At 59.1% G+C, this 57,671-nt stretch carries 38 protein-coding genes (1 of these 38 only partly in view); 16 read left to right on the top strand and 22 right to left on the bottom strand.

All coding sequences use genetic code 11. The annotated features are described in order from the left end of the window. The 3 genes from HMPREF2527_RS08840 to HMPREF2527_RS08830 form a co-directional block, all read left to right on the top strand. On the top strand, positions 1 to 309 hold the end of the coding sequence (locus HMPREF2527_RS08840; RefSeq protein ID WP_070507825.1) for an aminotransferase class V-fold PLP-dependent enzyme. Its footprint begins 990 nt before the window's first position; only the last 309 of its 1,299 coding nucleotides appear in the window; its start codon lies beyond the left edge, outside the window; the stop codon is at positions 307 to 309. Between the two features lie 66 nt (positions 310 to 375). Further along, complete coding sequence (sufU, locus tag HMPREF2527_RS08835; RefSeq protein ID WP_005506960.1) at positions 376 to 846, top strand: Fe-S cluster assembly sulfur transfer protein SufU; 471 nt, start codon at positions 376 to 378, stop codon at positions 844 to 846. 530 nt (positions 847 to 1,376) lie between these two features. Then, entirely contained in the window at positions 1,377 to 1,874 is a 498-nt protein-coding gene (locus HMPREF2527_RS08830) for an FAD synthase family protein (RefSeq protein ID WP_012904009.1), read from the top strand. A 145-nt stretch (positions 1,875 to 2,019) separates the two neighbouring features. On the opposite strand, the gene HMPREF2527_RS08825 is transcribed toward HMPREF2527_RS08830, so the two are convergent. From HMPREF2527_RS08825 to HMPREF2527_RS08770, 12 genes are all read right to left on the bottom strand, one after another. Further along, a complete protein-coding gene (locus tag HMPREF2527_RS08825; protein WP_012904008.1) occupies positions 2,020 to 2,517 on the bottom strand; it encodes a DUF2505 domain-containing protein in 498 nt (165 codons plus the stop codon). 250 nt (positions 2,518 to 2,767) lie between these two features. Further along, positions 2,768 to 3,478 carry a glycosyltransferase gene (locus HMPREF2527_RS08820; RefSeq protein ID WP_012904007.1) on the bottom strand — a complete coding sequence of 237 codons (711 nt, stop codon included), beginning with the start codon at positions 3,476 to 3,478 and terminating at the stop codon, positions 2,768 to 2,770. 277 nt (positions 3,479 to 3,755) lie between these two features. Beyond that, on the bottom strand, positions 3,756 to 4,238 hold the full coding sequence (gene pssD, locus HMPREF2527_RS08815; protein ID WP_049327955.1) for a PssD/Cps14F family polysaccharide biosynthesis glycosyltransferase: 483 nt from the start codon (positions 4,236 to 4,238) through the stop codon (positions 3,756 to 3,758). Between the two features lie 206 nt (positions 4,239 to 4,444). Continuing rightward, entirely contained in the window at positions 4,445 to 5,677 is a 1,233-nt protein-coding gene (locus HMPREF2527_RS08810) for a Wzz/FepE/Etk N-terminal domain-containing protein (protein WP_049341605.1), read from the bottom strand. Positions 5,678 to 5,744: 67 nt separating this feature from the next. Further along, the gene (locus HMPREF2527_RS08805) at positions 5,745 to 7,751 is read right to left on the bottom strand and encodes a lipopolysaccharide biosynthesis protein (protein ID WP_049350002.1); all 2,007 of its coding nucleotides are present in this window, start codon (positions 7,749 to 7,751) and stop codon (positions 5,745 to 5,747) included. Continuing rightward, complete coding sequence (locus tag HMPREF2527_RS08800) at positions 7,748 to 9,103, bottom strand: O-antigen ligase family protein (RefSeq protein ID WP_049350001.1); 1,356 nt, start codon at positions 9,101 to 9,103, stop codon at positions 7,748 to 7,750. The genes HMPREF2527_RS08805 and HMPREF2527_RS08800 overlap by 4 nt, the downstream gene beginning before the upstream one ends. Positions 9,104 to 9,120: 17 nt before the next feature. After that, entirely contained in the window at positions 9,121 to 10,071 is a 951-nt protein-coding gene (locus HMPREF2527_RS08795) for a glycosyltransferase family 2 protein (protein WP_070507823.1), read from the bottom strand. A gap of 11 nt (positions 10,072 to 10,082) precedes the next feature. Further along, positions 10,083 to 10,871, bottom strand: coding sequence for a CDP-alcohol phosphatidyltransferase family protein (locus HMPREF2527_RS08790; RefSeq protein ID WP_049345169.1), 789 nt, complete (start codon positions 10,869 to 10,871; stop codon positions 10,083 to 10,085). Between the two features lie 478 nt (positions 10,872 to 11,349). Then, positions 11,350 to 14,775, bottom strand: coding sequence for a fibrinogen-like YCDxxxxGGGW domain-containing protein (locus HMPREF2527_RS08785; protein ID WP_246823876.1), 3,426 nt, complete (start codon positions 14,773 to 14,775; stop codon positions 11,350 to 11,352). A 220-nt stretch (positions 14,776 to 14,995) separates the two neighbouring features. Then, on the bottom strand, positions 14,996 to 15,856 hold the full coding sequence (locus HMPREF2527_RS08780; protein WP_044150700.1) for a hypothetical protein: 861 nt from the start codon (positions 15,854 to 15,856) through the stop codon (positions 14,996 to 14,998). Positions 15,857 to 16,201: 345 nt separating this feature from the next. Further along, a complete protein-coding gene (locus HMPREF2527_RS08775) occupies positions 16,202 to 18,670 on the bottom strand; it encodes a fibrinogen-like YCDxxxxGGGW domain-containing protein (RefSeq protein ID WP_049352020.1) in 2,469 nt (822 codons plus the stop codon). A gap of 528 nt (positions 18,671 to 19,198) precedes the next feature. Beyond that, a complete protein-coding gene (locus HMPREF2527_RS08770; RefSeq protein ID WP_070507819.1) occupies positions 19,199 to 21,565 on the bottom strand; it encodes a fibrinogen-like YCDxxxxGGGW domain-containing protein in 2,367 nt (788 codons plus the stop codon). 557 nt (positions 21,566 to 22,122) lie between these two features. Between HMPREF2527_RS08770 and mfd the strand changes: the two genes are divergently transcribed. Beyond that, a complete protein-coding gene (mfd, locus tag HMPREF2527_RS08765) occupies positions 22,123 to 25,869 on the top strand; it encodes a transcription-repair coupling factor (protein WP_070507817.1) in 3,747 nt (1,248 codons plus the stop codon). Between the two features lie 140 nt (positions 25,870 to 26,009). Beyond that, entirely contained in the window at positions 26,010 to 27,428 is a 1,419-nt protein-coding gene (locus HMPREF2527_RS08760) for an NAD(P)H-quinone dehydrogenase (RefSeq protein ID WP_070507815.1), read from the top strand. Between the two features lie 169 nt (positions 27,429 to 27,597). Here the strand turns inward: HMPREF2527_RS08760 and HMPREF2527_RS08755 are convergent, their stop codons facing one another. The 4 genes from HMPREF2527_RS08755 to HMPREF2527_RS08740 form a co-directional block, all read right to left on the bottom strand. Beyond that, the gene (locus HMPREF2527_RS08755; protein WP_070507813.1) at positions 27,598 to 28,998 is read right to left on the bottom strand and encodes an MFS transporter; all 1,401 of its coding nucleotides are present in this window, start codon (positions 28,996 to 28,998) and stop codon (positions 27,598 to 27,600) included. 395 nt (positions 28,999 to 29,393) lie between these two features. Beyond that, positions 29,394 to 31,214 (bottom strand): acetyl/propionyl/methylcrotonyl-CoA carboxylase subunit alpha, encoded by a 1,821-nt coding sequence (locus HMPREF2527_RS08750; protein ID WP_070507811.1) that lies wholly within the window; start codon positions 31,212 to 31,214, stop codon positions 29,394 to 29,396. A gap of 151 nt (positions 31,215 to 31,365) precedes the next feature. Continuing rightward, complete coding sequence (locus tag HMPREF2527_RS08745; protein WP_070507809.1) at positions 31,366 to 32,079, bottom strand: Maf family protein; 714 nt, start codon at positions 32,077 to 32,079, stop codon at positions 31,366 to 31,368. 328 nt (positions 32,080 to 32,407) lie between these two features. After that, positions 32,408 to 33,826 (bottom strand): dicarboxylate/amino acid:cation symporter, encoded by a 1,419-nt coding sequence (locus tag HMPREF2527_RS08740; protein WP_049341627.1) that lies wholly within the window; start codon positions 33,824 to 33,826, stop codon positions 32,408 to 32,410. 384 nt (positions 33,827 to 34,210) lie between these two features. Here HMPREF2527_RS08740 and HMPREF2527_RS08735 point away from each other — a divergent pair, with 384 nt between their 5' ends. Then, positions 34,211 to 35,152: a hypothetical protein gene (locus tag HMPREF2527_RS08735; protein ID WP_070507807.1), complete on the top strand. Its 942-nt coding sequence runs from the start codon at positions 34,211 to 34,213 to the stop codon at positions 35,150 to 35,152. A gap of 100 nt (positions 35,153 to 35,252) precedes the next feature. Next, a complete protein-coding gene (locus HMPREF2527_RS08730; RefSeq protein WP_070507805.1) occupies positions 35,253 to 36,545 on the top strand; it encodes a glutathionylspermidine synthase family protein in 1,293 nt (430 codons plus the stop codon). Positions 36,546 to 36,735: 190 nt separating this feature from the next. Here the strand turns inward: HMPREF2527_RS08730 and HMPREF2527_RS08725 are convergent, their stop codons facing one another. The 6 genes from HMPREF2527_RS08725 to HMPREF2527_RS08700 form a co-directional block, all read right to left on the bottom strand. Further along, positions 36,736 to 38,496 (bottom strand): DUF885 domain-containing protein, encoded by a 1,761-nt coding sequence (locus HMPREF2527_RS08725; RefSeq protein WP_070507803.1) that lies wholly within the window; start codon positions 38,494 to 38,496, stop codon positions 36,736 to 36,738. Between the two features lie 220 nt (positions 38,497 to 38,716). Continuing rightward, positions 38,717 to 41,128, bottom strand: coding sequence for a restriction endonuclease (locus HMPREF2527_RS08720; protein ID WP_070507801.1), 2,412 nt, complete (start codon positions 41,126 to 41,128; stop codon positions 38,717 to 38,719). Positions 41,129 to 41,605: 477 nt separating this feature from the next. Further along, complete coding sequence (locus HMPREF2527_RS08715; RefSeq protein WP_070507799.1) at positions 41,606 to 42,694, bottom strand: restriction endonuclease; 1,089 nt, start codon at positions 42,692 to 42,694, stop codon at positions 41,606 to 41,608. 305 nt (positions 42,695 to 42,999) lie between these two features. Beyond that, the gene (locus HMPREF2527_RS08710; RefSeq protein WP_246824798.1) at positions 43,000 to 43,398 is read right to left on the bottom strand and encodes an acyl-CoA carboxylase subunit epsilon; all 399 of its coding nucleotides are present in this window, start codon (positions 43,396 to 43,398) and stop codon (positions 43,000 to 43,002) included. 65 nt (positions 43,399 to 43,463) lie between these two features. Then, entirely contained in the window at positions 43,464 to 45,065 is a 1,602-nt protein-coding gene (locus HMPREF2527_RS08705; protein WP_070507795.1) for an acyl-CoA carboxylase subunit beta, read from the bottom strand. Between the two features lie 317 nt (positions 45,066 to 45,382). Then, on the bottom strand, positions 45,383 to 45,664 hold the full coding sequence (locus HMPREF2527_RS08700; protein WP_005508857.1) for a YciI family protein: 282 nt from the start codon (positions 45,662 to 45,664) through the stop codon (positions 45,383 to 45,385). A 230-nt stretch (positions 45,665 to 45,894) separates the two neighbouring features. On the opposite strand from HMPREF2527_RS08700, the gene HMPREF2527_RS08695 reads away from it, so the two are divergent. From HMPREF2527_RS08695 to gatB, 9 genes are all read left to right on the top strand, one after another. Beyond that, complete coding sequence (locus tag HMPREF2527_RS08695) at positions 45,895 to 46,851, top strand: biotin--[acetyl-CoA-carboxylase] ligase (protein ID WP_070507793.1); 957 nt, start codon at positions 45,895 to 45,897, stop codon at positions 46,849 to 46,851. Positions 46,852 to 46,975: 124 nt separating this feature from the next. Beyond that, positions 46,976 to 47,464, top strand: a complete 489-nt coding sequence (locus HMPREF2527_RS08690) for a glucose ABC transporter permease (RefSeq protein ID WP_070507790.1) — start codon at positions 46,976 to 46,978, stop codon at positions 47,462 to 47,464. A 291-nt stretch (positions 47,465 to 47,755) separates the two neighbouring features. After that, positions 47,756 to 48,907 (top strand): adenylate/guanylate cyclase domain-containing protein, encoded by a 1,152-nt coding sequence (locus tag HMPREF2527_RS08685; RefSeq protein ID WP_049345199.1) that lies wholly within the window; start codon positions 47,756 to 47,758, stop codon positions 48,905 to 48,907. Continuing rightward, complete coding sequence (locus HMPREF2527_RS08680) at positions 48,904 to 49,797, top strand: PP2C family protein-serine/threonine phosphatase (RefSeq protein WP_012903977.1); 894 nt, start codon at positions 48,904 to 48,906, stop codon at positions 49,795 to 49,797. Before HMPREF2527_RS08685 ends, HMPREF2527_RS08680 begins: the two co-directional genes overlap by 4 nt. A 223-nt stretch (positions 49,798 to 50,020) precedes the next feature. Beyond that, positions 50,021 to 52,252 carry an NAD-dependent DNA ligase LigA gene (gene ligA, locus HMPREF2527_RS08675; RefSeq protein WP_070507788.1) on the top strand — a complete coding sequence of 744 codons (2,232 nt, stop codon included), beginning with the start codon at positions 50,021 to 50,023 and terminating at the stop codon, positions 52,250 to 52,252. Between the two features lie 697 nt (positions 52,253 to 52,949). After that, positions 52,950 to 53,714 (top strand): transglycosylase family protein, encoded by a 765-nt coding sequence (locus HMPREF2527_RS08670; protein ID WP_070507785.1) that lies wholly within the window; start codon positions 52,950 to 52,952, stop codon positions 53,712 to 53,714. A gap of 215 nt (positions 53,715 to 53,929) precedes the next feature. Continuing rightward, a complete protein-coding gene (gatC, locus tag HMPREF2527_RS08665) occupies positions 53,930 to 54,226 on the top strand; it encodes an Asp-tRNA(Asn)/Glu-tRNA(Gln) amidotransferase subunit GatC (protein WP_005507016.1) in 297 nt (98 codons plus the stop codon). A gap of 15 nt (positions 54,227 to 54,241) precedes the next feature. Next, entirely contained in the window at positions 54,242 to 55,846 is a 1,605-nt protein-coding gene (gene gatA / locus HMPREF2527_RS08660) for an Asp-tRNA(Asn)/Glu-tRNA(Gln) amidotransferase subunit GatA (RefSeq protein ID WP_049338850.1), read from the top strand. Then, complete coding sequence (gene gatB, locus HMPREF2527_RS08655) at positions 55,846 to 57,351, top strand: Asp-tRNA(Asn)/Glu-tRNA(Gln) amidotransferase subunit GatB (protein WP_049341656.1); 1,506 nt, start codon at positions 55,846 to 55,848, stop codon at positions 57,349 to 57,351. Before gatA ends, gatB begins: the two co-directional genes overlap by 1 nt. Positions 57,352 to 57,671 lie beyond the last annotated feature (320 nt).

The following is a 57,671-nucleotide window of genomic DNA, read 5'->3' as shown; positions in this document are numbered from 1 at the left end:
CTGGGCGCTCGCCTGGTTGAGGGTGTTCAGAAGATTGAGGGCGTGCGCCTGCTCGGCCCCGCCGACCCCTCCAAGCGTGCCGGCCTGGTTGCTCTCGCCATTGAGGGTGTGCACCCGCACGATGTGGGCCAGCTACTCGACACCCAGGGTATCGCTGTGCGCGTGGGCCACCACTGCGCCCAGCCGCTACACCGCTGCGCCGGTGTGACCGCCTCGACCCGTGCATCCACCTACATCTACAACACCACCGAAGATGTGGACGCTTTCCTGAAGGCACTTGCCGAGGTGCGCCCCTACTTCGGGTTCTAAACGTAGACGCGTTAGAAGCTAACGCCTCAATTTTTCAGACAGACCAACTGACGGAAGAAGAACACCGTGTCTCTTGAATCCCTGTACCAGGAAATCATTCTGGAGCATTCCAAGCAGCGTAGCGGCGAGCACCTCGTAGAGGTACCCGCCGGCCACGCAAGCGCCGATAACCACCAGTACAACCCCACCTGCGGTGACGAAATCAACCTGCGTGTGGTGCTCTCTGACGAGCTGAAGGACGGCGAGAAGACTATCGAGTCGATCTCCTGGGAAGGCGACGGTTGCTCCATCTCCATGGCTGCCGCCTCCGTGCTCTCTGAAATGGCTCCCGGCATGACCACCTCCGAGCTGCAGAGCCACGTGGATGCGTTCCGCGAGATGCTGCGTTCGCGCGGTAAGGTGACTCTGGACGAAGAGGAGTACGGCGATATGGCGGCTTTCTCCGGCGTTTCGAAGTTCATGGCGCGCGTGAAGTGCGCAATGCTCTCCTGGGTTGCCGTTGAGGAAGCCACTAAGGAAGCAGCTGCGAAGAACTAAACCTTTGCTGAGAAGGTAGGCTGAACCGGTGGGGGAGTAGCTAGTATTTGAACGCCAATCGAAAATACCGAATGGCTACTGAACCTAAAATATTGCACAAGAACGTAAGTATATGCGGTCAAAGCGTGCAGAAAATACTGGCTAAAACTCTTCGCTAAAATCTAGCGGTTAATTGTTTATCTATATAAGCTTTCTTTGATTTCAAGCGACGTATAGAAAATATGAGGCGGATACTACACTGTATCCGCCTCATTTTTATATCTTTCTCTTTTTTCTCCAAAAAGGTGACTGGTAAAATAAAAGGACGAAGGGCGCCCAACCAGCACCCTCGAGAAACTCTTTTCGGACCCGCACACTCTGAGGTGACAGCGAGAAGAAATAGGGCAATAATAAGAAAATATTTTCTCAATATTGCACATTCTTCACTTATTCTTAGGCTCTCACCCCAGACCGCGGATATGTTTCTCACCGCTCTGGTACCTCAACCACACCGGAATAACCATCGCCGCTACCAACCACAAGGAAGCCCTATGATTATTGGCTACGCCGCAGGCGCCTACGACCTTTTCCACTACGGCCACCTCGAGATTCTCCGCAAGGCTAAGGAAAACTGCGACTACCTCATTGCCGGCGTCGTGCACGATGACGTTCTGGAAGTGACCAAGGGTCGTCGCCCCGTCATCCCCATCGAAGAGCGTGCCGCCATCGTCAGCCACATCGACTACGTGGACGAAGTGCACGTTGAAACCAACCCCGACAAGCTCGAAACCTGGAAGCAGAAGCCCTTCAACGTCTTCTTCAAGGGCGACGACTGGAAGGGTACCGAAAAGGGCAATGCCCTGGAAGCACGCTTCGCAGAGGTCGGCGTGGAAGTACACTACTTCCCCTACACCGAGCACACCTCCAGCACCAAGCTGCGCAAGGTCGTTGACCTACTCGAAGCAGAGCACGACCTGCGCGTAGAGATGCGCCGCTTTGCTGAGCTGCTTGGCGAACGCGAATACTCCGAGGCGACCGTCGCCTCCTAACGCTCCTACCCCTTCATAGGTGCGTTAGAGCTCATAAGACTCATAAAGACACAAAGAGGATCCCCGCCGTAAGTACTTACGTCGGGGATCCTCTGCATATTGGCGGTATATCAGCTACACCTCAAAGGTGAGCGTCTCATAAGCTTTAGCGCTGTGCCAGCCACTTCTCAGCGGAGGAGCCCAGAACCTTCAGCACGCGGCCAACCTGCGGCTCAGCAGCGGCTGCAATCTTCTTGCCCACCAGCGGGATGGAGCAGGAGACTTCACCGTTGACGTCCAGGCGGGTCTGCTCGCCCTCGGGGGTCAGCTTCTGAGTAGCCTGAGCGGACACGGGCACGCCGTTGACCTTGACCTCGGTAGAAACGGTGCGGGATCCGTCAGCAGCCGGTGCGCTTACGGTGTCCATCTGGGTCATAGCAACGCCGTTGCCGACGAACTTACGAGCGATGTCCGGCACGCGCTCAGCGGGTACGGTACGCTCGGTGGTTGCGGTGAACTCGGCGGAGGTGTCACCGGAAACGGAGAAGCTACCGAACTCCACGCCAACCTCGGAGCATACGAAGCGTGCGAAATCCTCGCTAGAGAACGCCTCGATAACCTGCTCAACGCTTGCGTTGATAACGGTCGATTCCTGAACTGCCATAATTGTTCCTTTCGTAGTGCGCGAAAACCCCGCGCATTATCCCTTACTAAGGATACGGTGCGCGGGGTTTCGCAACCAATGTAAAGACGCGAATCCACCTGAGAATATGCCGTGAACAAGGGAAAACATCCACAGCCTCTCACAGGGTGGTTGGAGGATTCGCATGCCGGTCTAAAAATGTGGGAAGCGCCCGGCCGGGCACCTCCCACACCGCATCACGAGGATGCTGAGCTTAGAAAGCAAGAAAACCTTAGGCGCTGGGAGCCATCGCGTCGATGCGAGCCATCTCAGCCTTACCCGCACGGTGCGCGCGAGCAGCCTGCTTCAGGCGGCCCCAGAAGGAATCCTTACGGTGGGTCTTGCCGGCGAGCAGGTCCTGCAGTTCCTCACCCAGCTGAGCTGCGGAAATCTCCGGGGTGGAGACGTAAGGCTCAGCGGTGCGGAACAGGGAGGGGTTCGCCAGGGCAAGATCGAGCTTAGCGAAGAGATCTTCGCGGCTCTCAACGACAACAGCGTGGCCGCGCTTCTCCATCAGAGCGGTGAAGGGGACCTGGTGGTTGTCAACGACCTCATTGAACTCTGCGCGGCGCGGAACAGCCAGGGGCAGAGCGCCGGTGCGGCGTGCATCCTGGATGGAGCCGGGGCCGCCCTGAACCAGTACTACGCGTGCGGTTGCGTAGTAGTCCAGCAGCTCGGAGGCGGGAAGAAGCTTAAGGTTGTCTGCGTGCTTAATGGGCGCAGTGTGGCCATGCTGCACGAGGCAGGTGACCTCGGGGTGAGCCTCAAGATAAGCCTCAACCCAACGCAAGAGACGATCAAAAGTGTGAACGTCGGTGCCGAGGGACACCACCAAATCGTACGTCTTAGTAGGAATACGAACGGGCGCGACGGCAGGGGTAAATACGGGCAGGTCGAACTTGGAAGTATCAACGCTGACGTGGGGGAAGTCCTGAATAGACATAGCCTATTCCTCTCTATGTATTTATCGGTAGTAACCCCGTATACCTGACGCAAAAATCCGGAGGGCATCATTGGTATACGCGGCGGCGTCGTGCCGGAGAAAATGGTGAGTAATCTCCGCATACGCTTCTCTGGCGAGTGGTTAGTTCGCTTGGATGGTGAGTCCACAGTGGAGCGCACGACTTATGCGTATCTGTATGTATTAATAAATACTATACCCTGAAAATAACGCCCTCAGCACACGCGAGGACGCTATTTTCAGGATAAATTCATCACTCTTAGAAAATGGGATGAATCACACGAGAATCAGGGAAATTCTCCTGCTGTTCCTCGCTCTGAACAATAATTCGATCAGCAAAGGTGTACAGCATCTTGCCGGTCATCGTCGGCAGAGTCGGGCGATCAAAACACTCAATATAAAGAGTCTTTACGCCAAAGAGTTTAGCCGCCACAAAGAAAGGAACGGCAACACCGGCGCCGGCAGAAACAACCGCATCCGGACGTTCCTTCGGAAAAATACGAAATGCCAAGAACAGATTACGAATAGCGTTCTTAATATTTCGGGTGGTCGGGTAATACGCCCAATAGGTCTTCTCATCAGCCAGAGAAGATTCAACATCGGGCTGCTTAAAGCTAACCCACACGCGGTCATAATCCTGCCACGCAGCAGAAGTAGCCGTCAGATGCTTCAAGTGTCCGCCACTGCTAGAAACCAGCAGAAGCTTCTTCTTCGGTGCCTGAGAGGAAGTTGCCTCAGTCATAGTGTTCTCCTAAAGCCCCAATACAAGAGAAAAATAAGAAGAGAAGATAAAGGTGAGCTGACGGGCCCGGCGGCACCTGCATCAACAGACCTATCACAATAGATCCGCCTCAGCAGGTACCACCGCACCCTACGCTCAAGGACGAAGGACGAACCCGCACAGAGGCGAGGCATCCATCAACAGAACCCCGAGTACTCGCGGTCTGATTACTCGCGATCCAGGAACACAGCCAGAGCGTTCACGCCCTCAAGCTGATCCAGCTGAGCGAAAAGCTCACGAACCTGCTGCAGAGAAGTAGCCGCAGTCACCGGAACCAGAGCCACGCCGCCAGCCTGGACGAAACGCAGCTGAGTCGACAGGGGAGTAGCGGTGCTCAGGCTAATCACCAGAGGAGTCTCGCTCTTCTCAACCAGCGACTCGGGAGTGTGGCGGGTCAGCGCGTCACGGACCGAAGCGTAATCGGTGAAACGTGCGTACTCGGTGGGCAGAACACGCTGCAGCATCTGGTATAGGTGCTCAACACCGCGGTCAGTACCGGGCAGAATCACAATGCCGGAAGCGCCAGCGCTCTTCACGTCGCCGTCGGGAGCACCAATGGTGCGCAGCAGCATGAACGCGTCATTCGCCTCAGAAGTGGAACCCAGCTCGTGAACCGGGATACCAGCATCTTCCAGACGATCAGCGTAACCAACGTGACGCATAGTGCGGTCACGACCGTACGCCAGCACAGCACCAATCAGCAGACCGGCAACAGCACCAACAATACCCATCTTCACCGGGCCAAGAGCCGAGGAAGAAGAAGGAACCTGAGCCTCGCTCATCACGCGACCACCGGTGGTGGAAGTCAGCTGAATCTGAGCGCGACGGTCCTGCAACTGAGAGAGCAGACCCGCACGGTTGTTATCACCCTCGAGGGCCGAAATCTGCTCATCAATCTGGTGCAGAGCAGAATCAACGCTGCTCTTCAGCGACTCGGAACGAACCTGCAGGTATGCGTTCGCCATAGCGTTAGCGTAACGTGCAGCCTCCGTACCGTTGGGGCGGGTCACCTCAATATCCAGAACAGCAGTCTGGGAGGTGCCGGTCACCTTGACGGAGTTCATGAGGCGGCTGGTCAGCTGAGCCTCAGAGAGGGTATCGCCATTAGCAATCAGAGACTTTGCCGCGTTCTGTGCAACCTCGCGAGAGGATGCAACGCGAGACTCGGTCGCAATATCCACCTTCGCGGAGTTAGCGCTACCGGTACCGGCGGGATCAACCACCAGCGGGTAAACAACCAGCGAAGCCTTAGAAGTGTACTTGCTATTGGTCATGTAGCCGTAGACGGCACCCGCCACAGCGAAAACCACAACCGACAGCAGAATCAGCAGACGGTGTCGGAAAATGCGACGTACCTGGTTGCCAAGGGTAACCGAGGAGGTATGAGAGGTGTTATCCATGAGGACATCCTAGAGGAAGAGAAACGGACACTAAATATCGGAGAAAAACGTAGAGGAAGCTGAAGGCTTAAGACTTCGCGCGGCGGGCGGAAAGGAAACGCTCAATACCGAGAGCCTTACGGAAGCGGTACAGCACCGCGCCGTACACCGGCACCAGTAGCACCACGTACACGATGACGCCCAGCACGCTCTGACCCAAGAAAGCCAAAGACGCCAGAGCGCACACCGTCGGAACAGCCGCACCCAAGAAGAGTGACGGAGCCATCTCGCGAACCGAAGCGCGAATACCAACGAGGCGGAATACCTGGTAGCTCGCCAGGAAGGTGTCAATCAGCAGAGCAGACGCCCACGCCGTCACCGCACCGTACAAGCCCCAAACCGGAACCAAGGTGAAGTTCAAGGTCACAGCCACCACCAGCGAGGAGAGTTTGTTCAACAGCTGCCAGCGGCTCTTACCGCTCATCAGCAGAACGGACTGCACGCCACCGGCGCTCATCGACAGCATCGCCGCCGGGCAAATCACCCAGAGAATACCGGCGCCAGCCTCAAAGCCCTTACCGAAGAAATGCAACAGCACCGGACCAAAGAACGCCAGGGAGAGGTAGAACGGCCACGACAGAGCAGTCAACACGCGAGTGGTCGACAAGAAAATCTCTCGAGCACGATCTAGCTGACGGGTAGCCAACGCCGCACTAATCGACGGTCCGGTCACCACGCGTCCGGTGTGCTCAATCATGGTGCCCACACGAACACAACGGTTCACAGCACCATAGATACCACCGGCAGCGGCACCCAAGAACGCCGTCACCACCAGCACGTCAATCCACTCCAGGATGGTTTCCACAATGGTAGCGACACCGCGTGCAGAGCTGAAACCCCAGAACGAACGGAACGTCTCAGGCGGAGAATCCTCAGAAGAAAGAACCTCCACATGCTCCTCGGAAGGGAACGCCCGCTCCAAAAGCCACAGCGCAACCACCGCAGTAATCGCCACCGGGATGGTCCAGGCGTACACCAAATCCATGAGCTGACCCGAGAACAGAACAACCAAACCCACCGCCGCAAAACGCAGAGTGGGAAGCAGAACATTCTGCAGGAGCGTAAAGGTCACCACACGATGCAGGCCACGCAGAGCGCCGAAGAACACCGTCATCAGCGCCGCTATCAGCACGAAAGCCGAACTGACACGCATCGCCGCCTGATACTGGGGAGCCATCGGCACAATCTCGGTGTAGATGTACACACCCGCCACCAGAAGCACCGAAGTCACCAGCGAAGGAATCAGACCGTAACGGATCAGCTGCGGAAGCACACCGTAACGACCCAGCGCACGCTGAGCACTCATCGTACGAACCAAGCCCGTATCCGCGCCGAAAGTCACCAGCGAAATCGCAATCGCGAACAACGCCATCAGACGGAAAAACTCGCCCGAACCCTCAGCACCAATACCGTTCGACACCACCATCGTGGTCACGAACGCGATACCCGCGCCGTACATCACGCACAGAGAAGCAAGAGAGCCGCTCTTTGCCAGGCTGGGCTGCTTAGCCTTTCCGGGAGCTTTCTTAACCGGCACGCTCTTCGCGGATGCGCTATCTGCCTGAGCACCTGACGCGGAAGGCTTAGCCTTCTCATTCGGAGTCTTTTCTTCCTGCGCCTTTTCTACAGACTCAGCAGTAGCCGAGGCAACCCGCCGGGAACCGGACAGATGAGCACCCACTACAGCGGTAGCGTTTGCCGCTGAGGAACCAGCAGTCGAAGTACCTGACTCCGAAGAACCCGCCTCCAAAGAATCGGGCAGTAACTCTTCGGAAGCAAAGCCTCGAGCCGGAGGCACAATCGACAGCGCCGTGGTCGCAGGAAAACGACCGGAACGGATATCGTCCACCGTCGGAGCAAACTCATCGGCAGAAGACTCAGCCAGCGATTCGCCCTGCTCCACTACCGGCTCGATGTACTCGCCGCTCTCACGCAGACGCGCACGGCGGCTAGGATGACCACCCGTCGAATACGCATCCTCGAAAGATGAAACCGCAGAAGTATCTAAACCACGAGGGGACTGATTCTTCGTCATAGCCCCTCACCATCCCGAATGGAACGAATGCACGCCATCGATGCGAGCATCAGAATGGTCATCTGAGCAATATCGAAGCTGTAGAAAATAAAGACGACGCAGCACGCGACCGGCACGCTATGCAGCCAGTACCCGGAGGTGGTCTTCACTCGTGCGCCGCCTGCTACAGTGCACACCATGAAGAGCGCGAACAGCGCCAGACCCACGAAGCCGAAGCAGAACATCAGAGTCCACAGGTACCCCTGGGTACCCATTGACACGCCAATGCTCGGTTCCATACGCGGAGTGCCGTAACCAATAATCGGGGACTCCAAGGTCGCCTTCCAGGTGGCGCGGTAGAGCGCCGCACGGCCACCGGTGGAGTCAGAGTAGTCCTGACGACCCAGAATGTTATCCACGGTGCCCGACGCAAAGAGCGCCACAACCACAGCCGTAATCGCCGCAACACCCGTACCCACAGCACGCCAATTAGCCGCAAGGAACTGACGCAGCAGTACGTACGCTGCGCTGATACCTAGACCAATGAACATGCCGCGGTTACTGGTCGCAATCGCAGGCACAGTAGAAAGCGCCATACCAATCAGCAACGCAATACGCAGCCAGATGGAATGCAGGCGAAGCAAGCACGCCAGCATCACCGGGGTGAGCAGAGTGTACGCCAGACCCCAACTATTCGCGTAGGGGAACGGCGCGGAGGGGCGAATATACGCCTCGGGAGCGCCCCACGGGCGCTGAACCTCAGCCAGGGGAGGAAGCATGTAGTCACGCACCAGCGGATTCTGCATAAAACCAGAAGGCATGATGAAGCTCATCGGGGTACGCAGACGGAACTCAGGGAAGAGAACGCCGCCGTAACCCAGGACAATGAGGGTCACCCACAGGGTCGCCAGACCGCCCAGCAGCCTATTGATGCTAATAGAGGATCGCGCGTTGTAGTAGTACAGGGCGTAAATACCTGCACTGAGAATATTCACAAAGCGCAGACCCCAACCAATAATGTCGGTGGAACGGGTCAGCGCAAGCGCCGCAACAACAACCCACACGCAGAACGCGCCCCACACCCACAGGGAACCGGGCACACGCACATTACCTCGAATAATGAGGTAAAAAAGCATGATCGCTGCCAGTACCAGCGGTGCAATCTGAAGCACACCCAAAGCCCACAGCGCCGGGAAGCCGTACAGCAATGCCAGCAGAGGCCAGGCCGGGAGCTTCTTCTGCGCCGTAGACAACGGGCGGATGCGTGCGCGGGCACGCAGAATACCGCTGGGCGGAGTACTATCCGATCCGGCGGAATCCTTCAGCCCCGTAGGCGAAGTGCCCGGAGAGGAAAGAACGGAAGAGGAAACCATGTCTGTGCGATACCTGGTTAGAGACCTCGACCGGTCTTCTGGACGAGATCAAGAAGAGTAGCGGGCTTAATAAGACCGGTGGACACAACATACGCCGCCCAAGCACGAAGCTGCATGGGGTCGCGGCGCAGAGCCGCGCGAGCGTACGCGCGCGCCTCCTTGTTGTTGCCCAGCGACGCCTGAGCGTACGCAATCTGACCGGCGATACGTGCCAGACCCTTGGGATCCTGCTCGAATTCAGGGAACTTACGCAGAATGTAGCTCAGACCGTCAACCATGGACTGCCACTTGCCGGAGAAGAAGGAAGGGCGGTCCCAGAGCACCAGAATCAGCGGTTCGGGCACGCTCAGTACATCGCCGTGACGGGTTGCACGCAGCAGCAGGTCGTAGTCTTCACCGTAGGCGGCGGGCAGTTCCTCATCGACCAGGCCGATGCGGGCGGGCTTACCGTCAACGCCGAGCAGATCCTCGCGGGAGTACAGCATGGCGGAGGGGTGAATTTCGGTAATGCGCGAACGCAGGAAGTCTGCGAAGGTTGCGCGCTCGGGCGCCAGGCGCACGATATCCTGACCGCCGGAGCGGACGGTAATACCCGAAGAGATAGCGGTTGCTTCGGGGTTTTCGCGCCAGAGAGCGACCTGCTGGGTGAGCTTGGAAGGCATCCAGTAGTCGTCATCATCGCAGAAGCCAATCATCTCGCCGCTGGAGGCGATGATGCCGCTGTTGCGGCCGCCAGCCAGACCGCCGGAGCGGGTGTTGGAGACAATCTTCAGGGCACGGTTTTCGCCGACCTCAATGTCCTCGAGGCGGTCGGGCTCAACGCGGTCAAAGACAACAACAACTTCAACGAAACCGCGGTAGCTCTGCTCAAGGATGGAGCGGACAGCCACGCGCAGCAGTTCGGGGCGCTTGCCGTTGGTTGCGATAACGGCGGAAACAGCAGGGTTGCGAGAGGTGAAGTGCATCATTGGGGTTCTCCTTACTCAGCGGGGGTCGCGAGGCTAACGTACTTGCGACGCATGGACAGCAGGACGGTTGCGGCATTAGCCAGCAGAAGCAGCGCGTAGACGATGACGAACACGGGTCCGAAGCCAAGGAAAATGTAGATCCAGCAGAGGGTACCAGCGTCCATGTGCAGGTTGATGAAGGAGCGCAGGGGGCCACCGGTCGGGGGAGCAGCGGTCTTGCGGTTGTTGCGTAGCTGCTCAGCAAGAATCTGGCTCATGAAGTGACCGGCGGTCAGCGCGGTGAAAATCATGGGCATCGCAATGATCCAGCCGTTGAATGCGTTGGAACCGGTAAAGGAGTAGTGCGCAGGGTACAGCAGGAAGGAGAGCAGAGTTGCCATGTGCACGGAGGGCACACGGATGGAGTCGACCACATGGTCGAGCCACTCACCGGCGGGGGAGGACGCGCCGGTCACGCGAGCAACCTGGCCGTCAGCGGAGTCCAGGCCGTAACCGAGAGCGAAAAGCAGTGCAACGCAGATGCCCACACCAATGCTGGGAGGGCAGGTAATCAGAACGATGAGGCCTGCAGCGGAACATGCAGCGGAAATCGCGGTGACGCCGTTGGGGGTGATGCCCAGAGCGACAGCTGCCGCGGCGAAGTAGCGTGCTACTCGGCGGTTGACCCAGCGGGTGTAGGCGGGAACGCCAATGCCGGGCTTCTGCGCTGCTTCAAGAGAGCGCAGGGTGTGAGAAAACTTCGCAGAAAATCCCGATGCGGGTGCGGAGTTCGGGGCGTGAGGTGCCTCAGAGGTGGACATGCACATTCCTTTTTAATCGGTGAGAGGAGTGAAGGAGAGTGAATTACTCCCTTTCGGGGTGGTTGCGAGAAAGTCCGGAAGTCTCGCACGCGAAAAAAGAGGTGGTTGGTCCCTTTTTTCACGTACACCACTATATAGATATTTTACAACGAGATGAAGTGCAACAGGGGGCGTGTGGTCAGGGTCAACAATTGTGTCGTAAAAACCCTCTGACAATGCGCTTTGGTGCAGATTTGCGGGATCCTTCGGGTAGGCTTGGTGTGCTGTTAGAGGGGGTTATCGGCGCTTTGTTCTCGTGAATTGTGGATTTAGAAAACATTTCTGAACATTGTGCAGAGAGGCACATGACAGAAGCACAAATAATGGGAATAAATGATGCAAAAAACACGGAAAAGTGGGGAATATACGCAAATGGGGTTTGATTTCCTGAATCATTCAGAAAATCAAACCCCATTTAGCTGAGATTATCTAGAAGGTATTAGTTCCTTCGAGACTGCATCGGAACGCGGGTTCCGACTCCGTTATTGACGATGCGTCGCTCGCCCTGGCCGGCTGCCGCGTTGTTCGCGTTGTCGACCACGGGCTGCTCAGCCTCGTGTGCGGCGGGAGCATCCGCCTCCTTGTCGCCTTCCTTCTCGGCGGGCTGCTCAGCAACCGGTGCCTTGGAGGTAGCCTGCAAATCGAAGCTCACATTCGGGCGAACGTTACGTCGGCTAATGCCCGGGTGAACCTCAACAGCGATGAGGTTCTCACCAGCCTTCAGCTGAGAAGCCGGAACGGTGAAGGTCACCGGAGTCTTCTGAGCCGTAGCGGTATCAATCGAGCTCGATGCAATCGCGCTATTCCACAGCTTTCCACGAGTGTCAAAGTTGGAACGACCAACCTCTTCACCGTTGACACCCACCGCAATAGCGTCATCCGCGTAAGTGGTCAGCACGAGATCACGGCTGGCCTGCTCACGAGTGAGCTGGATGGTGGTGTAGGCGTAGATATTGTGGCGGGAACGCACGAGCGGAACCTTAACGGAGGTGTTGAGGTTACCAGTACCGACCCCAATCGGGGTCTTGCCGGTCTGCCATGCTTCCTGCGCAATATCTTCCAGGCTGAAGTGGAAGTTGTACTTCCAACCGTACTTACGGTTGGGAGCCTGGGTAGAGACCATGTACTTCCAATCCGAGGCGTAGGGCAGAACAATCTGGTCCTTAGCGGCTTCTTCCTTCGGATTCTCAGGCTTGGGATCGGCGGGCTTAGGCTCCTCAACCTTCGGGTCCGGATCCTGGACCTTCGGTGCCTCAGTAGTCGCTTCTGCACTCGGGGTAGCGCTTGCCGAAGCACTGGGGTCAGCGCTCGCGGTCGGGTCAGCAGCTGCAGTCGGATCCACACTTGCCGTCGGGTCAGCGGTAGGAGTCTCGGTTGCGGTCTCCGTGGGGGTAGGAGTCGGGCGAACCGGAGCTACCTGAACCGGAGTGGATGCAGAGTAGTTATCCGAGCTGTCCACTGCACGCACAAAGTAACGTGCGTTATCGGTGTGGTCAATCTCGAACTTCGTACCCGAAGTGCTAGCGATAACTCGGTCGTCACGCAGAATCTGGTAGCGGACACTACCGGTATCCTGCACGGCATCCCAGGTCAGAACGTCCTTATCGTCCTTCAGCTCAACCTTCAGGTTCTGCGGGGTAGGCGGAGGAGCCACATCGCGAGCCTCAAAGCGCGCAAAACCGACGGTATCCTGAGTACCGTGAACACCCAGCGAACGGTGAATATCGCCGCCAACCCACAGGGTGCCCTTCGAATCCACGAAAGACTCCCAGATACCGAATCCGTGGTCACCCTTAATAGCAGGGGAGAACTCCGGCAGCATCTTACCGCTGTCCTTATCGAAAGCAGCAACCAGCTTGACCGAGTGAATCACGCTCGAACCGCCCACGGGGGTCCGCTTGTTACGCGAATCCTGGTAGAGGAAGTCGCCGCAGTGGCAGGCGCCGTAGATGGTGTTACCGTGCAGGTGCAGATCCTGGAAGTCTCCACCATCGCGGGTAATCGCGGTGTAGGTGGGGGTCAAGGACGCCTTATCGTAACGAGAGATGAGGTGCTCGGTACCGCCCACCCAGACGCCGGTACCGGCATCCTGGACGTCGAACTGGAAACCCCAAATTTTGGTTTCATTACGCAGGTCAGAGACATTAGCGCCAGCAGGAATCTCAGACTGCTGGTACGCCCACGGGCTGCCCTTCTGCATATGCTGAGTAATATCAGCCACGCGGTAGGCAAGGCCACCGTTGAGCCAGGTGAAGTAACCGGCTACGTAAACATGAGAGTTATCAGCGGAGGCGCTAATACCGTTGACAGTACCGTTGAACACCTGGCGCCAGTTACGGTCTATACTCACAATACCGGGCACACCGTTAGAAGGCTCGCCCAACTTAAAACGGGCAATATTGCGCGAATACGCCTCACCCGCCTTTTCACTTTCATAAATGTGGGTAAAGGTGCCGCCAATATACACGTAGTCACCCTGACGGTGAATGGTCTTCACTGTCATGACCTCGGTACGAATGCGATCTTCGACTTTAACCTGGGCCCATTCAGGGGCAACTTCACCGGTTGTGGCGTCAACAACGACGAAGCTCTCATGCTTCTCACCGTTAACAAGCTTGAAGTTACCGCCAACAGCCAAACGGTTATTCGGCAGAGCCTCAACAGCCTTCACCTGACCGTCAACAGTCAGCTTAAAATCGCGGCGCAACTCGCCGGTCACCGGGTCAAAAGCAGCAATATTAGATTGCGCAACACGCTCACCGGTAGAGGACTCAAGGTACTCGAAGTCGCCACCAATAAACACGCTGGAGGTGCCGTTACCGTGATCGACCTCGGTAATGGCCTCAACGTAGGTGTTCATTTCGCCGGTTTTACCGGAGGCGGTCCTGGCGCTGGTTCGCCAGCGCCAATCCGCCGAACGGCTATTGGGCAGGGCACGACGAGCGCTCGCCGGGGTACCGGAATCCGGGATAGCGCCCAGGTTCAAATCATTCTGGGTCAGCTTCGGGCGCAGGAACATCTGGGTGTAACCGAAAGAGGCCTCACCGTTGCTTTCCTTACCGTAGATGTAGGAGTTCCGCGCATCGGTGATTGCCGGCTCAGAGCCATCCTGCGAAATGGGAGAGTTTGCACCGTAACGGAAACCCATACGGTAATCCTGGGACGCCAACTCATCAAACATCAAAGTCTTGAAGCCGTTGTTCTGTCCACGCAGAATGTGGTCTTCCCACGTGCCATCAGGCCAGTCCCTGCGGCCATTTTCATTGTAGGAAGAGAACTCGTCAGGGTTCGTGACGATCGTATTCGACCAGACAGCGCTCGAGCGCAGAGCCCAGGTCCACTCGGAAGTCTGACGGCGGTCAACCGTCACCTCCTGCCACTTGGTGCCCGAGGTGTTTAGGGCACGGCGGAAACGGTAACCGTCGGGCAGCTGATCGGGACGAACGCCGTTGAGCAACTGAGAAATAGTGGTGCCCGAAAGCTGAATCGGGGTCTTCGCGGCGGGTAGGGAGCTCAGCGCCTTGCCCTGTTCAAGAGTCATACCGGATGACGCGGGTGCGGCATCGCTGTAGAGCTGCGAAGTATCGCCCTGACCCTCATAGTTTTCGGTCCAGCCGTCACGGCCCTCACCAATCTTGACCCAGCCGCCGCCATCAGTTTCCTGATCGCAGTAGAACTGGGTCGGCTGGCTCATCGCGGGAGTGTACAGCCAGTAGGCGCCGCTCTTTGCCTCGGGGTTAGCCTGCTTGGCTTCCCAACAGCTAGCGGCAGCACGCTCGGAGGTCGTGCCATTGTAGAAAGCAGAGTCCCTTTTTTCCGCAGTCTGTTCGACAGCGGTACTCGGCGTAATAGCGGGGATAGCCACGGGCAAAGCCAAAGCCGTAGCAATGCTCAAGCAAAGAGTTGAGCGGGTTATAGCAGAACGAGAAAAGCCAGAGCCCGTCATGCCAAGGTGGGCTTTCATAATATCTCCAAATGAATGCCAAGAAATGTTATCGAGTGCGCATCAACATTAATGCGCTATGGATGATAATGCGCGGTTTCTAGCGAATCGTAGCTGGAAGCCGGCATCTCTTAATTAGACCCTAACAATCAGGATTGTTCGGGAAATCATGGGTCGCAATCTTCCACTGACCATCGACCTGAACGAGGGTGTAAATATTGAGTGAACGCTTGGGAGAATTGTCATCCTTAACGGGCTGATTATTCTCGTCATAGATCTTCACAGAGGAAGAATCCATGCATACTTCCAGCATGCGCGCGGGCTGACCCTTGTACTGAGTCTCAGTCATACGGGGAGTGCCCACCACAGTGGAAGAACCTTCATAGTGCCAGCCTGCCAGTGCGTATTCGGAAGCCTGCACGGCAAACTCAGCGGCAGCGGAATCAACAGCCACAGCCTCGATGGAGCGAATCGTCTCATCATCGAGAACGGCACGAGCCTGCTCAACGTTCTGCTGCTCAGCTTCTTCGTCGCTGGTCGGATCAGCAGTGCGCTCCGGGGACGGAGCGGCAGAAGGAGCTGCCTTAACCTTGGTCAGAATGTTTTCAAAAGAATTGACCAGTTCGGTGGTCTTCTTCACTTCTTCAGTGTCAACGGGCACGGAAGAAGCATTCTTCATTTCCTCCGAACCGGTGTAAATCTCTTCAAGCTTCTGACCGTCAGAAGAAGTGGCCTCAGCATCTGCCTTGGGGGACGCCTCGCCCGAAGCCTCAGCGGACGCAGAAGCGGTGCCCTGCTCAGAAACCTGGGGGGAAGCGCTCGAAGACTTGTTTGAGGAAGCATGCGCCGACGCGGAAACGCTCGCGGACGCAGAAGCAGGCGAAGAGCTATCGGAGCTCGGGTTTTCAGTAGCGCAAGCGCTCAGGACCAGGGCGGATACCGCAACGGTACCCAAGGTGCCCAGAAGGCGGGACCGGGAGGGGTACTTGAAGAACACTGACATGGAAGCCTCTTTAGTGGTTGGAGTGAGAATGACTATATTCCGGAAGATAATACCTTGCACGGCGGCAAAGCACCTAAAGGCTAACACGCAAAGCTGGGAAAATACTTAGACTTACAAAAATAACGTTTTTATAAATGATGAGAATAAGCCCTAACTAATGCTCTATTTTGACTCGATTAGAAGGTAAGTATATATCTCTGCATGAAAAAACCTTCATGTAAATGAATGAAATAGATTCACTATGTGCAAAAAAAATCCCGGGCTGGTTTAAAACCAGCCCGGGAGAATAGGGCGAACATCACTAAAATTATTTGTCACAAAAGCGCATATCGCCCTGATGAGGTGTTATGCTGCCTGGACAGCCTCGGTGCTTGCCGAATAGTTATCTGCAGTATCTACCGCGCGCACATAATAGCGGGCGCCATCGCGGTGATCCACCGAATAGCTCGTACCCGTAACCGTCGCAATAGGACGATCATCGCGCAGAACCTGGTACTTCACCCTACGCTCGGAAATACCCGACCATGTCAGCTGATCCTTGGAACCGTTCGTCGTGACCTTCAGATCGCTCGGGGGAGCCGGAGGGGTCACATCACGAGGAGCATAACGCGCGAAGCCAATAGTCGGCTGTACGCCATTAGCGCCCAGCGACTTACGGATATCGCCACCAACCCACAGAGTGCCCGTGGAATCCACGAAGGACTCCCACACACCGTATCCATACGCGCCGTTCATAATCGGTGCGAACTCCGGCAGCATCTTACCGCTGTCCTTATCGAAAGCCGCTACCAGGCGAATGGTCTGAGCGTTAGTCGCGTTCTCCCACTCCGAATAGACCGTATCTGCACCCTGGAAGAGGAAATCGCCGCAGTGGCACGCACCGTAAATGGTGTTACCGCTCAGATGCAGATCCTGGAAGTCACCACCCTCACGAGTAATTGCGCTGTCGGTGCGGCGCATCGAGCTCTTCTCGTAACGGGTAATCATATGCTCGGTGCCACCCACCCAGACGGAGGAACCAGCATCCTGAACATCGAACTGGAAGCCCCACATCCTGCGCTCGTTTTTCAAATCCCAGGTTTGGGCATTCTTGGGGGTGTATGAAGGACGGTGGTGCCAAGCCACCGGGTTCGTGCTACTGCCTTGCATATGAGCGAGACGGAACGCCTCCTGGTTATTCAGCTGGGTGAAGTAACCAGCGACGTACACATCGGCATTGCCCTCAGAAGCGCTCACGCCGTTAACTGTGCCATTAAAGACCGGACGCCAGTTCCAGTCCACCTCACCGTTGCTCAACTTAATGCGAGCCAGGTTCCTCGCATACGCGTAGGTGGGGGAGGTCTGGCCCTTCAAGTGAGTGAAGGAACCACCAATGTACAGGTAGCCATCACGCACGTGCAGGGTCTTAATCTGTACCGGTACGGAAGCAATGCGGCTAACCACGCGGATATCCCAGTCCTTAGCAACCTGACCGGTCTGCGGATCCAGAATTACAAAACCGTTGTAGTACTCGCCGTTCACCTGGTCGAAAGAACCACCCACAGCAAGCAGGCCGTTCGGCAGAGCCTCAACCGACTTCACCTGACCGTTAATCTTCGGGCGGAAGGAACGGCGCAGCTCGCCGGTACCCACCTCGTAACCAGCCAAGAAAGCCTGCTCAACCTTCTCACCGCTTGCCGACTCAACGTACGCGAAATCGCCACCGGTAAAGACAGCGCCACCGACCTCGGTGATAGCCTCAACCTGGGTGTTCATCTCACCCTTCTTGCCGGTACCGGTCTCAGCGCTGGTACGCCACTTCCACTTCTCGGAGTAGCTATTGGGTAGCGCGCGGCGGTTACTTGCCGCAGCGCCCTGCTGGCCATAATCATGCAGACCCTTAGCCACCAAATCGTTCTGAGTCACCTTCGGGCGCAAGAACATCTGAGTAAATACCAGGGGAGTGGTCGAATCATCCGCCGGGCGGTAAATATACGCCGAAGGACGGTTCATCAGGTAGGTCTCGGTCCACCATGTAATCTTGGCGTTGCGACCGTAGGTGAAGCCCAGCTTGTAGCCCTGCGATGCCTTCTCTTCGAAGTTCAGGGAACGGAAATCATCAGAATCATGGGTGAAGATGTTACCAGCCACCTGACCACGGTTGGCGTAGTCATAACGGTTACTGTACTGCCAGGTGTTTTTGACCGAAATATTTGACCAGAACATCTTTGAACGCAAAGTCCAAGTCCATTCGGTACTGGAATCACGGTGAGCCTTAAAATCCTGCCAGGTAGTGCCCTCAACGTTCATCGCGCGATGGAAACGCACGCCATCGGGCAAATCCTGCGGACGGGTACCGTTCAGTAGCGCGTTCACGGTCACGCCGGAGAGCTGCACCGCATCAAAGCCGGTCGGGTTCTTATACAGCTGATCGGCATTACCGCGACCGTAGTAGTTCTCAGTCCAGCTCTCACGACCGCGGCCAATCATAACCCAGCCGCCGCCATCAGTTTCCTGATCGCAATAGAACTGCTCAGGAGCACTCATCGCAGGGGTGTACAGCCAGTACGCGCCGCTCTTGCCACGCGGATTATTCTGCTTAACCTCCCAGCAGCTCGCAGCCGCGCGCTCACTCGACGAACCGTCATAGTAGCGTGCATCAGCAGCCTGCGCGCCCGAAGCAATCGGACCCAAAGAAGCCGCAACCATCGCAAAAGAAGCAGCCGCCGCACCCAAAGCACGGGACCCGGAGCGAGAAGCTACGCGAGAGCCCTCAGAAGCGGAGGAAGCAGCACCCTGCGCGCGCCCTCCACGCGTGAACGGAAGAAAATTCATTTGTCTCTCCTAGAGACCTCAACCGGCACACAGCAGAAAACTGCAATTCACACAGCAACACCCACCCCACACAAGGCACAGCATAGTGACCAGGCATCGGGGTAAGGGGGAAGCGTTATGAACTGCGCTAACAGCGAGTCTGTAGCCGGAATCAGTGAGTGTAGTTATCGGAAATTGAATGAATACGCCCCACCCCTCACGCACGAAGCCAACAATGGCACTGTACCCGTACGAAGCGGAACGCTAAAAATCTGTGAAGTTTCCTCTGTCGTACCAACAGCGAAGAAACACCACAGACCAAGATTCAGCCCATCATCGGAAAGGACGGAAGCAACCCATCCGACGCAATGAATCCCAACCCATCATAGCCGCCGCAGAGGCGAAGAGATAGCAAACTGGGAAAACCGGACCGAACCAAAACTATAGAGGGCATACACCCCGGGTGCACCGCCGCCTGACCCGGACCCCGCAAACCCTGCAGAGCCCGAACCAGGCGGCGGCTCAAAGAAACTAGATCAACAATCTGACCTAAGCCTGAGCAGCTCCTGTGGAAGCCGAGAAGTTCTCAGACGCATCGATGGAACGCACATAGTAGCGAGCGCCATCAGTATGCTCAACCTCGTAGCTGGTGCCCGAGACCGTAGCAATCACACGGTCATCACGCAGCACCTGGTAGCGAGCACCGCTCTCACGAACACCAGACCAAGACAGCTTATCGGTCGAGCCATCACGCTGAACCGACAGATTCGACGGAGTCGACGGGGCGGTCACATCGCGAGAAGCAAAGCGAGCGAAACCGACAGTGCGCTGCTCACCATTAGCACCCAGCGAACGGTTAATGTCGCCACCAACCCACAGATTGCCGCGAGAATCCACGAAGGACTCCCAGACACCGTAGCCGCTAGCGCCCTTCAGAACCGGGCTGAACTCACCGATAACCTCGCCGCTGTCCTTATCGAACGCTGCGACCAGGCGCATACGGTGAACTGCCTTCGACTCCTTCCAGTAGGTGTGGTAACCGGTAGAGCCCTCAAAGAGTACGTCACCGCAGTGGCATGCACCGTAAATGGTGTTACCGCTCAAGTGCAGATCCTGCCAGTCGCCACCGTACTTAGAAATCGACGAAGAAATACGGCCGTAACCATTCTTCGAGTAGTTCGCAATCAGGTGGTCAGCACCGCCAGTCCACACAGTCGAGCCGGCATCCTGAACATCGAACTGGAACGCGTACACAATACGGTCAGTAATGTTCAGCTTCAACGACGGCTCCCACTCCCACTTAATGTTCGAAGCGTTAGAACCATTCAAAGCAGCCAGACGGAACGCACGCTGGTTATTCAGCTCAGTGAAGTAACCCGCAGCGTGAACAGTGGAATTATCCGAGGCGGCAGTAATGCCGTTGACCGTACCGTTGAAGTTCGGGCGCCAGTTCCAATCCACCTCGCCGTTCGAAAGCTTAATACGAGCGGCACCACGCGAGTAAGCGTACGCCTTAGAAGTATTGCCCTTCACGTGGGTGAAGTTACCGCCAATATACAGGTAACCGTCCTGAACCAGCAGAGTCTTCACCTGTGCGGCATCGCCATTGCGACGCTGAATCTGAAGGTCCCAGGTGCGGTCAATCTGACCGGTGGTCGCGTCCAGAATGACGAAGTGGTTAACCTTCTCGCCATTCACCTCGGTAAATTCGCCGCCAACTGCCAGGCGGTTATTCGGCAGAGCCTCAAGAGCCTTAATCTGGCCGTTGAAAGTCGGGCGGAAGGAACGAACCAGCTCACCCGAATCCACGTTGTAACCAGCCAGGTACGACTGATCAACGCGCTCGCCGCCAGCCGACTCCACATACTTGAAGTCGCCACCGGTGAAGACGGTGTCGCCTACCTGAGTAATAGCCTGAACGTAAGTGTTCATCTCGTTCTTCTTGCCGGTGCCAGTCTGTTCACTGGTGCGCCAACGAACGGGCATCGTGTAGCTATTGGGCAGAGCACGACGGTTGCTGGCGGCAGAGCCAGAACCAATCTGCGAGAAGTTCAAGTCACGCTGAGTCAGCTTCGGGCGCAGGAACACCTGAGTGAAGGGGATAGAGTAACCGAAGGAACCGCGCTTGTGGTAAATATACGAATCAGAATTCTCATTACCGAAGTTCACCAGTGCACCGTACGCAAAACCAATCTGGTAGCCCTGGTTCGGGTTCGCGAAGAAACGAACAGAGCTGGTGGTAATGCCCGGAGCCATCTCCGAAGCGGAACCGCCCATATGAGCGGTGCGGTTAATGCCGGCGCCGGTGAACTTCACGGTGCCCCAACGCTGACCGTAGCTCATCGCCCAGGTCCACTGCTCAGTCTGAGGACGCTGAACATAAACGTTCTGCCACTGGGTTCCCCTCGCATTGTGAGCACGGCGCAGGCGCATGCCGTCGGGAAGGTCCTGAGGCTTAACGCCGTTCAGCAGCGCATCGACAGTGTTTGCGGGAAGCTGGACCGGAGTAAAAGCGGCAGGACCGGTGGGGTTCTGGTGCAGTTGATTCGGGTCGCCGGTGCCGTTGTAAGACTCGGTCCAACCCTCACGACCGCGACCAATCATGACCCAGCCGCCGCCATCAGTTTCCTGATCGCAGTAGAACTGCGCCGGGCCGCTCATCTGCGGGGTGTACAGCCAGTAAGTGCCAGAGGAGGCAGAAGGATTAACCTGCTTGACCTCGTAACAGGAAGCAGCTGCTTTATCGCTGCTGGAACCGTCATGGGTTCCGGTCGCAGCCGAGGCGGGAGTAGTAGGAGTAAGAGGTGCCGCAGTGAAAGCGGTACCAAAAGCGAGTGCGAAAGCGGCCCACTTTTTAGCAGACCATGAATGGACATGGCGCTTTTCAGCGGGTTTGTTCGTGTATGTGGTTGTCATATGCGTCTTTCTGATGCGACGTTCCGGAAGAAACATCGAAAGATACGGTGAATTTAGCGCACTAGAAAAACCGCAGTAAATACTGAAAACCTGAGGTTGGTTGGAAGAGGTAAACAGAATCCGGAAGGGGATATACTGTCTGGTTTTTCTGTAAGCGTTAATGATTAGGGTACAGGATGAAGCTGTGAAAATAATGGTGCACAAAGTGCAAAGATGCCCGTGAGTGTGTGATTTACGCCCCATGCGATGAACGTTGTGGCACAGGAACAGACACGGAAGAAAACCATACTCAAGTATCACCCACGAAAGCGACAATCGAGTGCAAAAAGGAATATATTCCATCGCAGAAGAACACCAGAGAAAAATGCCAGAAAAAGCAGACTAGCCCTACAATGGAAAAGCTGCATAAAACACACCCAAAACACATATAAAGCACCGTGAAATAAAGGCAAATTCACTCGGACACCCCCAACCGGCACCGCCCAATACCGACCATCCATAGCAGCCCTCCACCAGCTCAACCGCTGCAGGCGAAGACCCCAGATTCAGGAGAACCCGTGAGCACCACCCGAAAAGCTACCGCACAGCCCCTCGAGGCACCCCTGCACCCCCTCCTGAACACCCTCAACCAACTCAGCAGCTGGGCCGCAATCCGCACCGCCGCCTCCGCACAGCCCACCGAACGCAGCGCACGCACCCTCATCGGCGCCGTCGCCGGAACCCACGCCGCGCTCATTGCAGACATCTCCACTGCAGTACGTGATACCACCGCTGAAGCGCTCAGTCTCATCGTCGCCCCCACCGACCGTCAAGCAGAAGACCTCGCCGCAGCCCTGCGCTCCTACCTGCCCGCCGCAGACATTGCGCTCTTCCCCGCCTGGGAAACCCTGCCCCACGAACGCCTCTCACCGCGCTCCGATACTGTCGGCCGCCGCCTGCAGGTACTGCGCGCCATGACCGGGGACGCGGCTAAACGCCCCCAAGTCGTTATCGCACCCGTACGCGCCGTCATCCAGCCCATCGTCACCGGCATCGAAAAGCTCGAACCCGTGCACCTGGTCCGCGGCAAAGAATACCCCTTCAAAGATGTGGTGCGCGGCCTCAACGACGCCGCATACTCCCGCGTAGACCTGGTCGCCAAGCGCGGCGAATACGCCGTACGAGGCGGCATCATCGACGTCTTCCCGCCCACCGCAACTACCCCCGTCCGCCTCGAATTCTTCGGCGACGAACTCGACGAAATGCGCCACTTCTCCGTCGCCGACCAGCGCACCCTCAGCGGGGGAGAAGAGCTCACCGAACTCACCCTGTTGCCCTGCCGCGAACTGCTCATCACCCCCGAGGTCATGAGCCGCGCCGCACGACTGAAAGCCGACTACCCGGCAGCCGCAGCCATGCTTGAGAAGATTGCCGGCGGAATCTACGTCGAAGGCATGGAATCACTCACCCCGCTGCTCATCGAATCCATGAACACCCTCACCGAGCTGTTGCCGGCTGGGTCCATGATCATTAACGTCGAACCCGAGCGTGTGCGCGCCCGCGCCGAAGACCTCGTCGCCACCAACGAAGAATTCCTCGCCGCCGCCTGGGACACCTCCGCAGAAGCCGACGCAGTAGCACCCATCGACCTCGGCCAGCTCCGCATGAGCGACAGTGGATTCCGCACCATCGACCAAACCACCGCACAGGCACTCGAAGCCAAGCTCAGCTGGTGGGAAATCACCGAACTCGTCACCGACGCAGACCTACTCGAAGACGCCGCCGGGGCGCTCCAGAACCAGGGCATCGCCGACGCCATCGAAGACGGAATCGACACCTACACCGTCAACGCCACCCCCGCAACCGCATTCAACGGTTCCGTCGAACGCATGCTCAGCCAGGTCGGCGACCTCATCCGTCAACAGTGGACCGTCCTCGCCCTCACCAACGGCCGCGGCTCCACTGACCGACTCATCGACCTCTTCCACTCCGGCGAAGGGGCACCCGCCGTACCCGCAGCCCGCCGAACCAGCCTCGAAGCCGACCCCGCTGGCAAACTCGAACACGGCATCGTCGAGGTGTGCGAGGCGCCCGCCTCCGCAGGCTTCCTCGTTGAGGAGGCGAAGCTCGCCGTCTTCACCGAAGCCGAACTGCTCGGCCGCCGCGGAACCTACGCACCCCGAGGCGCCGCCGGACAAAAATTCAAGACACGCCGCCGCCGCAACGCCGTCGACCCGCTCGCGCTGAACCCCGGCGACTACGTGGTGCACGAACGCCACGGCATCGGCAGGTTCGTCGAGATGACCTCCCGCCCGGTGGCTGGTGCATCCCCGGTCAACGGCGTGCAGCCCATGAAGGAATACCTGGTCATCGAGTACGCCCCCGCCAAGCGCGGCGGCGCACCCGACCGCCTCTTCGTGCCCTCCGACCAGCTGGACCTCATCTCCAATTACGTGGGTGGCGAGAACCCGAGCCTGTCCAAGATGGGCGGCAGCGACTGGGCTAAGACCAAGTCCCGCGCTCGCAAGGCAGTCAAGGAAATCGCCGCCGACCTGGTGAAACTCTATTCGGCACGCCAGGCATCGCGCGGTCACGCCTTCGCCCCAGACACCCCCTGGCAACGAGAGCTGGAAGAATCCTTCCCCTACAACGAGACTCCCGACCAGCTCACCGCCATCCACGAGGTGAAGGAAGACATGGAGAAAGAAATCCCCATGGACCGCCTCATCTCCGGCGACGTGGGCTTCGGCAAAACAGAGGTCGCCGTGCGTGCCGCATTCAAGGCGGTACAGGACGGCAAACAGGTTGCGGTGCTCGTGCCCACGACCCTGCTCGCTCAGCAGCACTACGAGACGTTCAGCGAGCGCTTCTCGGGATTCCCCGTGAAGATTCGTGTGCTATCCCGTTTCCAGAAGGCGAAAGAAACCCGCCAGATTACCGAAGAAATCGCATCCGGCGCGGTGGACGTGGTGATCGGTACCCACCGCATCCTCTCGGACAGCGTGGTGTTCAAGGACCTGGGCTTGGTCATCATTGACGAGGAGCAGCGCTTCGGTGTGGAGCATAAGGAAAAGCTCAAGCAGATGCGCACCAACGTGGACGTGCTCGCCATGAGTGCTACCCCGATTCCGCGCACCCTGGAAATGTCGCTAACCGGTATTCGTGAGACCTCCACCCTTGCCACCGCGCCGGAGGAGCGCCACCCCGTGCTGACCTTCGTCGGCCCGCGTACCGACAGCCAGATTACCGCCGCGATCCGCCGCGAGATCATGCGTGAAGGACAGGTTTTCTTCGTGCACAACCGCGTGGCTGACATCGACGATGTTGCCGCCGAAATCGGCAAGCTCGTGCCGGAGGCGCGCATCGCCACCGCCCACGGCCGCATGAGTGAGTCGCGCCTGGAGCAGATTATTGTGGACTTCTGGGAGCGCCGCTTTGACGTGCTGGTGTGCACGACCATCGTGGAGACCGGCCTGGATATTTCGAACGCGAACACGCTCATCGTGGACCACGCCCAGAACTACGGTCTGAGCCAGTTGCACCAGCTGCGCGGACGTGTGGGTCGTGGCCGCGAGCGCGCCTACGCGTACTTCCTGTACCCGGTGGATAAGACCCTCGGCGAGATTGCGCACGAGCGTCTGAAGGCCGTCGCGACCCACAATGAGCTGGGTGCGGGTCTGCAGCTCGCGATGAAGGACCTGGAGATTCGCGGTGCCGGCAACCTGCTCGGTGGCGAACAGTCCGGCCATATTGCCGGTGTCGGTTTTGACCTGTACCTGCGTCTGGTGGGCGAGGCGGTGGCGAACTACCGCGGCGAGAAGGAAGAACGCGAGGTCGAAACGAAGATTGACCTGCCCGTCAACGCGCATATTCCGCACACCTACATTGACTCGGAGCGTCTGCGCCTGCAGGCATACCGTCAGATTGCCGCCGCCGATACCGAAGAGAAGATCGCGGAGGCTCGCGAGGAACTGGTCGACCGATACGGCGAGCTGCCGGAGGCGGTAGAGAATCTGCTTGCTGTGGCGACGGTGCGTATGCACGCTCGTGCCGCCGGTATTCATGAGCTGGTGGTATTGGGGCCGAAGGTGCGTGTGGTGACCGCTACGCCGCTGCCGGAGTCCCGTCAGATGCGTCTGAAGCGCGTGTATCCGGGGTCCACGCACGCTCAGCCGAAGGGCATGGATACCTGGCTGACGCTGGTTCCGCGCCCGAAGACCATGCCGGTTGGCGGTAAGGACTTGGTGGACGGCGCGATGCTGCAGTGGGCTGAGAAGTTCATTAACTCGATTTATTCGGAGAAGCCGCAGGCTCTCGAGGACTAGAGGAAACAGGGGCAGGGGAGTGCCCGGTCATACCGGGTTGCCACGTCAGAAAATGCTCGCCGTGCAGGTTGCCACAATATGGCATATCTGCACGGCGAGTGCGTTTGCCCCGTAGGGGCGGCATAGCTCACAATTAAGGCATGACTTCAAAGGTGAACTACGCATCTCAGCGAATTGTAATTATTGGTGGTGGCCCCGGTGGCTACGAGGCAGCGATGGTGGCTGCCGCATCCAATGCGGACGTGACTTTAATCGAACGTAATGCCATTGGTGGCTCCGCCGTTCTGACTGACGTTGTGCCCTCTAAGACCCTGATCGCTACCGCCGATATGATGACCCGCTTCTCCGAGGCGGGTAGCCTGGGCATCGAAAACACGAAGGGTAAGGCGCCGCAGCTTCGAGTTGATATGGGCCGCGTGAACCGCCGAGTCCGCGACCTGGCTCAGCAGCAGTCTGCCGATATTAAGCGCGCCCTGGCTTCTGCGGGCGTGAAGATTATTCACGGCACCGGTAAGCTCCTGGACCGCCACACCGTGCAGGTGACTGACGAGGCGGGTCTGGTTTACCCCCTGCAGGCGGACTTTGTGTTGCTGTCGGTGGGTACGCATCCGCGCGAAATGGCGACCGGTATGCCTGATGGCGAGCGCATCCTGACCTGGACTCAGCTGTACAACCTCTCCGAAGTTCCCGAGGAACTGATTGTGATTGGTTCGGGTGTGACCGGTGCGGAGTTCGCTTCGGCATATAACGGTCTGGGGTCTAAGGTTACGCTGGTGTCTTCGCGTGACCGTGTGCTTCCCGGTGAGGACGAGGACGCAGCTCGCGTGCTGGAGGACGTCTTTGAGCGTCGCGGCGTGCGAGTGATGCCGCGTTCCCGTGCGGCTGCTGTTGAGCGTACTGAGGACGGCTCAGGTGTCATCGTGACCCTGTCCGATGGCCGTAAGGTCTCTGGCACTCACTGCCTGGTGGCTATTGGTTCGATTCCGAACACTGAGGATTTGGGCTTGGAAGCTGCCGGTGTGGAGCAGACCCCGAGCGGCCATATTAAGGTGGACGGCGTGTCCCGCACGAGCGTGAACAGCATTTACGCCGCTGGCGACTGCACGGGCGTGTACCCACTGGCTTCCGTGGCTGCAATGCAGGGCCGTATCGCTATGGCGCACATCCTCGGTGATGCGGTGCGCCCGCTGCGTACCGATAAGGTTGCCGCAAATATCTTCACCTCCCCGGAGATTGCGACTGTGGGTGTGAGTGAGAAGGACCTTGCCGAGGGGGCGTACCGTGGCGATGCGGTGACCCTGCAGCTGAGCACCAACCCGCGCGCGAAGATGATGGCGATGCGCGATGGATTCGTGAAGATTTTTGCTCGCCGCCACTCCGGCACCGTCATCGGTGGCGTGGTGGTTGGTCAGCGCGCCTCCGAGCTGATTTACCCTATCGCCCTGGCTGTGGAGAAGAAGCTTGCGGTGGATGATTTGGCGGATACCTTCACGGTCTACCCCTCGCTCTCTGGCTCTATTGCTGAGGCTGCGCGCAAGCTGCACACTCGCGGCCTGTAGGGTTCGACGTGTCAGGGGCTGAGCCGGGCGTCCTCGGCCGGGTGCTGTGTCCCTGATGGCGCAGTATTTCTGAGCATATAAAAGCGGTGGGGTCGCCTCCTGAACCTAAGGAATTCAGGAGGCGACCCCCACCGCTTTTGCTGTAGAGACGCGTTAGCTACTCGAAGCTTTACTTCGTGGTGCTGACAGCGTTCATGTCCACGTCACGGGTTTCGTGAGTGAGCAGAATGAAGACAACGCTCAGAATCGATGCGAATGCCAGGTAGCCGCCCACTGCAGCCACACCGTAAGTGGAGTTCAACCAAACAGCCACGAACGGGGTCAGTGCCGCGCCGAGGATGGATGCCACGTTGTAGGCGATACCGCTGGCGGTGTAACGCACGTTGGTGGGGTACAGCTCCGGCAGGTATGCGGACATGGAGCCGAAAGACAGACCCATCAGACACATACCGATAAAGATGAAGAGGGTAACTACAGCGGCGTTTGCGTTCGCACCGGTACCAACAACGGAGGGGGAGATGAACAGACCGAAGGACAGACCGAAGACAGCCATCGCGATGGTGGTCCACAGCTGCTGGGTGCGGCGGCCGTACTTGTCAGCCAGCCAACCCGAGATCGGAATGAAGATTGCGAAGCCAATAATGGAGATCAGCTGAATGATCAGGAACTCGCGGTAGGGGATAGCCAGGCCGCCCTTATCCGCCTTGCCGATACCGTAGGAGAGAACCCACGCGGTCATCAGGTAGAACAGCACGTAGCATGCCACCATGATGAAGGTACCCTGAATCATGGGCCACCAAGCGACCTTGAACGCCTCAACGAGCGGGGTCTTCACCTTCTCGTTGTTAGCGGCAGCCTTGGCGAAGACGGGGGTCTCCTCCAGCTTGAAACGCACGTACAGACCAACGGCGACCATCACGATGGACAGCAGGAACGGAATACGCCAACCCCAAATGAGGAAGGGGTGCTCGAGGTTCTTCGCGTCGGTTGCGGAGTTGAAGGTAATCCAGCTGGTCAGCAACAGCATGAAGCCGTTCGCAAGCACGAAGCCGATGGGTGCACCCAGCTGAGGCCACATCGCAGCGCGGGCGCGCTTGCCATCCTCAGCGTATTCGCTCGCGAGCAGCGCCGCACCGGACCATTCGCCGCCCAGGCCCAAGCCCTGGCAGAAACGCATAATGGTCAGCATGGTCGGTGCCCACAGACCAATCTGGTGATAGGTGGGCAGCAGACCGATGATGAAGGTTGCCAGACCCATGGTGAGCAGTGCACCGACGAGGGTAGCCTTACGACCGATCTTGTCGCCGAAGTGGCCGAAGATCACTGAACCGAGGGGGCGCGCGATGAAGGCGACGCCGAAGGTAGCGAAGGAAGCCAGAAGCTCGGTGGTTGCGTCCTTCGAGGGGAAGAACAGTACGGGGAACACAGCCACTGCTGCAGTGGCGTAAATGTAGAAATCGTAGAACTCGATGGTGGTACCAACGAGCGAGGCGAGAATAACTCGACTGCGAGGAGTCGTATTCTTCACCGGTGCAGCAGACGCTTTCGTGTCGGATGCAGAAGCGCTCATGAGAAAACTCCCGAGATGGTGAATTTGTGTGTACGCAAGGAGCCTGAGGTAGGTGTTCCGTTGCCGGTCAGCGCGGGAGGCGGGTATGCCGTAGGCGCGTACTGGGTGCCGTGACCGCACCGGGTGGGGTGCGGCAGGCGTCGGATTCTGAAAGGCTCCTCTAAAGTGCAACATTATAACTCTGTTCAGAAAAACCCAAACAAATACAGCCACTATCTGGACGCGAACACAGGGGTTAGCGGCGTAAATCCCACCTAAACAGGCAAGAGCGGACATAGAAAATCCCCCGGAAAGATACGAGACATGACCTCATACCCCTCCGGGGGATTCGTATAGCCTATAGCGCTCGCAGTCGCGAGACCGCGGTATCGAGACCTCAGTATCGAGGCGAAGCGTTACTTAATGGTCGCCAGCACCGCACCGGAGGTGACGGTATCGCCGGCCTTAGCTGACAGTCCCGAAACCTTACCCGCCTTGTGCGCGGTAATGGGCTGCTCCATCTTCATCGCCTCCAGCACCAGAATCAGGTCGCCCTCAGCGACGGTGTCGCCGTCAGAAGCCGCTACCTTCACGATGGTGCCCTGCATGGGGCTGGTCAGCTCGTCGCCGCCACCCTTTGCCGCGCTACGTGCCGAACGGGACTTGCGGGTCTTGGACGCGGGCTTAGCGGCAGGCTTAGCGCCACCGCCCAGCTCGGGCAGGGACACCTCCATACGCTTGCCGTTGACCTCAACGACCACGGTGGTGCGCTCGTCCTCGTCAGAGTTCACGTTACCGGGTGCACCGGAGTACATGGGGATGGTGTTGTTGAACTCGGTCTCAATCCAACGGGTGTGCACCTTGAAATCGCCGCCCTCAGCCGGTGCGAATGCGGGGTCGTCCAGCACGACGCGGTGGAACGGGACGACGGTGGGCATGCCCTCAATGGTCAGCTCAGCCAGGGCACGGCGGGCACGCTGCAGAGCCTGCTCACGATCTGCGCCGGTAACAATGAGCTTAGCCAGCATGGAGTCGAAGTTGCCGCCGATAACGTCGCCAGCCACGAAGCCAGAATCCCAGCGAACACCGGGGCCGGTGGGCACGGTCAGCTTCTCGATGGTGCCGGGGGCGGGCATGAAGGAACGGCCCGCATCTTCACCGTTAATACGGAACTCGAAGGAGTGACCACGCAGAACCGGGTCCTTCTCCTCAATCTTCTCGCCGCGGGCAATACGGAACTGCTCACGAACCAGGTCCAGACCGGAAATCTCCTCGGAGACGGGGTGCTCCACCTGCAGACGAGTGTTCACCTCAAGGAAGGAGATGGTGCCGTCGGTGCCGACCAGGAACTCACAGGTGCCGGCACCCTGGTAGCCAGCCTCACGCAGAATCGCGCGGGACGCCTCGTACAGACGCTCGTTCTGCTCATCACTCAGGTAGGGGGCGGGCGCCTCCTCAACGAGCTTCTGGTTACGGCGCTGCAGGGAGCAGTCACGGGTGGAAACCACCACGACGTTGCCGTGCGCATCCGCCAGGCACTGGGTCTCAACGTGGCGGGGCGAATCCAAGAAACGCTCGATGAAGCACTCGCCGCGACCGAACGCCGCGGTAGCCTCGCGAACAGCGGACTCGTACATCTCGACGATGCTCTCGCGGTCACGGGCAACCTTAATGCCGCGGCCACCACCACCGAATGCGGCCTTCACCGCAATGGGCAGACCGTGCTCATCCGCGAAGGCAACAACCTCATCGGCGGACTTGACCGGATCCTTGGTGCCGGGCACCAGGGGAGCGCCCACCTTCTGCGCGATGTGGCGTGCCGCCACCTTATCGCCCAGCTGGGTAATGGACTCGGGGGAGGGGCCAATCCAGGTCAGACCCGCGTCGATGCACTTCTGAGCGAACTGCGCGTTCTCAGACAGGAAACCGTAACCGGGGTGCACGGCGTCAGCGCCGGAGCGGATAGCAATCTCAATGAGCTTATCCATCACCAGGTAGGACTGCGCCGCAGTGGCACCGCCGAGAGCGTAGGCTTCATCGGCAAGCTTCACGTGCTGGGCGTCGCGGTCCGGGTCAGCGTAGACGGCGACGGTCTGCAGACCCTCATCGCGGGCTGCGCGAATCACGCGGACAGCAATTTCACCGCGGTTAGCGATCAGAATCTTGCTGACCGGGCCGGTGTGACGGCCGGGGACTGCAGTAAATTTCTTGGCGGCTTCTGCCTGGTGCTGAGTCACTTAAAGCTCTCCTTTAATCTCCTGCTCCAAGGATACATCGGCAGGATTGGCGAATATAACGCGCATCATACTGTTCTATCTTATCGATTGGTGTTCAATAATGTGTATTTCAGGGCACGCTTTGAGACAGATTTATACGATTGCGCTGAATCTAATCTTCATTTTGGGGCGCCAGCCACAGCTCGGTCACCGCAACCTCGCGGCGGCGCAACATATCGCGTAGCGCGTGGGTGGACAGGCCCACCACCGTGTGGAACTCACCCTCAATACCGCGAATAAACGCCGAACCGTAACCGTCCAGGGTGAAGGATCCCGCCACCCAGAGCGGCTCACCGGTAGCAATGTACGCCTCGATTTCTTCGGGGCTGAGCGTATCAAAGTGGACGGTGGCGCTGCGCAGTTCGGAAACGGTAGGCAGGTCGGAAGCAACAGGCAGTGCGGCGCCCGGCTCAATACCGCGTAAATCCACGAGCGCGTGACCGGTATGCAGTACGCCGTAGTTGCCGCTCATCGCACTGATGCGCTCGCGTGCCGCCTCCGCCGTGTGGGGCTTGCCGTAGGCGACTCCCTCAAACTCGAAGACCGAATCGCATCCCAGAACCAGCGCATCGCGCACACCCTCGGCGGCAAGTTCAGCGGCAACTGCCTGCGCCTTCAACTGCGCCAGCAGGGAGGCGGTTTCAGCCGGGGTGAGTCCCGCACGTCCCTGCGCTCGCGCCTGTTCGTTGGCGGTAGCGAGCGCGGCGTCCTCATCTACGGAGGAGACGCGCACCGTGAATGCGATGCGGGAGTCTTCCAGGAGCTTGCGGCGCGCCGGGGAGGCGGAGGCAAGAATTAGTCGGGTCGGTGAAGCGCTGGTAGTCATGGGTTCTATTTTAAGCGTTGCCGGAGAGTTTTACTTTCGGGTTTTACTCTGGGGTGCAGATTGAGGGTGCTGAGAAGCCGGTGGGAGGGAGCGGAAAAGCAGGGGATATAGAGAAAGAGCGTGTCCCATCCCCCTCAACCACGTAGGAGATGGAACACGCCGTTCAAAATCATAACTCTTCTCAAGAATTAAAGAAAAGAAGAATCAATCGTGACGTTTTTATGACGTTTGGCAAAAGTATGTCATCCATGTTGGGGCACGAGAGCGAGAAAGCTACACGGCGCTAGGCAGTACAGCCTAGCGCCGTGTAGCTTCAAGAGTCGCCAGGTTAGCGGCGTGCCGCGACGGTGTTGTCCTCCACCTCGTGAAGTCGCTGCGCCTCACCGGCGATGCGCTCATCGTAGAATTCCTGAGCCACGAAGCCGCCCTCCGAGCGGGGAGCGTTGTAGAGCTCCTCATCCAGGATGCCCTCGCGGCGAGCCACAATCGCGGGAACCAGAGCTTGACCGGCAACGTTCAGGGCGGTACGACCCATGTCAACGATCGGGTCAATCGCCAGGAGCAGACCCACACCGTCCAGCGGCAGACCCAGAGTGGAAAGGGTCAGGGTCAGCATCACGATAGCGCCGGTCGTACCGGCGGTCGCTGCCGAACCGAGCACGGACACCATCACAATCAGCAGGTACTGGGTGAAGTCCAGCTGAATACCGTAGAACTGAGCCACGAAGATCGCGGCAAGAGCCGGGTAAACCGAGGCGCAACCGTCCATCTTGGTGGTCGCACCCAGCGGAACGGCGAAGGATGCGTAGGCGCGGGGAACGCCCAGGTTACGTTCGGCAACGGTCTGGGTCATCGGCATCGAACCCATTGAGGAGCGGGACACGAAGCCCAGCTGGAGCGCCGGCCACACACCCGAGAAGTACTGGCGGACCGACAGACCGTTCGCGCGAACAATAATCGGGTAGACCACGAGGAAGACCAGCAGCAGGCCAATGTAGAGGGCGATGACGAACGCGACCAGCGAACCCATCGACGCCCAACCGTACGCGAACACTGCCTTAGCAATCAGACCCACGGTACCCAGCGGTGCCAGGCGAATAATCCACCACAGAATCTTCTGAATAATCGCCAGAGCGCTCTTGACCACGTCAATGAACGGCTTGGCTGCCTCACCGACCTTCAGCGCGGCAATGCCGACTGCGCCGGAAATGACCAGGATCTGCAGCACGTTGAAGGATGCCGAGGCGGTAATGCCGGAATCGCCGGACTTAGCGCTGACACCCAGACCCAAGAAGTTCACCGGAATCAGACCGGTCAGGAACGCGGTCCACGAACCGGTCGAGCCGGTGTACGCCTTGCCCTGCACCTGCGCGCCCACGCCCGGCTGAACAATGAGGCCCATCGCAATACCAATAAGCACCGCGAAGAACGCGGTAATCGCAAACCAGATGAGCGTGTTAACCGCCAGACGCGCCGCATTAGTCACCTGCGACAGGTTCGAGATGGAAGCGACCACGGCGGTGAAAATCAGCGGAACAACGGCCGCCTTCAGCAGGGTAACGTACGAGGAGCCGATGGTATCTAAGGTCACCATGAGCCAGTTGGGGTTGCTCTTCGCGTCCCCACCCAATGCGAGGGCGAGCGCGCCGAGAACAATACCCAGAATGAGGGAGGCAATGATTTGGTTGCCGAAAGAAGTAGCCCACTTGGGCAGACGTGAACGAGATGATGCATGCGGTGTAGACATGTGGCATACTCTAAAACTTTTGTGCACTCGCGCGCGAGTTTGTGTGAAGAAGTGTTTCAACCAGGCGCAGGGCGGGGCAGATGTGACGAATCGTGACCATCCGGTAGGCCCGCCTGCAAGCGAGCGTAACGGCAGTTTGTTGAGGTAGGTAGAGGCAGATATTTAAGGGGGAATCATCGCAAAAGCAAACAGAAAGGAAACAACTGCGCAACATGCGGGGAAGCTTGCTGAGATTTTGCCGTCAGCTAATAAGCCGAAAGCTAGAGCTTGATATGCTGGAATCACACCGATAGTCCGGCGAAAGTCGCCGGATGATGCTGTACCCACTCAGCTTCATATACGCGTTGAGCAATACGCCACGCACCACCTTTCAAGGAGAGATGCATGAGTTCTGCTCCCCAATACCCCGGCGGAACCACCACCCCCAACGGCCCGAAGAAGCCCGGCAACCGCATGGAAGCAGTCGCCAACTTTGCTACCCGCGCCGCACAGACCTCTGCCCAGCAGACCCTGAACCTGGGCGCGACCCGCCCCGGCATCGCCAAGATGATTGCCGTAGCGGGCGCTGGCGTGCTGCTGGTTGGCGGTGGCATCTTCGCCTACAACTCCATGCACCAGGAAGAGAACGCGTTCCTGTCGCAGGGCGAAGAGTACGCCCGCGTCTGCCAGGATGCGAAGACCGGCCTGCGCGTGGAAGATAGCGAATGTGAGAAGGCAGGCGTTCAGGAGCCGACCGACTCATCCAGCAGCGATTCCTCGGGCTCCTCGAACTCGTCGGGTTCCTCTAGTTCCTCCGGATCTTCTGGGTCTTCGGGCACTTCTGGTTCGACCACCACTCACAATAATTCGAATGCGTTCCTCTGGTACTACCTAGGTCGCCAGAGTGCCGCTAATTCTTCCGGATCCCACTACATTCCCCCCGTGGGCTCTAAGCTTTCCGGAGGCAGCACCACCCGCCCCAGCAACGGCACCGTCTACAGCGGCGTGTCCTCCAAGGGCGGCGGCTTCGAGGACTCCTACCGCACCGCGAAGAAGTCCTCCACCGTCTCCTCCGGCAAGGTAACCAGCACCAACAACTCCGGTAAGACCTCCACGGTGCGTAATAAGACCACCGGCTCGGTCTCCAGCGGTAAGCAGGGCACCAGCAATAGCGGCAGCACCGGCTCCTACAGCAAGTCGAACACCTCCAAGTCGGGTTCGTCCTCGAAGTCCGGTTCCTCGTCTAAGTCGGGTTCTTCGTCCAAGTCTGGTTCTTCCTCGAAGTCCGGTAGCAAGGGCGGTTTCGGTGGCGGCTCCAAGTCCGGTGGCGGCCGCTCCGGCGGCTAAGCCATAAGCCATCACACTAAATGCGGGCAGGGACTGAACGGTCCCGCCCGCATTTTCCTCACTATTTTCCAATCACTACTTCGAAGGAGCCTAGCCCCTCATGCGCCGTGAAGAATTTCCCGTCGGCCGACCCGACTGGGAGAACGTCATCATTGAGGAAGGCCTCACCTACAGCGTGGACGGCCCCCACGACACCGACCACTATTGGAACGAATACGCCGCCTACATTTTCAGCCCGCAAGAAATGGACTCTGTGCGCGCCCAGGCGGAAGAAATGCACCGCATGTGCCTGGAAACCGTCGAGTACATTGCCTCCGGCGCGTTCGGCACCCTCGGTCTGCCCCAGGCGGCGTTCAACCTCGCCGTAGAATCCTGGAACCGCCGCGACGCCGACTTCTACGGACGCTTCGACTTCACCTACTCGGGCGTGCCTGGCGACCCCATGAAGCTGCTCGAATACAACGCAGACACCCCCACTGGCATCGTGGAGGCGGCAGTCAGCCAGAAAACCTGGGCGAAAGACCAGCGCCTCGATACCCGCGGCTACGCCCACTGGGGTGAAATCGGCGAAGCCTTCACCAACCGTTGGCGCCACATCTTCGCAGCCGAAATTGCCGCTGGCGTGCAGCCCGTACTGCACCTGGCGCACGTGAGCCCCGAGATTGACGAGAACAACGAGGACTACAACAACCTCTGGCTCATCGCCTACTCGGCGCAGCAGGCGGGCATCAAAACCCACATGATTCCCATCGACGAAGTCATCTTCAACGAGGACACCAAGAGCTGGGAAGACGCCTACGGACGCGCCATCACCAACCTCTTCAAGCTCTACCCCTGGGAAGACCTGGTCACCGACAGCGAAGCAGGCTACGACAAGCTCCTCTTCGCCTACCATGACTCCATGCAGCGCTGGATTGAGCCGGCGTGGAAGATGTTCCTCTCCAATAAGCTGCTGCTTGCCGCGCTCTGGGATAAGTACCCCGGCCACCCGAACCTCGTACCCACCTACGCGGGCCACCGCGGCGGCATGCGCAACTGGGTTCGCAAACCCATCTTCGGACGCGAAGGCGACGGCGTAGAAATCTACGCCCCCGACTACGACGTCTTCATCAAGCCCGAAGACGACGACTTCTTCGCCAACGCCCCCGAAAGCGAATTCATCTACCAGGAGTACATTCCGGCACCGCGCTACGAAGGCATTATCAACCCGGTCAGCCACCCCATCCTCGGCGTGTGGGTGGTCGACGGACGCACCGTAGGCGTGGGCATCCGCGAATCGAATGGCGCGCTCACCGACTACTGGTGCCGCTTTGCCCCGCACCTGGTGGATCTGAACGACTCCACCGGCATGGGATTCGGCACCACCGACCCCGGCACCGCAAACTTCGGATAGCCTTCAGAAGACATAGCCCCCAGAAGACATATCCTGCAGAAGACACGAAAATACAGCGAAGCCCCCGCATCAGCCGCAAAGCTGAAGCGGGGGCTTCGTCTATAGAGCTCCTAATCTCAAGACTCTAGTTCAGGGGATCCAGTTCAGAGACTCCAGAGATTCACTCAACGAGGAGCGAGCAGACTAGAGGCTACTCGTCATCGTCCTCATCGTCGTCATCCTCAGTGTCCAGAGGGAGCATCATCTCATCGGTCAGAGCGCGGCGCAGAGTGTCCAGACCCACCGAACCGAGCAGAAGCGCACGCGTGTGGAATGCACGCATGTCATCGCCGCGGCGCACAGCCTGATCGCGCAGCTCCAGCCAGAGGCGCTCGCCAATCTTGTAGCTCGGCGCCTGACCCGGCCAACCCAGGTAACGCAGGAACTCGAAACGCAGGTGGCCCTCGGACTCGTCCAGGTTCAGCTTCAAGAACTCGTAACCCAGCTCAGAAGTCCAGATGGTGCCCGGCTCAACGCCCAGCCGCTCAGCCCACTCGTCCGGAATCGGCATCTCGCAGTGAACACCAATATCGAAGACCACGCGGGCGGCGCGCATACGCTGAGCATTCAGCATGCCCATGCGGTCACCCGGATCCTTCAGGTAGCCCAGCTCCTCCATGAGGCGCTCGGCGTACAGCGCCCAGCCCTCACCGTGACCGGACACCCACAGCATGTTCGTGCGCCAAGAGTTCATGGTGCCCTGCAGAGCCGTAGCAATCGCAATCTGCAGGTGGTGACCCGGAACGCCCTCGTGGTACACGGTGGAGGTTTCACGCCAGGTAGTGAACGTGTCCTCACCCTCGGGAACCGACCACCACATGCGGCCCGGACGCGAGAAATCGGGGGAGGGGCCGGTGTAGTAAATACCACCCTCGTTCGTGGGCGCAATGCAACACTCAATGCGGCGCATGGGGCCGCCAATTTCAAAGTGGCTACCCGCCAGGTTCTCCACCGCGGCGTCGGCGAGCTTCTGCATCCACGCCTTCAGCTCATCGGTGCCGTGCAGCTGACGTGCCGGATCTTCATCGAGCAGCTGCTTCGCACGCTCAATGCTTGCGCCCGGCTCAATCTCCTCGGCAACCTCACGCTGACGAGCGATAATGCTCTCCAGTTCCTTCACGCCCCAAGCGTAGGTTTCGTCCAGGTCAATGGTGGTACCCAGGAACGAACGGGAGTGCAGGCTGTACGCCTTACGGCCCACAGCGTCGCGGGAGGGAGCGACCGGCTGCAGCTTCTCCACCAGGTAGCTGTTGAGGCGGCGGTAGCCTTCCTTCGCAGCCTCGGCACCGGCGGCAGCCTCATCCTTCAGAGCGGGGACAGCCTCGGCGACCTCAGCCGCCAAATCATCAAAGAAACCACCGGGAGCGTAGTACGCGGCGGTCTGCTCAATGACAATATCCACCTGGCGGCGCGGGGCAACCTTACCCTCTTCACGAGCCGCCTCAAGAGTCTGGATGTATCCCTCCAGTGCCTCGGTGACGCGGTGCATACGACCAATAATGTGCTCCCAGTCCTGCTGGGTGTTGCGCTTCATCAGGTCAAAGACCGAGCGCACCTCCTGCGGGACGGACGCAATATTGTTCAGCTGCCAGCCGCCAAAACCAGCCTTGTACTGCTTGCGGTACAGGCTCAGACGCTCCTGCAGAGCATCCAGGGTGACCAGGTCAACGTCATCAATAGGCAGGACGTTATCGACCTTCTTCAAAGTCTTCTTCGCAAGGCGCGCAAAAGCCTTCTCGCCGGCGGGCGAGTAATCGGGGTACAGGGTCTCTACGCCCTTACGACCAAGCTCGGTTGCATGGACGGGGTTCAGGTCGAGGACCTTTTCAAAGTATTCGTTAGCAATCTGATCGACGTCGGTCAGCGAGCGCTTCAATCGGTAGATGCTGGGAAGTTCCTGGTAAGTGCTCATGTTCATATCCTAACGCAGGGGTGTGCCTCCAACCACGAATTTCGGTGATTTAGGTCGCGTAAACCGGCAATATTACGGGCTGAGCGGTATCGAACGCGAGGAAAACGGCTTACCTGTGGACAACTCACCGGGGCTCAGGTGCGAAAACGCCCCGGCTTTCTCCCTCCTGAACCTGCAGGAGAAGGAAGACCGGGGCGCCTTCAAGATGGGCTACAAGCTGCTAGCTGGCGAAGTATTCACCGTTGAGTTCCAGCAGGCCGTTCGTGCCCTCAACCACGCCGAGGCGGTGGGCAATGAGGCGGTCCTGCAGCTCATCGCCGGACACCAAATCCACCAGAATGTTCGGGTACTTGGTCGAGCAGCGGATGAACTCGTCGTACGCCTCATCGCTGAACGGTGCGTTCGTGATGAAGGTGCCGAGCTGACCACCGCGGGCGTGAATCGCCAGGAAGAACGCGGTAATATCCTGCGGCTGAACGCTTGCGGACAGAACACCGCCAGCTGCCGGGCGCAGGGTACGCACGTAGAATGCACGTTCTTTTTCGCCGGTGGCGGGGATTGCCACGCCGTCCACGCCCTGAGCTTCCAGAGCCTCTACCGTGTAGCCGCGCATCAGGAACAGATCGAAACCAATGCTACGGAAACGCTCCTCAGACACCTGAGCCAACGCCGGAGCCAGAGCCTCGCGGCGGAAGACCTGACGGTAACGCTTCAGAGCCTCACGCACCTGAGTGGCAGCCACCTGCAGAGCGGTCGAAGGGTCAGCTGCCGAAACAACCGGAGCGGAAATAACCGACCGGGCGGGGGCAGCAACGACCGGTGCAGCAGCGACCGGTGCAACCGGAACCTCAACCGGCGCCTGCGCGGAGGCCGCCACCGGCGAACCAGCCGGACGCGCCAACAATGCCGGAGAAGCACCCGGCACCGGAGCCAACGGCTCACGCGAAGCACCCTCACGAGCCGCCAGGCGAGCCTGACGCTCCGCAGCACGCGCCTCCTTTGCCGCCTGAAGAGCCTCCTCACGAGCCTGCAGTTCAGCGGCAATATCCTGAGGCAGCTTGTGCTTGAGTGACTGCGGCGGCAGCGGCGCCATACGGGCAGTCACAGCCTCCGGAGCACCCTCCGGGAAGCGCTTCAGCAGTTCCTTGCCTGCCTCGCTCAGCTCATAACGCTCCGGGTTCTTACGGGAAGTACGACCGGTACCCTCACGCAGAGCGTTCAGGTAGCGCTCGCCCTTCAGCACGTGCATCGCTACCGAATAGCGGTTACGCAGACGCGGGGTCAGCTTGTAACGGTGCGGAGCGACCTCACCCTGCAGATACGGGATGTCCAGGGTGAGCTTCAGCTCATCGTAAATGTCATAGTAGGAGATGCGCGGGCTCTCCTCCACAAGCTTCAGAATCGGGTACAGCAACTGATGCGGGTACGGCAGAGCATCCACCGCTGCAGGATCCAGCAGAGCCGAAGCCACCAGCTTCTGAACGCTCGGCTCAACCATCTGCGCCAAAGCCGGTGCAAACGCAGGACCCAGCGAGTAGACGGTCTCACGCTCGGACAGGTAGTGGTGGGCGATCAGCACATCGTAGAGGTAATCCTGCGCGTCAATCTGCACAAAATAGGGGTTCGAGGTCGCCTGCTGGATGCGCTCGTCGCGGTCAAAGACCTGCTCCAGGCTCGGAAGGCTCAGCTCCACATCGGCGCCGTGGTCGTTGAGAGTATCGAGCAGAAGAACGCCCATATGGGTCAGCAGAGCATCGGTTGCGGCAATATCCTCAGCGGTAATCGAGGTGCCCTCATCCTTAACCAGCGCCAGCACGGAGCTCAGCTCGCTTGCGGGCACGCCAGTCTCCTCGTGGCGTGCCACCAGATCCTTCGCCGAAGGCGACAGCGAGTACAGCGTCAGCGGCGAATCCGTGTGCTCGTGAATGGTCTTGGTGCGCAGGTAGCCCTCACGGGTCAGCAGGCTCAACGCCTGAGCAATCACCGGCTCCACGATGCGCTGCTCCAGATACGACAGACCGTACCAACCCTGCACGAAACCGCACTCACGCAGCACCAGCTCGCGAATCTTCACGGGCGCCGCCGCAGGGTAGGACGGGGTAACGCTCAGGACAATGGGCAGAAGCTCACGCACCGTAATGTGCGAGAGCAGAACCGGGTAGAACTGCTTCAGATAGTGCAGGTACACGCCGCTCTGCAGAGGCAGAACCGGCAGAAGAGCCTGCGCCTGCTGTTCCTTCGGGGTACCCAAAAGCTCACGGCCAGCCTCGCTGAGGGTGTAGTGCAGGTTGCCCGGATGCAACTGGCTGAGGGACACCTCAAGATAATCAGCATTGACCAGCGCCGCAATCAGCTTATTGAGTGCCTCACGGAAGAGGACATTGTCACCGACCGCAATGAAACGCTGAGTCATGTTGAAACCCAGGTCCACGCCAACCGGGGTGTACATATCGGGGAAGAAAACCTTCTCGCCACGATCCTGCGCGCGCTCAAAATGGCGGAGCAGAGAGAAAGCCGCCGCAACGCTGAGAGTGCGTGCTTCCTCGGGTAGAGCCTCCCACGAGGTTTCCTGCTGCAAAGAGTGCAATTCGGAATGATCGATATGGAGCATTGTTTTATTCACAAAAGCCACGCCGGGCTCCTTATCTAGTGTTATTTATCGTGCAGGCGTTCTTCATAAAGTGCAGTCATGCGAACGGGAAAATAATCACGAAAGTGAGCGGCACCATCTTTATTTTTGGGCCGGCACTTTGAAATCCCGCAGTGAAGAGAAGCGAAGAGAAGCAGGGTAGGTAGTTTTTTCTCAACCCGTCCCGCTTACGCACCGTCTTCAACGACGAACACTTCAGAAAAGAACGCTATAAATTGGGGTGAAGTGTCTAGACCGTCACGGGTATATTCACTTCGTGAAATAATGCGAAGAATATATAACGCATTACCTTCATTATTGTATCGGCTGGTTCGAGAAATAACCTAGATTTCTAAAACCAGCCGATATGTGAAAAATATCCTCAAGGAAAAGTGAAAATACATTAAGTGAAATGACGTGGGAAATGCATGAAGGCCAGAGATATTCGGAGAGAAATAACTCGCCCCAGAAACACCCCGGCTACTCCAAGCCGCGGGCAAAATACTCCTCGTCAATGCGGTAACCGCACTCGCCCTCACCATCAAGAACACCCACACGGTGACGAATCATCAGCTCCACCAACTGGTGTCGATCAACCAGCGCAATATTGCGAGCGCCGGGCAAACCCTGCAAATACTCGGGAACCGGATGCGCAAAAGCACCGCAGGTCACCAAAACACCCTGCAGGCCGCCGTGCAGAAGCACTGCACCGGCAAGCTTCTGAATCTCGTTGGGGGTGACCTTCATAGTTCCGCAATAATGCTTCACCTGAATATAAATCGGCGCGAAATCCAGGCCATCAGAATAGCGGGCAATAACGTCAACACCCTTATCATCAGCACCGCCGGTTACCTCGGTGTTAAAACCAAGAGCCGTAAAAATATCGGCAACAATCTGCTCAAAATATTCTGGCGTCACCGCGTGAATATGCTGAATCAAATCCTGCGTAAAATGCTCCGCGAACTCAGCCTGAGCGTGAATCACCGGCGAATCGCTGGCACGCAAAATAATATCCAGAGGTGACTGACCGGCGGGCCAGGACCCCGCAGCCTCCGCAGAATTCAAAGCATGCGCAAGATGCGCCGCGCCGGTTGCCTCATAAGCAGCGGTGGCGGCATCAGCATGATCAGCGCCTGAGAAATGCGGCAGAGCATGAAGGACGCCGGTATCAGGAGTGCCAAAAATGAGGCGATGCTCCTCCTGCGCATTCTCCAGTAGCGCGTTCGCCTGCTTCTTCAGCTTCTTCACGCTTTTTGCCGTCAAACTCTGAGAGCACAACGCCTGCACCTGCTTCACCACACGCGGCGGCACCGAACCGTGCAGATGCGGGGTGCAGGTCAGCTCGGCGCCCAGGGGAGTGAGCAGGTACTTCCTCTTCTCCCACGGGGTCAAACGAGGCATAAGCTGGGCATAACGAAGTGCCACCAAGATTTTCAAGGTGGTACGCACAGCCACCGCAAAATCGGTGGATTCAAGAGCCGGTAGGTTCTTCTTCGACCCCAATGCCTTAGTCTGCTGCCGCAACTGCTCGCTAACATAGGCGGCGGTGCGGGGCACAGTCTTCGACAAGCGCCGTAGCGTCGGCAACAGAAGCGTGATATAGACATCCGGTGGGGGCCTATGGTTTTTATTCAGCATCTTTGCCATGGTCCCTGCCAATTATTAATACTTATGTGACGGTATATACATCGTAGCATCAGGGCGTATCATCATCGCTTTATCGTTTCTAATATGACAAAACCGCAAGAATCAGCGCATTAGATGTTCAATAGCGCAATATAAATCTTAAATTTGGGGCAAAACAATATATTCCCGTCACACCAGCTGGCGTGACGGGAATATAAGAAGCATAGTTAGCAGCCCGCATTACATCATTACATGGGGCGAGCGCGCCTCCACGAACCGGGGCCGGGACGCAACGAAACACCCAGGCGCTGACCGCGGTTCAGGATGCGCGAAGCGGCACCCACCAGCAAGTTCTGCTCCTGCTTTGCGGCGCTCGTCTGCATCATCGCAACCACAGCGGTGAGGGCGGCAATCTCCTCCGGAGTGGGGGAGCCCTTAACCACCTTCAGTAGAGGCTCCTGCTCAGCGTCAGCATCTACCGAAGGCTGAGCAGAATCCTTCGGCGGGGCGCTGGATGCGGTATCTGCGTGCGCAGAAGAATGTGCGGAGCTACGCTCAAGCTGCTCGGGGCTCTCAGCAGCCTCCGAACTATCCTTCTTTTTACCGAATGAGAAATAACTCAGCGGGTTGTAGCCTGCCAAAGGCACGCCTCCTTAGAAAACCTAAATCGTGCGAAGGCCCGCGCCACAGACGGTGCGGGCACAACGGAAGCCTACAGCGGGATGTTGCCGTGCTTCTTTGCCGGGGTAGACGCACGCTTATCGTGCAGGGCACGCAGCGATGAAATAATGCGCACGCGAGTCTCGCTCGGGGCAATAACCTCGTCAATGTAACCCAGCTCAGCAGCCTGGTACGGGTTCAGCAACTCTTCCTCATACTTGGTGATCAGCTCAGCGCGGCGAGCCTCAACATCGCCACCCTCAGCCGCCAGAGCAGCCAGCTCACGACGGTACAGAATATTCACCGCACCCTGAGCGCCCATCACGCCAATCTGAGCGGTGGGCCACGCCAGGTTAATATCGGCACCCAGCTTCTTCGAGCCCATCACAATGTACGCGCCGCCGTACGCCTTACGGGTAATGACGGTAACCAGCGGAACGGTCGCCTCCGCGTAAGCGTAGAGCAGCTTAGCGCCGCGGCGAATAATGCCGTTGAACTCCTGATCGGTGCCGGGTAGGAAGCCGGGAACATCCACAAAAGTCAGAATCGGAATGTTGAACGCATCGCAATGGCGCACGAAGCGGGCAGCCTTCTCGGATGCAGAAATGTCCAGGCAGCCGGCGAACTGCATCGGCTGGTTCGCCACAATGCCGACCGTGCGGCCCTCAACGCGGGCGTAACCAATCATCACGTTCGGAGCGTACAGCGCCTGCATCTCCAGGAAGTGGCCGTCATCGACCACGGACTCAATGACCGCGCGCATGTCATAAGGCTGGTTTGCCGAATCCGGGATGAGAGTATCCAAATCCAAATCGTCTACGGTTACCACGGGCTCCTGGTCATGCTCCAGGGGCAGGGACTCTGCAAGGTTATTCGAGGGCAGGAACTCGAGGAGCTCACGCACAAAGTCGAAAGCGTCTTCCTCGTCCTCAGCCAGGTAGGTGCTGGTACCGGTCACCGAGTTGTGCTGACGCGCACCACCGAGGGTCTCCATGTCCACATCCTCACCGGTCACGGTCTTAATGACGTCCGGGCCGGTAATGAACATGTGCGAGGTCTTATCCACCATGATGATGTAGTCAGTCAGAGCGGGGGAGTAAGCGGCACCGCCAGCGCAGGGGCCCATAATGACAGAAATCTGCGGAACCACACCGGAGGCGCGCACGTTCATGCGGAAAATATCGGCAAACATCGCCAGGGAAGCCACGCCCTCCTGAATACGGGCGCCACCACCATCGTTAATGCCGATAACCGGGCAGCCGTTCTTCAGAGCGAACTTCTGCACCTTCACAATCTTCTCGCCGTTCACCTGCGAGAGAGAACCACCGTAAACGGTGAAGTCCTGCGAATACACGGCAACCAGGCGACCGTCCACGGTGCCGTAACCGGAGACCAAACCGTCACCCAGAGGCTTCTTCGCCTCCATGCCGAATGCGGTGGTGCGGTGGCGGGCGAGGGCGTCAAACTCTACGAAAGAACCCTCGTCCAGAAGCATGTCGATGCGCTCGCGGGCGGTGTTCTTGCCGCGTGCGTGCTGCTTCTCAATAGCTGCCTCACCGCTGGGCGCGAAGCTGCGCTCTCGACGTGCATAAAAATCAGCGAGCTTACCGGCGGTGGTGCTCAAGTCAAAATCCTGCTGGAGGTTCTCGGACATTATTCCTCGTTCCTGCTCCACCCGATTGTCGGGAGCCAGTGGTTGCGGTGATGGTTGTTCAGAAGGCCCCGAAGAGCACTCTTGAACAATGTGCATATCCCTCAACTATAGTGCGAACTAGGGCACATATGCCAGGTGAGAAGCCAGAATATCAACACTAGATACACTTTTATGCACCCAGCACCCAAGAAGGTGCATACAGTGAACGAAAAGCGCGAAAGAACCGCTCAAAAGAGCACAGAAAACCCCCCTTCCGCCTCGGCAATCCTTGCCTGCGGAAGGGGGTCTACGTTCAAGCTTTCAACGTGAAATGACGCTTAGATGGTGCCCAGGACCGGGTTCCACTCGGTGACGGTGTGAGACAGAACCGCGCCACCAATGTTCATCGGGTCGTTAGCCACAATCTTCTCGGCAGCCTCAGCGGAGTCAACCTTTGCAATCAGCAGAGCGCCGGCGGGGGTCTCGCCATCCAGCAGGGGACCGGAAACAATCAGGTTGCCCGCCTCAATCTGCGAACCAAGGTACTCGCGGTGAGCCGGACGGTACTTCGCCTGCTCCTCGGGAGCTGCGTAAACGTAAGTAATTGCGTAATAAGCCATAGCGGTCTTCTTTCGAGCAGGGCGGAGGAACCTCCGCAGCCGGTCGGTGCTTGATGCACCCTCACTGTCTAATGTACCGTCTCGGGTGCCGGTGGGCATCACCGGCGGCAAGAAATTGGTATGGTGAGAAATCAGTGCGACTCGGTAGAAACCGGCAGATTACGGCGGCAGGTTGATAGCGGGTCTGCGAATTGCAGGACTGATTGAGGTAGGACAGAAAGGTGCAGGCTATGGCTGAAAACATGCATAACGAGAGTGATCATTCGGTTTTGGATGCGCCGCGCATCCGCACCGTGGCGCTGGACGCGGGCTACTCCAGCGTAAACCTCTACGATGAAGTCGACTCCACCACCACCCGCGCCCGCGAGCTACTTATGGACGGCACGGACCCCGAACGCGAACAGCTCGGTGAGCTCTCCGTCTACGCCAGCCTCTACCAAAGCGCCGGACGCGGCCGCCTCGCCCGAGCCTGGACTGCCCCTCCCGGAGCCTGCCTCGCCGCGAGTATCGTGGTGCGCCCGCACGCCTCCGCAGACCCGCTCGCCCGAGAACTCCCCGAAGGCAGCTACCACTGGATGACCCTCATCGCCGGGCTCAGCGTGGTCGATATTTGGCGCAGCTACGGCGTGGATGCCGCCCTCAAATGGCCCAACGACGTCATCGCGCAGGGCGCTAAGGGGTGCGGAATTCTCGCCCAGCTCGTTCCCGAAAGCGGCTCCACCGAGGGGCAGCGCAGCATCATTGTGGGCATCGGCCAGAACACGAACATGTCCGCCGAACAGCTGCCCGTACCCACTGCCACCAGCCTGAGCCTGTGCACCGGGCAGGTCATCGACTCCTCCGAGGTGCTCGCCCGACTGCTCGGCATCTTCGCCCGCCGCTACCGCGCCTTCGTGCGCGCCGGTGGTGACCCCGAACGCCCCGACCCCCTCAACCCCGACCCCCTCAACCCACAGAGCATCAGCCTGCTCGACCAGGCACGCGCCTCCACCGCAACCCTCGGAGCCAGCGTGCGCATGAGCCTGCCCGACGGAAGCACCGTAGATGGCATTGCCGAAGACCTCGATGCGCAGGGGCGCATCCTCATTCGCCGCGAGGACGGAACCATAGAGCCCTACGCGGTGGGCGATATTGAGCATCTTCGCCCCGCCAACGGTAGCTACGGAGATTTTCAGCAGGCACACTAGAACCAACCTATAAAGTTTCTGCCCATAAAATTTTGCCCGGCACAGCAACACTGAATACGCCCGCACCACCTCAAACCGGCGCCTCTAATCCGGTACACACCCACCAGCACAGCTAAGGAACACCATGCGCCTGCGCGGAAAACTCAACCCCGGTGAGCATGTCATCATCGCCACCCGACAGCACTACGGTGCTCTGCTGCCCGCGCTCGCCTACCTGCTGGTTGCTATCGCCGCCTCAACCTTTGCCTCCACGGCACGGTCCTCACCGATTCTGTGGACTCTCGGCACGATGTGTGCGGTGGGTGCCCTGCTTGGTGCTGTGCGTACTGCCTGGCGGTGGGTTACCACCTACTACCTGCTGACCACCCATCGGCTCGTAGTGCGCCGCGGTGTGATGACCCGTAGCGGAGACGAATCCCTCTACCTGGATTCCATGGGCGAGCGCTGGGCAAAACAGCGTGGCCCGGGTGCCTGGTTGGGCTATGGGTCCGTGTATGTGGTCTGCCGCGGAGCGCATCACCGTCTGACCTATGTGCCTGAACCCAAGCGTTTTGAAAAAGAAATTAAATCCGCTCGACGCGACTACTACGCCCTGCGTTCCCGCTATATCTAGCCCTCTCTGGGGTGCGTCCGCCCACTATAAGGAGGGTGGACCGGTTGGCTCGGAGCCTAACCCGGCGCCTAAATCTGCCGAAAAAATGCGGATTAGAGTATTCTTAAATGTGAATTACTCCACTAAAATATCTTTGGGTGCGGGCGCTTTGACGCCCAAAACACCGCAGTGGGGGGTATATTAACAAGGCGCTATACAGTGAAGCAGTGCACAATCGACGCACGGCACACGCCAGCGCATCCGCACGACAGAACAGATGATCCGGCAGATATGAAAGGAGCGGCAGCGGCAATGAGCACGGCAGACCACCATGAACCTGCGCACTCTCCGCAGGGTACCGGCGCCACCATGGGCCCCGAAACCCAAATGCTGAACCTCAAAATTCTGCAGAACCTCGCCCAGAACAATATCTACCGCGACGAGGAATCCAAGGCGGGAATCCGAGCCCTCGAAAAGTCGCTCCTGGGACAGGGGCGCCGCTACACCCCCGTAGAAGCCGCAGAATGCGCCGGACTTCCCCTCGAAACCGCCCAGCGTATCTGGCACAATATAGGCTTCCCGACAATTGCCAACCACTCGCCCTACTTCACTGAAACAGACGTGCAGATGCTCGCCGACCTGCAGAAGTTGGACGCAGACGGCGACATTCGCATGGAATATGTGGCATCCCTCGTGCGCGCTGAAGGTCAACTGACCGACCGTACCGTCGCCTGGCAGATTGAGGCGCTCGTGCACAACATCATGGTCACCGAAAACCTCAGCGATAATGATGCCCGCCGCAAGCTCCTCAAAGACTTCCCGCGTTACCTCGAGGTTCTCGAGCGCCTGGCGCTCTACGCATACCGTCGCCAGATGTACGCCGGAATCCTGCGCCTGGGATTGCGCGAAAACAACGTGACCACCTCCGGACTTTCCCGCCTGCCCCTGGTGCGAGGCGTAGGGTTCGTTGACCTGGTTTCCTATACCTCCCTGGTGCGTAACCTGGACGCCGCGGCTCTTTCTCAGCTCATCAACCACTTTGAGCAGAGCTGCCTGGACGTCATCGCACCCCTGGGCGGTCGCATTATCAAGACCCTCGGTGACGAAGTCTTCTTCCTCACCGAAACCCCGGACACTATCGCAGAAATTAGCCTGCAGCTCTCCGAAAAGATCGGCGCCGACCCGCAGCTACCGGAAGCCCGCGTCGCCTTCATTTGGGGCGAGGTTCTGGCTAACCGCGGCGACGTGTACGGCTCCAGCGTGAACCTGGCTGCGCGCCTGGTCTCCCTCGCTGAACCGGGTACCGTGCTGACCGATAATGAGACAGCAAACACGCTCCGACAGGTGGGAAATCGCTATACTCTCACCTCTCAAGGGACGCGAAACGTTAGAAGCTTTGGTAACGTAGACCCCGTGGCGGTGACTCGTCGCGCGAACTACACAATGGAGATAGACCTCTCATGACTGAACTGAAACTACGTACCGGTGGTGCAACGCACCGCGGCGCACATCGAGAAAATAACGAAGATTCGATGGTCGTCGCCGGTTCACTTTGCGTGGTCGCGGACGGCATGGGAGGCCACGAAGCAGGCGAAGTAGCATCGCGCCTGTGCGTGCGTCAGCTCGCCTACTCGCCCTTCTTCACCATGCCCGGTGGCCGTAGCGAAGAGGAGCAGCAGGCCTACGCTGAACGCCTCGCCGCCATTGACGAATCCGACCCCGCCAAGCGCCGTCGCCGCGCAAACACCCTGCTTAACAATGAAATCGTGGGCACCCTGAACCGCCTGCACGATATCCTTGGCGAAACCAACGAAGAAATTAAGCAGGCGCTCTCCCGCGCCGGCGGCACGACCGTCACCGGCGCCTGGCTGACCAGCATTGGTGACCGTAACCTGTGGGTTATTTTCAACGTGGGTGACTCCCGAACCTACCGCCTGCTGCGTGAGGACGAGGGTATTCACCACTCCGCCATGGAGAAGCTGCCCGGCGCTGAAGGGGCCGCTTCGCTGGAGCAGGTCACCACTGACCACTCCGAGGTGCAGTACCTGGTTGACGAGGGTCAGATTACCGCCCTGGAGGCGCTGACCCACCCGCGCCGCAACGTGATTACCCGCGCGCTGGGTACCGGCAACTACTGGGAACCGGACTTCTGGGTTCTGCCCGCCCGCGCCGGTGACCGCCTGATGCTCTGCTCCGATGGTCTTTCCGGTGAGCTTTCGCACGAATACATGGCGCGTGTACTCACCTCGATCCGCCACCCGCAGGACGCCGCTGACGTGCTCCAGCACGAGGCGCTGCGTTCCGGCGGCCGCGACAACATTACCGTGATTGTTGCCGACGCTGTCGAAGCCTAAACTTCATACCTTGTGATTCACCCCCGCCCTCTACAGGTACTCGCGCGAGTGCCTGCAGGAGGCGGGGGTGAACTGTATCCGCACACAGAAACTAAGGAAGCGCAATCCGGTAAGTGGCTACGGCACTCTTGCCTCATCGTTTGCGTCATCGTTCGCGCTCGCGGAACCTGCCAATATGACGAGCGATAGGGGAGAGGCGGATCAAAAACGCTAGACTGGACGGGTGACTGAGAACAACACCACCCAGCAGACTGCCCCCGCCGAGACTCGAGCAGAGAGCCCCGCAGAAAACTCCGTGGAGATTACCGAGGCCCTGCGCGCCGAGTACGCGGAACTGACCGATAAGATTCGTGCCGCCCGCCGCGCCTACTACAACGAGGACGCGCCCTTCCTCTCTGACGCCGAGTACGATGCGCTCTACCGCCGCCTCGAAATCATCGAGGCGGAGCACCCGCTCATCATCGCCAACGACTCGCCCACTCAGGAAGTCGGCGGTGAAGCCATCGAAGCTTTCGCGCCCGTCACCCACCTGCAGCGCATGTACTCCCTCGAGGATGTCTTCTCCTTCGAGGAGCTACGCACCTGGTTGACCAAGACCGAAGAGAACACCCGGAACCTCACCGGTAGCGCACCGCAGTGGCTGACCGAGCTGAAGATCGACGGCCTGGCGGTGAACCTGCTCTACCGCAACGGCACCCTCGTACGCGCGGCAACCCGCGGCGACGGCACCACCGGCGAAGACGTCACCCACAATGTGCGCACCATTGCGAGCATCCCGCAGCAACTGACCGGCGAGAACCACCCCGAAGAGATTGAAATCCGCGGCGAAGTGTTCATCTCTTCCGCTGATTTTGAGAAGCTCAACGAGTCCATGATCGCCGCCGGCAAGAACCCCTTCGCGAACCCGCGTAACGCCGCGGCAGGCTCGCTGCGCCAGAAGGACGCGGCGATTACCGCCTCGCGCCCGCTGAGCATGTACGTGCACGGCATCGGTTCGCGCACCGGCCTGGATATTGCCACTCAGTACGAGACCTACGATCTGCTCGCCTCCTGGGGTCTGCCCGTGAGCCCCTACAGCGAAATCGCCGATAACACCGAGGTGGTGTTCGACTTCATTAACAAGTACGGCGAGCAGCGCCACTCCCTGGTGCACGAAATCGACGGCATCGTCATTAAGGTCAACGACTTCGCGACCCAGGCTCAGCTGGGCTACACCTCCCGCGTGCCGCGCTGGGCGGTGGCGTATAAGTACCCGCCCGAAGAGGTGCACACCAAGCTGCTGGACATCCGCGTGGATGTGGGACGCACCGGCCGCGTGACCCCCTACGGTGTTATGGAGCCCGTGTTCGTCTCCGGCTCGACCGTCGAACGCGCCACTCTGCACAACCAGGACGTGGTCAAGGCTAAGGGCGTGCTCATCGGTGACACCGTGGTGCTGCGCAAGGCAGGCGACGTGATCCCCGAGATTGTCGCCCCCGTGGTTGCCCTACGTGACGGCACCGAACGCGAGTTCGTCATGCCCAGCGAATGCCCCTCCTGCGGCTCGCCCCTTGCCCCCGGCAAGGAAGGCGACGTGGACCTGCGTTGCACTAACCCTCGCTCCTGCCCGGCACAGCTGACCGAGCGCGTGTACTATGCCGCAAGCCGCGGCGCCTTCGATATTGAGGCGCTCGGCTTCGAAGCAGCAAAGGCACTCACCAGCCCGGCAACCCCGGACACCCCTCCGCTAACCACCGAGGCGCACCTGTTTAGCCTCAACATTGAGGACCTGCGCGAGGTCACCATCGAGCGTGAGAAGAAGGTCAAGGGTGTGGGCACCGGAAAGATGGAGCGTGTGCCCTACTTCTACACCAAGCCGACCAAGGCACGCCCCGAGCCGAAGCCCACGAAGAATACGCTGAACCTCTTCGCCGAGCTGGAGAAGGCAAAGCAGCAGCCGCTGTGGCGCGTGCTGGTTGCCCTCTCGATTCGCCACGTGGGCCCGACCGCTGCCCGCGCGCTCGCCGCGGAGTTCGGTTCGATGCAGGCGATCCGCGAGGCTGACCGTGAACGCCTTGCCGCTGTGGACGGTGTGGGCACCACGATTGCCGACTCGATTATTGAGTGGTTTGCCGAGGACTGGCACGCCGAGGTGGTGGATTCCTGGGCTGCCGCCGGTGTGCGCATGGAAGATACTCGTGACGAGTCCGTGGAACGCACCCTGGAGGGCTTGACCGTGGTTGTGACCGGCACGCTGAACGGTTACACCCGTGACGGTGCGAAGGAAGCCATTATTTCTCGCGGCGGTAAGGCATCCGGTTCGGTGTCTAAGAGGACCCACTTTGTGGTTGCTGGCGCGAACGCCGGCTCGAAGCTGGATAAGGCTCAGCAACTGGGTCTGAAGGTTCTGGATGAAGAGGGCTTCACCGCCCTGCTCGAGGGTGGTCCGGAGGCTGTTGAGGCTACCGCCGAGTAGACCCGGTAGCGGGGTCATCTGAATCTGACCCCTGCAATATATAGAGCATTCAGGCTCTGGAGTGCGTGCTCCAGAGCCTGAATGCCAATTTTTGGTATTTGTAATTACCACAGCTTTTAAGGTGGAAGCGCCTTAAAACACTCCCAAAGCGAAGAAATATTTAAAAAATATTTACACGCCGTTCAAAACCCTTAAAGGTGGTGCTCATTCACCCCGATTCGGAAAGCTCAGTGGGGGAGTGCACTCGGGGTTAAGTCCCTAGAAAACCCCGAAATTCCGGGGTGAAACCCTTAAGATACGCGGGGTTCTAGGTCTTGATTAATGTTTCCTGCACTTTTAACCTGAAAGAACCCTGGGAGAACCCGGGACGTTCACTGTGAACTTGAAATCAGGTTGGAATCATAAAAAACCTCGGCTATCTTTGAGACCAGACAGATTCTCGCAAGGGAATCGCCTGTGTGGTTTCAAGCTTGGAATGCTTGAAACGATGCCCGGTTCTACCGCACGTCCCCACCGAGGAAGTGCCACCCGGATTCCGCACATAAGTGCAGAATCGCTCACGGTGACATGAAATCGGTGGAGAGCCGCTCACATGGTAGAGCCAGAATATGAGTAACCTACTTCGTTATCAAAGGGTGAGCGGCGGCGCGCTAGAGTTCCGGGGACGGAACGAGCGGGGACGGCCCCAAGGAGCATTATGAAGAACACTTCCATTCGTCGTACCGCAGCAGCTCTCGCCATCGGTGGCGCTGTAGCAGCTACCATGTCGATGCCCGCTGCAAACGCAGTAGACGGTGCTACCTGGGACGCACTGGCACAGTGCGAGTCCGGTGGCAACTGGTCCATCAACACCGGTAACGGCTTCTACGGCGGTCTGCAGTTCACCCAGCAGTCCTGGAACGGCGTCGGCATGTCCGGCTCCCCCGCGACCGCTACCCGTGCACAGCAGATCGAGGCTGGCGAGCGTCTGCTCGCTATCCAGGGATGGGGCGCATGGCCCGCATGCTCCGCTAAGCTTGGCCTCTACGGCAAGACCGGCGCAGCTCCCACCTACACCGAGCCCACCACCACCGTGGCTGCACAGTCGCAGACCCAGCAGACCTACACCGCTCCCGCGGCACAGGCTGCACCCGCAGCTCCTGCAGCTCAGGCTGCACCCGCAGCAGTTGAGGCACCCGCAGCAGCTCCCGCTGCACCGGTAGCACCCGCTGCACCCGCAGTTGAGGCTCCCGCAGCTCCCGCAGCAGCACCGGCAGCTGAGGCTCCCGTAGCAGCAGCACCCGTCGCAGCTCCCAAGGCTGCAGCAGGCACCTACACCGTGGTTCCCGGTGACTCCCTCTCGCTGATCGCTGCAAAGCTCGGCGTTGCAGGCGGCTACCAGGCAATCGCAGCTGCGAACACCGACATCATCTACAACGTTGACCTGATCTTCCCCGGCCAGGTTCTGACCATCCCCGCCTAAGGATTAACCCCCAAGCGTAACGTGGACACGTTGTAGCTCAACGCCCCGCACCTCACACGAGGAGCGGGGCGTTGAGCATTTAACCCGAAAATAGGGGAGGAGAACACCGCCTGACCACGCAAACCAGCAGGTAAACCCTCCAACCCCCAATGAGACGGAAAACGCAACCTCCACTACACTAGAGAAGAGACAAGAAAACAAACTACGGGAGAACCATGTCTGCCATCACCTTTGAACAGGTAAAGCACCTGGCATCGCTGGCACTCATTGAGATGACCGATGAAGAACTCACCGCGATGGCGTCTGAGCTGGACGTCATCGTCGCATCCGTTGAGACCATGTCGCAGAAAGCAACTGCCGACATCCCCGCGACCAGCCACCCCATCCCCCTCGAGAACGTCTTCCGTGAAGACGTGCCCGTCACCACCCTCACCCAGGAAGAGGCGCTCTCCGGCGCCCCCGACGCACAGGACGGCAAGTTCCGCGTGCCGGCAATCCTCGACGAAGACTAAGAGGAGAACAACCAAGTGAACGAACTGATCCAGCTCACCGCCGCAGAAGCAGCAGAAAAGCTCGCATCCGGCGAAATCACCTCCGTCGAGCTCACCCAGGCACACCTGGACCGCATCGCAGCCACCGACGGCGCACCCCTGAGCGACAATCGAGCAGACGGCAAGAACGGCCTCAACGCCTTCCTGCACATCAACGCCGAAGAAGCACTCGCCACCGCAGCAGCAGTGGATGCAGACCGCGCAGCAGGCAAGGAACTGCCCCCGCTCGCAGGCGTACCCATCGCCGTCAAGGACCTCATCGTCACCAAGGGCCAGCCCACCACCGCAGCATCGCGCATGCTCGAAGGCTGGATGAGCCCCTACGACGGCACCGTCACCCGCAAGGTCCGCGAAGCACGCATGCCCATCCTCGGCAAGACCAACCTCGACGAATTCGCAATGGGCTCCTCCAACGAGCACTCCGCATTCGGCGTAGTCCGCAACCCCTGGGCACTCGACCGCGCACCCGGCGGCTCCGGCGGCGGCTCCGCAGCAGCCGTCACCGCCTTCCAGGCACCCCTGGCACTCGGCACCGACACCGGCGGCTCCATCCGCCAGCCCGCAGCACTGACCGGTAGCGTCGGCGTCAAGCCCACCTACGGCTCCGTCTCCCGTTACGGCGTCATCGCCATGGCATCCTCCCTCGACCAGGTAGGCCCCGTCGCACGCACCGTCCTGGACACCGCGCTGCTCCACGAAGCAATCGCAGGCCACGACCCGCTCGACGCAACCTCCCTGCCCGATGAGCCCGGCAACTTCGTTGAAGAAGCCAAGGCAGGCGCAGAAGCAGCACGCAAGGGCGACCTGTCCGGCCTGCGCATCGGCGTCATCAAGGAACTCGGCGGCGGCGACGGCGAAGGCTTCGAAGCAGGCGTCCTCGCACGCTTCCGCGAATCCGTCGAAGAGCTGCGTGCCGCAGGCGCAGAGATCATCGAGGTCTCCCTGCCCTCCGTCACCGAAGCCATCAGCGCCTACTACATGATCATGTCCTCCGAGGTGTCCTCCAACCTGGCACGCTACGACGGCGTCCGCTACGGCCTGCGCGTCGTACCCGAAGACGGCCCCGTCACCATCGAACGCGTCATGTCCGCAACCCGCTCCGCAGGTTTCGGCCACGAGGTCAAGCGCCGCATCATCCTCGGCACCTACGCACTGTCCGCAGGTAACTTCGACGCCTACTACGGCGCCGCACTGCGCGTACGCACCCTCATCCAGCGCGACTACGCGGCAGCATTCGAAAAGTGCGACGTGCTCATCTCCCCGACCGCGCCCTCCACCGCGTTCAAGCTCGGCGAGAAAACCGAAGGCGACCCCATGGCAATGTACCTGGGCGACGTCGCAACCGTGCCCGTCAACCTGGCAGGCGTCCCGGCGCTCTCCCTGCCCGGCGGCCTCTCCGAAGAGAACAACCTGCCCGTCGGCATCCAGTTCACCGCACCCGCACGCGAAGACGCACGCCTCTACCGCGTCGGCGCAGCGCTGGAAGAACTGCTCACCGCAAAATGGGGCGCACCGCTCTACAAGAGCCTGCCCGACACCGAAACTCTGATCCGCGACTTTGACTTTGGGGGAACCAAGTAATGAGTGAAGAAGTCCTCAGCTTCGAAGAAGCCATCGAAAAGTACGACCCGGTCCTCGGCTTCGAGGTGCACGTCGAACTCAACACCAAGACCAAGATGTTCGACTCCGCACCCAACGAGTTCGGCGACGAACCCAACACCAACGTCACCCCCGTATCGCTCGGCCTGCCCGGCGCGCTGCCCATGGTGAACAAGACCGCTGTTGAGTCCGCCATCAAGCTCGGCCTGGCACTGGGCTGCGAGATTGCAGACAAGTCCTACTTCGCCCGCAAGAACTACTTCTACCCGGACTCCCCGAAGAACTTCCAGACCTCCCAGGCTGGCGGCCCCATCGCGGAAAACGGCTCCCTGGACGTTGAGCTCGAAGACGGCACCATCTTTACCGTCGAAATTGAGCGCGCCCACATGGAAGAAGACGCAGGCAAGCTCACCCACGTCGGCGGCGCAGACGGCCGAATCCAGGGTGCAACCTCCTCCCTGGTCGACTACAACCGCGCAGGCGTGCCCCTGATCGAGATCGTCACCCGACCCATCGTCGGTGCCGGCGAGCGCGCACCCGAACTGGCACGCGCCTACGTTGCCGCAATCCGCGACATCGTACGCTCCCTCGGCATCTCCGACGCCCGCATGGAACGCGGTAACGTCCGATGTGACGCCAACGTCTCCCTCATGCCCAAGGGCGCAGAGAAGTTCGGCACCCGCTCCGAAACCAAGAACGTGAACTCCCTGCGTTCGGTTGAGCGCGCCGTCCGCTACGAGATTCGCCGCCACGCAGCAATCCTCGAACGCGGCGAAAAGGTCACCCAGGAGACCCGCCACTGGCACGAAGACACCCGCGAAACCTCCTCGGGCCGCCCCAAGTCCGACGCTGACGACTACCGTTACTTCCCCGAACCGGACCTCGTACCGGTCGTCACCAACAGCGAATGGATTGAGCGTCTGCGCGCCGAACTGCCCGAACCCCCGGCAGAACGCCGCCGCCGCCTCAAGGGCGAGTGGGGCTACTCCGACGAAGAGTTCCGCGACGTCGTCAACGCTGGCGCACTCGACGTTATCGAAGAGACCGTCGCCGCAGGCGCAACCGCAGCAGCAGCCCGCAAGTGGTGGATGGGCGAAATCGCCCGCCGCGCAAAGCAGGCTGAAGTTGAGCTCACCGCCCTCGGCGTGGAGCCCGCAACCGTGGTTGCCCTCGAAGCGCTCATCTCCGAAGGTAAGATCAACGACAAGATCGCCCGTCAGGTGCTCGAGTTCGTCCTCGCCGGTGAAGGCACCCCCGCCGAAATCGTTGAGGCACGCGGCCTCGCCGTAGTCTCCGACGACGGCGCGCTCACCGCAGCCGTTCAGGAAGCACTGGCAGCAATGCCCGACGTTGCAGACAAGATCCGTGCCGGTAAGGTTCAGGCTGCTGGCGCTATCGTCGGTCAGGTCATGAAGGCTACCCGCGGTCAGGCTGATGCCGCCCGCGTGCGTGAGCTGATTCTGGCTGAGTGCGGCGTGGAAGGCTAAGCTTTTCTGCTGACCCGGCTCTAACGAAAGAGGCGCTGTCTCCCGAGGTGGGAGGCGGCGCCTCTTTTGTGCTCTCTTGTCCCGCATGGTTCCGCTTGGAAAGGCGGTTATCGTCCTCGTTCCTACAGGGCGGGTGGGTACGCTATACCCTTCCTCCGCTCCTGCAGGGGAACCCACCCTCTCGGGCGCTCCGCCCTCTCCTTGCTTCGCTGCGGAGAGCACCCGAGAGGGTACCCTGATGTCGCTTCCGGAGGGTATAGCTACCCCGCTTCGGCTAGGTTTGGCACGTCGCGTGGAGGGGCGGTGTCGTCCGTAGTGAC

It is taken from the genome of Rothia sp. HMSC071B01 (assembly GCF_001808945.1).
Classification (GTDB): domain Bacteria; phylum Actinomycetota; class Actinomycetes; order Actinomycetales; family Micrococcaceae; genus Rothia.
Note: the sequence above shows the minus strand (reverse complement) of the source record. Positions and strands in the feature narration are given on the sequence as shown.

Bases quoted from the DNA above. Each gene is read 5' to 3' on its own strand.
- HMPREF2527_RS08830 (WP_012904009.1), top strand. From the start codon at position 1,377: ATGATTATTGGCTACGCCGCAGGCGCCTACGACCTTTTCCACTACGGC.
- HMPREF2527_RS08825 (WP_012904008.1), bottom strand. From the start codon at position 2,517: ATGGCAGTTCAGGAATCGACCGTTATCAACGCAAGCGTTGAGCAGGTT.
- HMPREF2527_RS08820 (WP_012904007.1), bottom strand. From the start codon at position 3,478: ATGTCTATTCAGGACTTCCCCCACGTCAGCGTTGATACTTCCAAGTTC.
- pssD (WP_049327955.1), bottom strand. From the start codon at position 4,238: ATGACTGAGGCAACTTCCTCTCAGGCACCGAAGAAGAAGCTTCTGCTG.
- HMPREF2527_RS08810 (WP_049341605.1), bottom strand. From the start codon at position 5,677: ATGGATAACACCTCTCATACCTCCTCGGTTACCCTTGGCAACCAGGTA.
- HMPREF2527_RS08805 (WP_049350002.1), bottom strand. From the start codon at position 7,751: ATGACGAAGAATCAGTCCCCTCGTGGTTTAGATACTTCTGCGGTTTCA.
- HMPREF2527_RS08800 (WP_049350001.1), bottom strand. From the start codon at position 9,103: ATGGTTTCCTCTTCCGTTCTTTCCTCTCCGGGCACTTCGCCTACGGGG.
- HMPREF2527_RS08795 (WP_070507823.1), bottom strand. From the start codon at position 10,071: ATGATGCACTTCACCTCTCGCAACCCTGCTGTTTCCGCCGTTATCGCA.
- HMPREF2527_RS08790 (WP_049345169.1), bottom strand. From the start codon at position 10,871: ATGTCCACCTCTGAGGCACCTCACGCCCCGAACTCCGCACCCGCATCG.
- HMPREF2527_RS08780 (WP_044150700.1), bottom strand. From the start codon at position 15,856: ATGTCAGTGTTCTTCAAGTACCCCTCCCGGTCCCGCCTTCTGGGCACC.
- HMPREF2527_RS08775 (WP_049352020.1), bottom strand. From the start codon at position 18,670: ATGAATTTTCTTCCGTTCACGCGTGGAGGGCGCGCGCAGGGTGCTGCT.
- HMPREF2527_RS08770 (WP_070507819.1), bottom strand. From the start codon at position 21,565: ATGACAACCACATACACGAACAAACCCGCTGAAAAGCGCCATGTCCAT.
- HMPREF2527_RS08760 (WP_070507815.1), top strand. From the start codon at position 26,010: ATGACTTCAAAGGTGAACTACGCATCTCAGCGAATTGTAATTATTGGT.
- HMPREF2527_RS08755 (WP_070507813.1), bottom strand. From the start codon at position 28,998: ATGAGCGCTTCTGCATCCGACACGAAAGCGTCTGCTGCACCGGTGAAG.
- HMPREF2527_RS08745 (WP_070507809.1), bottom strand. From the start codon at position 32,079: ATGACTACCAGCGCTTCACCGACCCGACTAATTCTTGCCTCCGCCTCC.
- HMPREF2527_RS08740 (WP_049341627.1), bottom strand. From the start codon at position 33,826: ATGTCTACACCGCATGCATCATCTCGTTCACGTCTGCCCAAGTGGGCT.
- HMPREF2527_RS08735 (WP_070507807.1), top strand. From the start codon at position 34,211: ATGAGTTCTGCTCCCCAATACCCCGGCGGAACCACCACCCCCAACGGC.
- HMPREF2527_RS08730 (WP_070507805.1), top strand. From the start codon at position 35,253: ATGCGCCGTGAAGAATTTCCCGTCGGCCGACCCGACTGGGAGAACGTC.
- HMPREF2527_RS08725 (WP_070507803.1), bottom strand. From the start codon at position 38,496: ATGAGCACTTACCAGGAACTTCCCAGCATCTACCGATTGAAGCGCTCG.
- HMPREF2527_RS08705 (WP_070507795.1), bottom strand. From the start codon at position 45,065: ATGTCCGAGAACCTCCAGCAGGATTTTGACTTGAGCACCACCGCCGGT.
- HMPREF2527_RS08700 (WP_005508857.1), bottom strand. From the start codon at position 45,664: ATGGCTTATTACGCAATTACTTACGTTTACGCAGCTCCCGAGGAGCAG.
- HMPREF2527_RS08695 (WP_070507793.1), top strand. From the start codon at position 45,895: ATGGCTGAAAACATGCATAACGAGAGTGATCATTCGGTTTTGGATGCG.
- HMPREF2527_RS08690 (WP_070507790.1), top strand. From the start codon at position 46,976: ATGCGCCTGCGCGGAAAACTCAACCCCGGTGAGCATGTCATCATCGCC.
- HMPREF2527_RS08685 (WP_049345199.1), top strand. From the start codon at position 47,756: ATGAGCACGGCAGACCACCATGAACCTGCGCACTCTCCGCAGGGTACC.
- HMPREF2527_RS08680 (WP_012903977.1), top strand. From the start codon at position 48,904: ATGACTGAACTGAAACTACGTACCGGTGGTGCAACGCACCGCGGCGCA.
- HMPREF2527_RS08670 (WP_070507785.1), top strand. From the start codon at position 52,950: ATGAAGAACACTTCCATTCGTCGTACCGCAGCAGCTCTCGCCATCGGT.
- gatC (WP_005507016.1), top strand. From the start codon at position 53,930: ATGTCTGCCATCACCTTTGAACAGGTAAAGCACCTGGCATCGCTGGCA.
- gatB (WP_049341656.1), top strand. From the start codon at position 55,846: ATGAGTGAAGAAGTCCTCAGCTTCGAAGAAGCCATCGAAAAGTACGAC.